At 40.0% G+C, this 57,671-nt stretch carries 53 protein-coding genes, 2 tRNA genes, 1 other RNA gene and 1 pseudogene (1 of these 57 running past the window's edge); 47 read left to right on the top strand and 10 right to left on the bottom strand.

Annotated elements, in window-relative coordinates; all coding sequences use genetic code 11:
• Nucleotides 1-169: 169 nt before the first annotated feature.
• The 4 genes from HT687_RS01270 to HT687_RS01285 form a co-directional block, all read right to left on the bottom strand.
• Nucleotides 170-469 (bottom strand): DUF1827 family protein, encoded by a 300-nt coding sequence (locus HT687_RS01270; RefSeq protein ID WP_000767185.1) that lies wholly within the window; start codon nt 467-469, stop codon nt 170-172.
• Nucleotides 470-619: 150 nt separating this feature from the next.
• Nucleotides 620-1,072: an NUDIX hydrolase gene (locus tag HT687_RS01275; protein ID WP_000013081.1), complete on the bottom strand. Its 453-nt coding sequence runs from the start codon at nt 1,070-1,072 to the stop codon at nt 620-622.
• A 128-nt stretch (nt 1,073-1,200) separates the two neighbouring features.
• Complete coding sequence (locus HT687_RS01280) at nt 1,201-3,459, bottom strand: ATP-dependent Clp protease ATP-binding subunit (RefSeq protein WP_054388249.1); 2,259 nt, start codon at nt 3,457-3,459, stop codon at nt 1,201-1,203.
• A 229-nt stretch (nt 3,460-3,688) separates the two neighbouring features.
• The gene (locus HT687_RS01285) at nt 3,689-3,919 is read right to left on the bottom strand and encodes a DUF1797 family protein (protein ID WP_000443574.1); all 231 of its coding nucleotides are present in this window, start codon (nt 3,917-3,919) and stop codon (nt 3,689-3,691) included.
• A 190-nt stretch (nt 3,920-4,109) separates the two neighbouring features.
• Between HT687_RS01285 and HT687_RS01290 the strand changes: the two genes are divergently transcribed.
• The 11 genes from HT687_RS01290 (at nt 4,110) to deoD (ending at nt 15,860) form a co-directional block, all read left to right on the top strand.
• Nucleotides 4,110-4,793, top strand: a complete 684-nt coding sequence (locus HT687_RS01290; protein WP_001011642.1) for an amino acid ABC transporter permease — start codon at nt 4,110-4,112, stop codon at nt 4,791-4,793.
• A complete protein-coding gene (locus HT687_RS01295) occupies nt 4,793-5,527 on the top strand; it encodes an amino acid ABC transporter ATP-binding protein (RefSeq protein WP_000140955.1) in 735 nt (244 codons plus the stop codon). Before HT687_RS01290 ends, HT687_RS01295 begins: the two co-directional genes overlap by 1 nt.
• Nucleotides 5,528-5,680: 153 nt before the next feature.
• Nucleotides 5,681-6,538 carry a bifunctional methylenetetrahydrofolate dehydrogenase/methenyltetrahydrofolate cyclohydrolase gene (locus HT687_RS01300; RefSeq protein ID WP_000192087.1) on the top strand — a complete coding sequence of 286 codons (858 nt, stop codon included), beginning with the start codon at nt 5,681-5,683 and terminating at the stop codon, nt 6,536-6,538.
• Nucleotides 6,539-6,678: 140 nt separating this feature from the next.
• Nucleotides 6,679-7,551, top strand: a complete 873-nt coding sequence (locus tag HT687_RS01305; protein WP_000863090.1) for an NAD(P)H-hydrate dehydratase — start codon at nt 6,679-6,681, stop codon at nt 7,549-7,551.
• Nucleotides 7,552-7,832: 281 nt separating this feature from the next.
• A complete protein-coding gene (gene rpiA, locus HT687_RS01310) occupies nt 7,833-8,516 on the top strand; it encodes a ribose-5-phosphate isomerase RpiA (RefSeq protein ID WP_000429302.1) in 684 nt (227 codons plus the stop codon).
• A gap of 13 nt (nt 8,517-8,529) precedes the next feature.
• Nucleotides 8,530-9,741: a phosphopentomutase gene (locus HT687_RS01315; RefSeq protein WP_000033123.1), complete on the top strand. Its 1,212-nt coding sequence runs from the start codon at nt 8,530-8,532 to the stop codon at nt 9,739-9,741.
• Nucleotide 9,742: 1 nt separating this feature from the next.
• Nucleotides 9,743-10,303, top strand: a complete 561-nt coding sequence (locus tag HT687_RS01320; protein ID WP_000199115.1) for a DUF1697 domain-containing protein — start codon at nt 9,743-9,745, stop codon at nt 10,301-10,303.
• Nucleotides 10,300-11,109, top strand: coding sequence for a purine-nucleoside phosphorylase (locus HT687_RS01325; RefSeq protein WP_000143382.1), 810 nt, complete (start codon nt 10,300-10,302; stop codon nt 11,107-11,109). Before HT687_RS01320 ends, HT687_RS01325 begins: the two co-directional genes overlap by 4 nt.
• A 303-nt stretch (nt 11,110-11,412) precedes the next feature.
• Nucleotides 11,413-14,160, top strand: a complete 2,748-nt coding sequence (locus HT687_RS12145; protein ID WP_000690151.1) for a thiol-activated cytolysin C-terminal domain-containing protein — start codon at nt 11,413-11,415, stop codon at nt 14,158-14,160.
• Between the two features lie 107 nt (nt 14,161-14,267).
• Entirely contained in the window at nt 14,268-14,477 is a 210-nt protein-coding gene (locus HT687_RS11705) for a hypothetical protein (RefSeq protein ID WP_031233770.1), read from the top strand.
• A gap of 672 nt (nt 14,478-15,149) precedes the next feature.
• The gene (gene deoD, locus HT687_RS01340) at nt 15,150-15,860 is read left to right on the top strand and encodes a purine-nucleoside phosphorylase (protein WP_000022091.1); all 711 of its coding nucleotides are present in this window, start codon (nt 15,150-15,152) and stop codon (nt 15,858-15,860) included.
• Between the two features lie 94 nt (nt 15,861-15,954).
• Here the strand turns inward: deoD and HT687_RS01345 are convergent, their stop codons facing one another.
• The 3 genes from HT687_RS01345 to coaA form a co-directional block, all read right to left on the bottom strand.
• Nucleotides 15,955-16,467: a DNA topology modulation protein gene (locus HT687_RS01345; RefSeq protein ID WP_000684198.1), complete on the bottom strand. Its 513-nt coding sequence runs from the start codon at nt 16,465-16,467 to the stop codon at nt 15,955-15,957.
• Nucleotides 16,468-16,519: 52 nt separating this feature from the next.
• Nucleotides 16,520-16,756 (bottom strand): 30S ribosomal protein S20, encoded by a 237-nt coding sequence (gene rpsT / locus HT687_RS01350; protein ID WP_001274000.1) that lies wholly within the window; start codon nt 16,754-16,756, stop codon nt 16,520-16,522.
• Between the two features lie 67 nt (nt 16,757-16,823).
• Nucleotides 16,824-17,744, bottom strand: a complete 921-nt coding sequence (coaA, locus tag HT687_RS01355) for a type I pantothenate kinase (protein WP_054388251.1) — start codon at nt 17,742-17,744, stop codon at nt 16,824-16,826.
• Between the two features lie 210 nt (nt 17,745-17,954).
• Here coaA and HT687_RS01360 point away from each other — a divergent pair, with 210 nt between their 5' ends.
• From HT687_RS01360 to HT687_RS01400, 9 genes are all read left to right on the top strand, one after another.
• Nucleotides 17,955-18,359: a hypothetical protein gene (locus HT687_RS01360; protein WP_023936653.1), complete on the top strand. Its 405-nt coding sequence runs from the start codon at nt 17,955-17,957 to the stop codon at nt 18,357-18,359.
• 191 nt (nt 18,360-18,550) lie between these two features.
• Nucleotides 18,551-19,141, top strand: coding sequence for a class I SAM-dependent methyltransferase (locus HT687_RS01365; protein ID WP_080674648.1), 591 nt, complete (start codon nt 18,551-18,553; stop codon nt 19,139-19,141).
• The gene (locus tag HT687_RS01370; protein WP_023936656.1) at nt 19,138-20,415 is read left to right on the top strand and encodes a pyrimidine-nucleoside phosphorylase; all 1,278 of its coding nucleotides are present in this window, start codon (nt 19,138-19,140) and stop codon (nt 20,413-20,415) included. The genes HT687_RS01365 and HT687_RS01370 overlap by 4 nt, the downstream gene beginning before the upstream one ends.
• Nucleotides 20,416-20,434: 19 nt before the next feature.
• Nucleotides 20,435-21,097, top strand: coding sequence for a deoxyribose-phosphate aldolase (gene deoC, locus HT687_RS01375; protein ID WP_023936658.1), 663 nt, complete (start codon nt 20,435-20,437; stop codon nt 21,095-21,097).
• Complete coding sequence (locus HT687_RS01380) at nt 21,084-21,473, top strand: cytidine deaminase (RefSeq protein ID WP_000246089.1); 390 nt, start codon at nt 21,084-21,086, stop codon at nt 21,471-21,473. Before deoC ends, HT687_RS01380 begins: the two co-directional genes overlap by 14 nt.
• A gap of 89 nt (nt 21,474-21,562) precedes the next feature.
• The gene (locus HT687_RS01385; protein ID WP_023936660.1) at nt 21,563-22,615 is read left to right on the top strand and encodes a BMP family protein; all 1,053 of its coding nucleotides are present in this window, start codon (nt 21,563-21,565) and stop codon (nt 22,613-22,615) included.
• Between the two features lie 142 nt (nt 22,616-22,757).
• Nucleotides 22,758-24,293 carry an ABC transporter ATP-binding protein gene (locus HT687_RS01390; RefSeq protein WP_023936662.1) on the top strand — a complete coding sequence of 512 codons (1,536 nt, stop codon included), beginning with the start codon at nt 22,758-22,760 and terminating at the stop codon, nt 24,291-24,293.
• Nucleotides 24,286-25,344: an ABC transporter permease gene (locus tag HT687_RS01395; protein ID WP_054388252.1), complete on the top strand. Its 1,059-nt coding sequence runs from the start codon at nt 24,286-24,288 to the stop codon at nt 25,342-25,344. Before HT687_RS01390 ends, HT687_RS01395 begins: the two co-directional genes overlap by 8 nt.
• A 2-nt stretch (nt 25,345-25,346) precedes the next feature.
• Nucleotides 25,347-26,303, top strand: coding sequence for an ABC transporter permease (locus HT687_RS01400; RefSeq protein ID WP_054388253.1), 957 nt, complete (start codon nt 25,347-25,349; stop codon nt 26,301-26,303).
• Nucleotides 26,304-26,341: 38 nt separating this feature from the next.
• On the opposite strand, the gene plsY is transcribed toward HT687_RS01400, so the two are convergent.
• Nucleotides 26,342-26,983, bottom strand: a complete 642-nt coding sequence (gene plsY, locus HT687_RS01405) for a glycerol-3-phosphate 1-O-acyltransferase PlsY (RefSeq protein ID WP_138699558.1) — start codon at nt 26,981-26,983, stop codon at nt 26,342-26,344.
• Nucleotides 26,984-27,119: 136 nt separating this feature from the next.
• Here plsY and parE point away from each other — a divergent pair, with 136 nt between their 5' ends.
• The 25 genes and pseudogenes from parE (at nt 27,120) to sufB (ending at nt 53,563) form a co-directional block, all read left to right on the top strand.
• A complete protein-coding gene (gene parE, locus HT687_RS01410) occupies nt 27,120-29,063 on the top strand; it encodes a DNA topoisomerase IV subunit B (RefSeq protein ID WP_054388254.1) in 1,944 nt (647 codons plus the stop codon).
• Between the two features lie 14 nt (nt 29,064-29,077).
• Complete coding sequence (locus HT687_RS01415) at nt 29,078-31,105, top strand: N-6 DNA methylase (protein ID WP_042758490.1); 2,028 nt, start codon at nt 29,078-29,080, stop codon at nt 31,103-31,105.
• Nucleotides 31,106-31,122: 17 nt separating this feature from the next.
• Nucleotides 31,123-32,244 carry a restriction endonuclease subunit S gene (locus HT687_RS01420; protein WP_023936672.1) on the top strand — a complete coding sequence of 374 codons (1,122 nt, stop codon included), beginning with the start codon at nt 31,123-31,125 and terminating at the stop codon, nt 32,242-32,244.
• Between the two features lie 149 nt (nt 32,245-32,393).
• Complete coding sequence (locus tag HT687_RS01425; RefSeq protein WP_000428283.1) at nt 32,394-32,735, top strand: hypothetical protein; 342 nt, start codon at nt 32,394-32,396, stop codon at nt 32,733-32,735.
• Nucleotides 32,736-32,747: 12 nt separating this feature from the next.
• On the top strand, nt 32,748-33,350 hold the full coding sequence (locus tag HT687_RS01430) for a Fic family protein (protein WP_023936674.1): 603 nt from the start codon (nt 32,748-32,750) through the stop codon (nt 33,348-33,350).
• Nucleotides 33,351-33,414: 64 nt separating this feature from the next.
• Nucleotides 33,415-34,242 carry an aminoglycoside 6-adenylyltransferase gene (locus HT687_RS01435; protein ID WP_023936676.1) on the top strand — a complete coding sequence of 276 codons (828 nt, stop codon included), beginning with the start codon at nt 33,415-33,417 and terminating at the stop codon, nt 34,240-34,242.
• 50 nt (nt 34,243-34,292) lie between these two features.
• Entirely contained in the window at nt 34,293-35,462 is a 1,170-nt protein-coding gene (locus HT687_RS01440) for a hypothetical protein (protein WP_023936678.1), read from the top strand.
• 257 nt (nt 35,463-35,719) lie between these two features.
• Nucleotides 35,720-38,191 (top strand): DNA topoisomerase IV subunit A, encoded by a 2,472-nt coding sequence (gene parC / locus HT687_RS01445; RefSeq protein WP_023936683.1) that lies wholly within the window; start codon nt 35,720-35,722, stop codon nt 38,189-38,191.
• Nucleotides 38,192-38,325: 134 nt separating this feature from the next.
• Complete coding sequence (locus HT687_RS01450; RefSeq protein ID WP_023936685.1) at nt 38,326-39,348, top strand: branched-chain amino acid aminotransferase; 1,023 nt, start codon at nt 38,326-38,328, stop codon at nt 39,346-39,348.
• 22 nt (nt 39,349-39,370) lie between these two features.
• Nucleotides 39,371-41,336, top strand: a pseudogene (locus HT687_RS01455) (peptide ABC transporter substrate-binding protein).
• A 64-nt stretch (nt 41,337-41,400) separates the two neighbouring features.
• Entirely contained in the window at nt 41,401-42,090 is a 690-nt protein-coding gene (locus tag HT687_RS01460; RefSeq protein WP_000454773.1) for a DUF969 domain-containing protein, read from the top strand.
• Nucleotides 42,087-43,010, top strand: a complete 924-nt coding sequence (locus HT687_RS01465) for a DUF979 domain-containing protein (protein ID WP_023936687.1) — start codon at nt 42,087-42,089, stop codon at nt 43,008-43,010. The genes HT687_RS01460 and HT687_RS01465 overlap by 4 nt, the downstream gene beginning before the upstream one ends.
• Nucleotides 43,011-43,024: 14 nt before the next feature.
• Complete coding sequence (pcp, locus tag HT687_RS01470; RefSeq protein WP_000699369.1) at nt 43,025-43,669, top strand: pyroglutamyl-peptidase I; 645 nt, start codon at nt 43,025-43,027, stop codon at nt 43,667-43,669.
• Nucleotides 43,670-43,836: 167 nt separating this feature from the next.
• A complete protein-coding gene (locus HT687_RS01475; RefSeq protein ID WP_000037111.1) occupies nt 43,837-44,067 on the top strand; it encodes a DUF2969 domain-containing protein in 231 nt (76 codons plus the stop codon).
• A 49-nt stretch (nt 44,068-44,116) separates the two neighbouring features.
• A tRNA-Tyr gene (locus tag HT687_RS01480) sits at nt 44,117-44,197 on the top strand.
• 9 nt (nt 44,198-44,206) lie between these two features.
• Nucleotides 44,207-44,278, top strand: a tRNA-Gln gene (locus HT687_RS01485).
• Nucleotides 44,279-44,440: 162 nt separating this feature from the next.
• A complete protein-coding gene (gene rpsA, locus HT687_RS01490; protein WP_001001629.1) occupies nt 44,441-45,643 on the top strand; it encodes a 30S ribosomal protein S1 in 1,203 nt (400 codons plus the stop codon).
• A gap of 86 nt (nt 45,644-45,729) precedes the next feature.
• Complete coding sequence (locus HT687_RS01495; protein ID WP_000920156.1) at nt 45,730-46,227, top strand: GAF domain-containing protein; 498 nt, start codon at nt 45,730-45,732, stop codon at nt 46,225-46,227.
• Nucleotides 46,227-47,882, top strand: a complete 1,656-nt coding sequence (dnaX, locus tag HT687_RS01500; protein WP_023936690.1) for a DNA polymerase III subunit gamma/tau — start codon at nt 46,227-46,229, stop codon at nt 47,880-47,882. The genes HT687_RS01495 and dnaX overlap by 1 nt, the downstream gene beginning before the upstream one ends.
• A gap of 27 nt (nt 47,883-47,909) precedes the next feature.
• Nucleotides 47,910-48,104, top strand: a complete 195-nt coding sequence (locus HT687_RS01505) for a DUF3272 domain-containing protein (protein WP_001041547.1) — start codon at nt 47,910-47,912, stop codon at nt 48,102-48,104.
• Nucleotides 48,105-48,368: 264 nt separating this feature from the next.
• Nucleotides 48,369-49,139: a Fe-S cluster assembly ATPase SufC gene (gene sufC / locus HT687_RS01510; RefSeq protein WP_000114489.1), complete on the top strand. Its 771-nt coding sequence runs from the start codon at nt 48,369-48,371 to the stop codon at nt 49,137-49,139.
• A gap of 27 nt (nt 49,140-49,166) precedes the next feature.
• Nucleotides 49,167-50,429 carry a Fe-S cluster assembly protein SufD gene (sufD, locus tag HT687_RS01515; protein WP_023936693.1) on the top strand — a complete coding sequence of 421 codons (1,263 nt, stop codon included), beginning with the start codon at nt 49,167-49,169 and terminating at the stop codon, nt 50,427-50,429.
• A gap of 10 nt (nt 50,430-50,439) precedes the next feature.
• Nucleotides 50,440-51,666 carry a cysteine desulfurase gene (locus HT687_RS01520; RefSeq protein WP_023936695.1) on the top strand — a complete coding sequence of 409 codons (1,227 nt, stop codon included), beginning with the start codon at nt 50,440-50,442 and terminating at the stop codon, nt 51,664-51,666.
• Entirely contained in the window at nt 51,653-52,093 is a 441-nt protein-coding gene (gene sufU, locus HT687_RS01525; RefSeq protein ID WP_023936697.1) for a Fe-S cluster assembly sulfur transfer protein SufU, read from the top strand. Before HT687_RS01520 ends, sufU begins: the two co-directional genes overlap by 14 nt.
• Before the next feature lie 57 nt (nt 52,094-52,150).
• Complete coding sequence (sufB, locus tag HT687_RS01530; RefSeq protein ID WP_000797052.1) at nt 52,151-53,563, top strand: Fe-S cluster assembly protein SufB; 1,413 nt, start codon at nt 52,151-52,153, stop codon at nt 53,561-53,563.
• A gap of 227 nt (nt 53,564-53,790) precedes the next feature.
• Here the strand turns inward: sufB and pbp3 are convergent, their stop codons facing one another.
• Complete coding sequence (pbp3, locus tag HT687_RS01535; protein WP_023936173.1) at nt 53,791-55,032, bottom strand: D-alanyl-D-alanine carboxypeptidase PBP3; 1,242 nt, start codon at nt 55,030-55,032, stop codon at nt 53,791-53,793.
• Between the two features lie 102 nt (nt 55,033-55,134).
• Between pbp3 and cozE the strand changes: the two genes are divergently transcribed.
• Both cozE and ssrA read left to right on the top strand, forming a co-directional pair.
• Complete coding sequence (cozE, locus tag HT687_RS01540; protein ID WP_023936171.1) at nt 55,135-56,244, top strand: cell elongation protein CozE; 1,110 nt, start codon at nt 55,135-55,137, stop codon at nt 56,242-56,244.
• Nucleotides 56,245-56,890: 646 nt separating this feature from the next.
• Nucleotides 56,891-57,238, top strand: a transfer-messenger RNA (tmRNA) gene (gene ssrA, locus HT687_RS01545).
• A 247-nt stretch (nt 57,239-57,485) separates the two neighbouring features.
• On the opposite strand, the gene HT687_RS01550 is transcribed toward ssrA, so the two are convergent.
• Nucleotides 57,486-57,671, bottom strand: partial view of a DUF1828 domain-containing protein gene (locus HT687_RS01550; RefSeq protein ID WP_050222948.1) — the 3' portion only. 591 nt of this gene lie beyond the right edge of the window; only the last 186 of its 777 coding nucleotides appear in the window; the start codon falls outside the window, past its right edge; it ends in the stop codon at nt 57,486-57,488.

Genomic DNA, 57,671 nt, shown 5'->3' on the forward strand with positions numbered 1-57,671 from the left:
TTCCGATTTCAAACCGATTTCTAACAATGTTTTAGAAGTAGAGGTGTACTATTATAGTTTCAATCTACTATATAAAAACGCATAATAGCGAGTGTACCTCAATACTATGCGTTTTATTGTGGGAAGACTTATTGGACTTTCGCTCAAGTAGAGTTTTTACTCAATTTCCTCACTGGATTGGGATTGAAATTCCAATTAATTTCTCTGAGTAGAGTGTCTTGATATTGGCTTCATCAATAGAGTCCTTATTAATTTTACGTTTCAAGAAAAATTCTTGAATGGTTTCGATTTCAGGCTCACGAATAGCACGGTGTTTGTTTGAGATGAGGATTTCATAGTGAAGCGGCGCTTGGGTAAAAATAACATCTGTATTCCCTGCAGAATAAACCTCAACAAGGGTTGCATCGGTACTTTCTAGCTGATTTTTTACAAGTTGCGAGTGTGAGTTTGTCGTATTGATAAGCTTCATAATATTTCCTCCGATTTTCTAATTCTATTATAGCACTTTTTGAATAAAGTCGCTTGATTTATACTCAATGAAANNTAAGACTGACGAAGTCAGTGACCATATCTACGGTCAGGCGACGCTGACGTGGTTTGAAGAGATTCTCGAAGAGTATTAGTCAATCTTATGCTGTTTTTTCCAAGATTGGATGGCCCATTTATGGCTACCACGTTTAAGATTTTGGATAGCCTCGTCAATAGGGAACCAGGCAATATGATTAAAATCTTCTAGTGGATTTTGCACTTCTTTGAAAGAAGTCGCTTCATAGAGGTGGGCAGGATTGTAGTAGTAGGTATCACGATGACGAGAGTAGAAGTATTCATCAGCCTGTCCATAATAGGTACCAATTTCAGCTGTGAAACCAAGCTCTTCAATCAATTCACGCTTTAGGGCTTCCTGATGATTTTCACCTACTTCAATTTCGCCACCTGGTAGGAACCAAGCGCCATTAGGTGCTTGAACAAGAACAATTTGTTTTTGTTTAGCGTCAGGGATAACTGCATACACTCCATAGCGTGCAACATAGTCTGTATTTGCTTTTTTTTCTCCGAAAGTTGGGTTTGCCATTGCATTTTCCTCATTATCTAGTATCTTTATTATTATCATAATGGACAAAGGCAGAGCTGTCAAGAACTTATAGTTATTTTAGTAAAAAGAGCAGAAAATTTTCATTTTCTACTCCTTTTCTATAGGATTTATACTTCTTTTTCATAAGTTTTTACTTCAACTTTTTTGGCAGACTTAATTTGAATGTTTCCCTTGCTAGTCAGAACTGCTTTGAGGTCTTTTTCGCTTGGATTTTCAAGGTAGTAGTCAGTGATTGCGTCCTCAATATAGTCTTGAATAGTCCGACGAAGTGGGCGTGCTCCCATTTTTGGATCATAACCTAGGTCAACCAGCTTTTCCTTGACCTTGTCAGTTACATCCAAATGAATGTTGTTGCTAGAGAGGCGCTTGTTAACATCTGCTAGCATGAGCTCGACAATCTGAAGGAGATTATCCTTGCTGAGAGCCTTAAATTCGATAATGCCATCAAAACGGTTCATAAACTCTGGGCTAAAGAAGTTGCCGAGTTCACCGAGAACAGAGTTGGTACGTCCTTCTCTAGTAGCCCCAAATCCAACGTTGGCTTCAGACTTACCTGTACCTGCATTTGAGGTCATGATAATGATGGCATCCTTGAAGCTAACGGTCCGTCCTTGCCCATCTGTCAAACGACCATCGTCCAAGACTTGTAGAAACATGTGCATAACATCTGGGTGAGCTTTTTCCACTTCATCGAGAAGGATGAGAGAATATGGATTGCGGCGAACTTTTTCAGTTAATTGACCAGCCTCATCATAGCCAACATAACCTGGAGGAGCGCCGACCAACTTAGCCACACTGTGTTTTTCCATGTATTCACTCATATCAAAGCGAATCATACTATCAGCAGAACCAAAGAGTTCGATAGCTAATTGTTTGGAAAGTTCTGTCTTACCGACCCCAGTTGGTCCGACAAAGAGGAAGCTTCCAATTGGACGGTTAGGCGTACCAAGACCGACACGATTACGGCGAATAGCCTTAGCAATCTTATCGACTGCATCATCTTGGCCAATAATATGAGACTTGAGATCTTCGGCTAGATGGATGAGTTGAGATTGTTCTTTCTCTTTTAAATCACCAACAGGGATGTTGGTTTTCTGCTCAATAATATGCTCAATGGTTTTTTCACTGATGATTGGAGTATCCTGGTCTGTGACCTTTTTCTTTTGCATTTCCTTATATTTGGCAATCTGGTCACGGAAGTAGGCGGCTTTTTCAAAATCTTCTTCTCGTGTAGCTTGAGACTTGAGATTTTCAGCCTCAATCAAGCGCTGATCAATGACTTTAGGGTCTACAAAATTCAAGGTCAAATTCATCTTAGAACCAGCTTCATCTAGGAGGTCAATGGCCTTGTCAGGTAAGAAGCGATCTTGGATGTAACGATTGGAAAGAGTTGCAGCTGCTTCAATCGAAGCATCGGTATATTGAACGTGGTGGTAGTCTTCGTATTTCTTTTGAATCCCTTTGAGGATAGTGATTGTTTCTTCCACGGTTGGTTCATCAACCTTGACAGGCTGCATACGACGCTCGAGGGCAGCATCCTTTTCAATGATACGGTATTCATTGAGGGTAGTAGCGCCGACCAGTTGCAGTTCTCCACGAGCAAGGGCTGGCTTGAGGATATTTCCTGCGTCCATATTACCATCACTCGCAGAACCAGCACCAACAATTTCATGGATTTCATCGATAAAGAGGATGATGTCTTCACGTTTGCGAATTTCTTCCATGAGTTTTTGCATGCGTTCTTCAAATTGTCCTCGAATCCCCGTTCCTTGAACTAAGCTAACCACATCCAGACGGATGACTTGTTTACCTTGGAGTTTATGTGGCACATCGCCATCGACAATTTTCTGAGCTAGACCTTCGACAACGGCCGTTTTTCCGACACCAGGTTCACCGATAAGGACAGGATTATTCTTGGTTCTACGATTGAGAATCTCGATGACACGGATAATCTCATCGTCGCGCCCAATAACGGGGTCAATGTCTCCACGACGGGCAATTTCAGTTACATTAATACCAAATTCTTCCAGCAGGCCTTTTTCTTGGCTAGGTGGCGGAGTTTGAGTAGATCCACGATTTTGGGAACCATAACCGCCGTTTCCACCGTAACCTCCACCTGATTGGGTTGGGGGAATAGGAGGAGTATTGCTAGAAGGTCTGAAATTGTTTAGATCATTGAAGAAATCACCAAAGGGATCGAAGTCACGATTGTTCAGATCCGTCATACCTTTGAAGAGGCTATTGTTAGGATCTGTTTTGATAATCTTGTAGCAGTTTTGACAGAGGTCAATTTGTTTTTGTTTTCCATTGAGATTGGTGTAAAGATGAATTGTTGAGTCGTTGATTTTACAGTTTTGACAAAGCATACATCTACCTCATTTCTTTCTTTATCCTGATCTGTTTAAAGGTCAAAAATAGTCAAATTCCTATACTCTCATTATAACAGGATTGGGGTGTAAAGCAAGTAAAAAGATTGCAGCTTTGAAAAGTTGTTACAATGAAAATTTTTGTGAATTTGGACTATAAAAAAATCCTATTTGTGAGACAAAAAGGATTTTGGTTAGACATGCAGGGACAATCCCAGCTTGTTTTAGATTAGTAGAGAAGTTCGTAAATCTCCATTGCAATTAAGTCAATGCTATCAAACGTATACGTTTCGCGAGCTTCTACGTCACGAAGGGTAAAGATTGAGCCGTTTTCTTCGTCGTGGCTGTACGCAACTTCTGCAACAACAACTCCTTCACGTTCAAAATTACGTTTTAAATTTCCGCCATCGTTTGCCATTGCTTCAAGGCGGTTGATGATTCTAACCAAATGTGATTCCATTTTGATTCTCCTTCATTTCTTATCGTTACTATTTTACCATAAAGGAGGCCAACTTGACTAGAAAAAAACTAAAATTTCTCGCTAATTCTGCTAGTTTAAAGATTTTTAAATAAATTGGATAAAAGATTTGAATTTTAATTCAATATACGTTATAATCATACAGTATTCTATTTTAGAAAGCAGTGTGACTATGAATTTTTCTTTTTTACCTAAGTATTTACCTTATTTTAACTATGGGGCTGTTGTGACGGTTCTCATTTCTATCTGTGTTGTCTTTTTGGGAACCATTTTGGGGGTTGTCTTGGCTTTTGGGCAACGTTCAAAGTTTAAACCGCTTGTTTGGCTCGCCAACTTGTACGTTTGGATTTTCCGTGGGACACCGATGATGGTTCAGATTATGATTGCCTTTGCTCTTATGCATATCAATGCTCCGACTATTCAGGTTGGAATTTTAGGTGTTGATCTTTCTCGTCTGATTCCAGGGATTTTGATTATCTCTATGAACAGTGGTGCTTATGTTTCTGAGACTGTTCGTGCTGGAATCAATGCAGTTCCAAAAGGTCAGCTAGAGGCGGCTTATTCGCTAGGGATTCGTCCTAAAAATGCGATGCGCTATGTGATTTTGCCACAAGCAATCAAAAATATTTTGCCAGCATTGGGGAACGAATTTATTACCATTATCAAGGATAGCTCCCTCTTATCAGCTATCGGTGTCATGGAGTTGTGGAACGGAGCTACAACAGTTTCTACAACAACCTATCTACCTTTAACACCACTTTTATTTGCAGCCTTTTATTACTTGATTATGACTTCTATTTTGACCGTAGCCTTGAAAGCTTTTGAAAAACGTATGGGACAAGGAGATAAGAAATAATGACAGAAACCTTGATAAAAATTGAAAATTTACATAAATCATTTGGAAAGAATGAAGTATTGAAGGGCATCAACCTCGAGATTAAAAGAGGAGAAGTTGTCGTTATCATCGGTCCTTCAGGGAGCGGGAAATCTACCTTGCTTCGCTCTATGAATTTGTTGGAAGAAGCAACTAAAGGAAAGGTTATCTTTGAGGGAGTCGATATTACGGACAAGAAGAATGACCTGTTTGCCATGCGTGAGAAGATGGGGATGGTTTTCCAACAATTCAATCTCTTTCCTAATATGACTGTGATGGAAAATATCACCTTGTCACCTATCAAGACCAAAGGTGAAAGCAAGGCAGTTGCTGAGAAGAGAGCTCAGGAACTTTTGGAAAAAGTTGGTTTACCAGATAAGGCAACTGCTTATCCACAGAGTTTGTCAGGTGGACAGCAACAACGGATTGCCATAGCACGTGGTTTGGCCATGGAACCAGATGTTTTGCTCTTTGACGAGCCAACTTCAGCCTTGGATCCTGAAATGGTAGGTGAGGTATTGGCTGTTATGCAAGATCTAGCCAAATCAGGAATGACCATGGTTATCGTAACACATGAAATGGGATTTGCCCGTGAGGTGGCAGACCGTGTCATCTTTATGGCAGACGGTGTGGTTGTTGAGGATGGAACACCAGAACAGATTTTTGAACAAACCCAAGAACAACGGACTAAAGATTTCTTGAGTAAGGTTTTATAATCTATTTTAAAATTTCAAGACAAGATTAGTGAAAAGCTCAACCAGAGCTTTTTCTTATAGTTTGAAACTATAGGATAGCCTAGGAAAGAAGTGTTAGAGGGTGCTGGCAGTTTTTGGTATAATGGAAGATATTTGAAAGAAAAGAGAAGTGATATGACACAGATTATTGATGGGAAGGCTTTAGCAGCTAAATTACAAGGACAGTTGGCTGAAAAGACTGCAAAACTAAAAGAAGAAACAGGTCTAGTGCCTGGTTTGGTAGTGATTTTGGTGGGAGATAATCCTGCCAGCCAAGTCTACGTTCGCAACAAGGAGAGGTCAGCTCTTGCGGCTGGTTTCCGTAGCGAAGTAGTGCGAGTTCCAGATACCATTACTCAAGAGGAATTGTTAGACTTGATTGCCAAATACAATCAAGATCCAGCTTGGCATGGGATTTTGGTCCAGTTGCCATTACCAAAACACATTGATGAAGAGGCGGTTTTGTTGGCCATTGACCCAGAAAAGGATGTGGATGGTTTCCATCCCCTAAACATGGGACGTCTTTGGTCTGGACATCCAGTTATGATTCCTTCGACACCTGCAGGAATTATGGAAATGTTTCATGAATATGGGATTGAATTGGAAGGTAAAAATGCGGTCGTCATCGGTCGTTCTAATATCGTTGGAAAACCCATGGCCCAGCTTCTTTTGGCCAAAAATGCAACAGTGACCTTGACCCACTCACGCACCCATAATCTTGCCAAGGTGGCTGCAAAAGCAGATATTCTTGTGGTCGCAATTGGTCGTGCCAAGTTTGTGACTGCTGACTTTGTCAAACCAGGTGCGGTTGTCATTGATGTCGGTATGAACCGCGATGAAAATGGGAAGCTCTGTGGAGATGTTGACTATGAGGCAGTTGCCCCACTTGCTAGCCACATCACACCAGTTCCTGGAGGTGTAGGCCCTATGACCATTACCATGCTAATGGAGCAAACTTATCAGGCAGCACTTCGGACATTGGATAGAAAATAAGAGAAAAATCGCTGAAGAGAGTGTATTTTCTATAGCTATATCTGAAATGGCAGAAATGAGTATTAAATTTTAGATATAAGATTACAAAAGGAGGTCTGCGCCTCCTTTTTGTTGTATAATAAAAGCGAGAGGAAAAAACGATGAAAGTGATTGATCAAACTTTACTAGAAAAAGTTATTATTGAACGTTCTCGTACAAGTCATAAAGGAGACCATGGTCGTCTGCTGCTGCTTGGTGGCACTTATCCTTATGGAGGTGCTATCATTATGGCTGCACTAGCTGCTGTTAAGAGTGGTGCAGGATTGGTGACCGTTGGAACGGACAGGGAAAATATTCCAGCTCTGCACAGCCATTTACCTGAGGCTATGGCATTTTCTCTTCAAGACAAGCAATTGTTAAAAGAGCAGTTGGAGAAGGCAGAAGTTGTCTTGCTGGGACCTGGTTTAGGAGACGATGCTTTTGGAGAAGATCTAGTCAAACAGGTCTTTGCTAGCTTAAAACAGAATCAGATTTTGATTGTAGATGGTGGTGCCCTGACCATTCTTGCTAGGACAAGTTTGTCGTTTCCGTCTAACCAGCTTATCCTAACTCCCCACCAAAAAGAATGGGAAAAGCTGTCTGGTATTGCTATTGAAAAGCAAAAGGAAGATGCAACAGCTAGTGCCCTGACTTCATTTCCTCAAGGAACAATTTTGGTGGAGAAAGGTCCGGCTACTCGTATTTGGCAAGCTAGCCAATCTGATTATTACCAGTTACAGGTTGGTGGTCCCTATCAGGCGACTGGGGGAATGGGAGATACTATCGCTGGAATGATTGCAGGATTTGCAGGCCAATTCCGACAGGCCAGTCTCTACGAATGTGTGACGGTAGCGACCCATCTTCATTCAGCTATTGCCCAAGAACTAGCTCAAGAACAGTATGTGGTTTTGCCAACGGAGATTAGTAATTGTATTCCTAAAGTAATGAAAATTATTTGTCAACAAGAGAGGGTAAGCAAAGATAAACTTGTTTAAAATAGATAGATAAACCCACTTCCTTCTCTTAATTTATGATTCTTGAAATGCGCCTGCTTTAATGCTAAACTAGACGTATCAAAGTTAAGGTCTTGTTTTTGGAACTGGAAAGAGATGAACAAAGCAAATACATAAAAGATAAATTCATTTTTATTCGTTTTATAAAAATAAAATGCATGTTTTCAAAGAAAGATTGATAAAAAATGTAAATTTGATCTTTTTACTTGAATAAAAAGCGATTTCATAGTAGAATAAGAACTGAGAATGATGGAGGTAAATCGGTGGAAAATCTGAAGAAAATGGCAGGTATCAAGGCTGCTGAGTTCGTGAGCGATGGAATGGTCGTTGGACTTGGAACAGGCTCGACTGCCTATTATTTTGTAGAAGAAATCGGTCGTCGTATCAAGGAAGAAGGATTGCAGATTACAGCTGTAACAACTTCTAGTGTGACCACTAAACAGGCAGAAGGCCTTAATATCCCGCTCAAGTCTATTGACCAAGTAGACTTTGTCGATGTGACGGTTGATGGCGCGGATGAAGTGGATAGTCAGTTTAATGGAATTAAAGGCGGTGGTGGTGCCCTTCTCATGGAAAAGGTGGTCGCAACACCATCAAAAGAATACATTTGGGTGGTGGATGAAAGCAAGCTGGTCGAAAAACTAGGTGCTTTTAAATTGCCAGTAGAAGTGGTTCAGTATGGTGCAGAGCAGGTCTTTCGTCATTTTGAACGAGCTGGCTACAAACCAAGCTTCCGTGAAAAAGATGGCCAACGTTTTGTGACCGATATGCAGAACTTTATCATTGACCTTGACTTGGATGTCATCGAAGATCCAATTGCTCTCGGACAAGAATTGGACCATGTCGTTGGTGTCGTAGAACACGGTTTATTCAACCAAATGGTGGATAAAGTAATCGTTGCTGGACGAGATGGGGTTCAGATTTTAACCTCAAGAAAAGAAAAATAGAAGGGGGCATAAGATGTCTAAATTTAATCGTATTCATTTGGTGGTACTGGATTCTGTAGGAATCGGTGCAGCACCAGATGCTAATAACTTTGTCAATGCAGGGGTTCCAGATGGAGCTTCTGACACACTGGGACACATTTCCAAAACAGTTGGTTTGAATGTGCCAAATATGGCTAAAATCGGTCTTGGAAATATTCCTCGTGAAACTCCTCTTAAGACAGTACCGGCAGAAAGCAATCCAACTGGATATGCAACAAAATTGGAAGAAGTATCCCTTGGTAAGGACACCATGACTGGGCACTGGGAAATCATGGGACTCAACATTACGGAGCCTTTCGATACTTTCTGGAACGGATTCCCAGAAGAAATCTTGACAAAAATCGAAGAATTCTCAGGACGTAAGGTCATTCGTGAAGCCAACAAACCTTACTCAGGAACAGCCGTTATCGATGATTTTGGACCACGTCAGATGGAAACTGGAGAGTTGATTATCTATACTTCAGCTGACCCTGTTTTGCAGATTGCTGCCCACGAAGACATTATTCCTTTGGATGAATTGTACCGTATCTGTGAATACGCTCGTTCGATTACCCTTGAGCGTCCTGCCCTTCTTGGTCGCATCATTGCTCGCCCTTATGTAGGTGAACCAGGTAACTTCACTCGTACGGCAAACCGTCGTGACTTGGCTGTATCTCCATTTTCCCCAACTGTTTTGGATAAATTGAATGAGGCTGGTATCGATACTTATGCTGTGGGTAAAATCAACGATATCTTTAACGGTGCTGGTATCAACCATGACATGGGTCACAACAAGTCAAATAGTCATGGAATTGATACACTATTGAAGACTATGGGACTTGCTGAGTTTGAAAAAGGATTCTCATTCACAAACCTAGTTGACTTTGATGCCCTTTACGGCCATCGTCGTAATGCTCACGGTTACCGTGATTGTTTGCATGAGTTTGATGAACGCTTACCTGAAATTATCGCAGCTATGAGAGAGAATGACCTTCTCTTGATTACTGCGGACCATGGAAATGACCCAACGTATGCAGGAACGGATCACACTCGGGAATATATTCCATTGTTGGCCTATAGCCCTGCCTTTAAAGGAAATGGTCTCATTCCAGTAGGACATTTTGCAGATATTTCAGCGACTGTTGCCGATAACTTTGGTGTGGAAACTGCTATGATTGGGGAAAGTTTCTTAGATAAATTGGTATAAGATGACGCGCTATGCTTTGCTGGTGAGAGGTATCAATGTTGGTGGTAAGAATAAGGTCGTCATGGCGGAGCTTCGTCAAGAATTGACAAACTTGGGACTGGAAAAGGTTGAGAGCTACATCAATAGTGGCAATATTTTCTTTACTTCGATAGATTCCAAAGCCCAATTGGTTGAAAAGCTAGAGACTTTCTTTGCAGTCCATTATCCATTTATTCAGAGCTTTTCTTTACTGAGTCTAGAGGACTTTGAGGCGGAACTTGAAAATCTACCAGCTTGGTGGAACAGAGACTTGGCACGAAAAGATTTTCTCTTCTACACGGAGAGTTTGGATGTGGATCAAGTCATTGAGAAAGTAGATAGTTTGAAACTGGAAGATGAAGTTCTTCATTTTGGAAGACTTGGGATTTTCTGGGGGAAATTCTCTGAAGAATCCTACTCTAAGACTGCCTATCACAAGTACTTGCTCAAGATGCCTTTCTATCGCCATATTACCATTCGCAATGCAAAAACCTTTGACAAAACCGGTCAAATGCTAAAAACTAATAAAGGAGACACACAATGACATTTTTAGATAGAATAAATGAAACAGCTGCTTTCCTGAAAGAAAAGGGAATCCAAACGCCTGAGTTCGGTCTAATCCTTGGATCAGGACTTGGAGAATTGGCAGAAGAAATCGAAAATCCAGTTGTAGTAGACTATGCTCAGATTCCAAACTGGGGCCGTTCGACAGTAGTTGGTCACGCTGGGAAATTGGTATATGGTGAACTGGCAGGTCGCAAGGTCTTGGCTCTTCAAGGACGTTTCCATTTCTACGAAGGAAATCCTCTGGAAGTTGTGACCTTCCCAGTACGTGTCATGAAAGTTCTTGGATGTGAAGGTGTTATTGTAACCAATGCAGCTGGTGGTATTGGTTATGGCCCTGGTACTTTGATGGCTATCTCAGATCATATCAATATGACGGGGCAAAATCCATTGATGGGTGAAAACTTGGATGACTTTGGTCCACGTTTCCCAGATATGTCTAAGGCCTACACTCCAGAATACCGTGCTACTGCCCATGAAGTGGCTAAAAAACAGGGTATCAAGCTTGATGAAGGTGTCTATATCGGTGTAACTGGTCCAACTTATGAAACACCAGCAGAAATTCGTGCTTATAAGACACTGGGAGCAGATGTAGTTGGTATGTCTACGGTTCCTGAAGTGATCGTGGCAGCCCATTCAGGTTTGAAAGTTCTAGGAATTTCATGTATTACTAACTTTGCGGCTGGTTTCCAAGAAGAACTCAATCACGAAGAAGTTGTAGAAGTAACCGAACGTGTCAAAGGTGACTTTAAAGGCTTGCTTAAAGCGATTCTTGCAGAATTGTAAGAAAAAAGATTTAAAAGGGGGAATGCCTCTTTCCTTTCATGGTTGACTATTCGGAACAAAGAAGAAACATAGGTAGACTATGGGTTTCTTCCTACTCTTGTAACTGAAAGAGTCTGATAGTTAGCATTGTGAAAGATAAGATTCTAGGATGCTAGCATTAGTTTCCTAGCCAAGCAGACTAGGATGATAAGGAAAGATAAGAATGAATTTACTTTCTGAATTTCTTAGCCTTGTCCTATATATAGCACAAGGAGATTTAGTTTGAGTCTGCTTATAAATAAACGAAAAGAAAGATAAAGAATAATGAAAATTGGTCAACGAATGATGCGCTTTGGCATAAAAAAATTAAGTATCGGAGTTGTATCTGTTGCAGTCGGCTTTGCATTTCTAGCTCCAGCTGGAATTTCAGCCAATGAACTACAGCAAGATGTAACATCTGAAGTGGCAACAAGAGTGCTAGATTCTAAGGAGGAATTGAGAGAGCCGGAAAATGCTACTCCAAAACTAGAAACTCCTCTTAGAGAGGAGTCAAGACTAGCTCCTCAAACGCTTCCGGAAGCAAGTGAAGTTCTTGAAAACAAAAGGGAAGAGTCAAAAGTAGAGATAACCGAGCCAGCTCAATACTTACCTATTCTTGCTCCTGTAGAAGAAACTAAAGAAGAAGCTGTGACAGAAAAACCAACAAATACTCGTTCTCTAACAGCAGAAGATTTGGTGAAGATTTCCAAAGGGGAATTGCATTTAGAAAATGATTTGATTGATGAATCTCTCTACGGTGAAAAAGTTCTTGATTTGGAAGGGGATGATGACCAAGATGGCATCAAAAACAAAGATGAACTTTATGTTTACAACAAAGATGGTAAGGATTATCTAGGATATAACAGTCATCCCTTGCTAGCAGACAGTGATGGGGATGGTTTGGCAGATGGAGAAGATGACAATAAGAAAGAATGGTATGTCACAGACCGTGATTCTCTTCTCTTTATGGAGTTAGCCTATCGAGACGATGATTATATTGAGAAAATTTTAGATCATAAGAATCCTTTCCCTAGTCTCTATCTTGACCGTCAAGAATACAAACTCATGCACAATGAATTGGCTTCTTTCTGGAAGATGAAAAAAGCCTACCATACAGATAGTGGCTTGGATGCTTTCTTATTTGAGACCAAGAGCGACCTTCCTTATCTCAAAGATGGAACGGTGCACATGTTGGCTATACGTGGAACAAGACGGAATGATGCGAAAGATTTAAGTGCAGATTTTGTTTTGTTAGGAGGAAATAAACCAGCGCAAGCGGATGATATCCGCAAGGTTGTTGGGGAATTAGCCAAGGATACAAGTATTACCAAGTTGTATATGACAGGCCATTCTCTTGGAGGCTACCTAGCTCAGATTGCAGCGGTTGAAGCTTACCAAAAATATCCTGATTTTTATAACCATGTATTGCGAAAAGTGACGACTTTCAGTGCGCCTAAAGTGATTACTTCCAGAGCGGTTTGGAATGCTGAGAATGATTTCTGGGATGTTGGTTTGGAAAGCCGTAAATTAGCTGTTAGTGGAAAAATTAAGCATTATGTGGTTGATAATGATAATGTTGTGACTCCCTTGATTCATAATGATCGTGATATTGTTACATTTACAGGTAATTCACGCTTTAAACACCGTTCTCGTGGCTATTTTGAAAGTCGAATGAATGATATTCTTAACTTTAATATTGGTAAACGAGCTACCTTAGACAAACATGGTTATCGTGATCCGAAATTGGATAAAGTGCGATTCTTTAAGAAACAGGCTCTGCCTCAATCTTCTAGTCAACCAAGCGCTGAACCAATGGAAAATATTGCCTTAGGAAAACAGGTTACTCAAAGTTCGACAGCTTTCGGAGGAGATGCTAGAAGAGCTGTGGATGGCAAAGTTGATGGTAACTATGGTCACAATTCTGTCACTCATACCAACTTCCAATCTAAGCCTTGGTGGCAAGTAGATTTGGCTAAAGAAGAAACCATTCGCCAAATCAATATTTACAACCGAACAGACACTGCTCAGGATAGATTGGCAAACTTTGATGTCATTCTTTTAGACAGTTCTGGTAAAGAAATTGAGAGAAAACGCATAACATCTCTTAAAGATGTGTCAGCACAAATTGCGATTAACCATAAAAAAGCGCGCTATGTTCGAATTGAGCTAGAAGGCTATAATGCCCTCAGTCTTGCAGAAGTCCAAGTATATCGTGCTGAGAATATCGCTTGGAAAAAACAAGCTAAGCAAAGTTCTACTGATTTTGGAGGAGATGCTAGTCGTGCCTTGGATGGCAATGCCAATAGTAGTTATAGCCAGCAATCAATTACCCATACAAAATTTGAAAACCAGCCTTGGTGGGAAGTTGATTTAGGTCGTACAGAACAGGTAGGACTTGTTCGCCTTCATAACCGTGGGGATGGAGAACTTTCTAAACGTCTGTCAGACTTTGATGTGATTTTATATGATGAAAAAGGGAAAGAAGTTGCTAGACAGTATGTTTCTAAACTTGACGGAGCGAGCTTGGATGTTCAATTAAATGGGAAATTGGGACGCCGTGTTCGTGTGCAACTACGTAAGAACAATCAAGCCCTCAGTCTTGCAGAAGTAGAAGTTTTCCGCTTTATAGCTACGAATGGTGAGACGGCGACACAAGTTTCTAAGCCAGTTCAACCAATCAGTCAGACTCCTGCCAAAGATAAAACATTGACAATTCAACATAGTGGAGCTTACATTGCCCGCTACTCTATCACTTGGGAAGAAGTTACAGTAGACAAAGATGGAAACCAAGTTGTTCGTAGTCGTTCTTGGGAAGGAAACGGTCGCAACCAGACTGCAGGTTTTGTCCTCAACCTCCCAATCAAAGAAAATATGAGAAATCTGCGAATTAAGATTGAGAAAAAGACAGGTCTACTATGGAATAGGTGGCAAACAATCTATGAAAACAGACCAATTTTAACTCAACCCCACCGTAAAATTACCCATTGGGGAACAACATTAAATTCTAAGATTTCTGATGACGATGTCTTGTAAAAAATCCTACTATTCAAGAATGAGATGATTTAGTTTATAAGAGAAGTACTACCTGAGCTCGAATAGGACTCAGGTAGCTATCTGTGAGAGAACAAAATTAATACTCAATGAAAATCAAAGAGCAAACTAGGAAACTAGCCACAGGCTGCTCAAAGCACTGCTTTGAGGTTGTAAATAGAACTGACGAAGTCAGCTCAAAACACTGTTTTGAGGTTGTGGATAGAACTGACGAAGTCAGCTCAAAACACTGTTTTGAGGTTGTGGATAGAACTGACGAAGTCAGTAACCATACCTACGGCAAGGCGACGTTGACGTGATTTGAAGAGATTTTCAAAGAGTATAAACAGAAAGGTAGAGCGCGTGTTCTAATTTGAACATGAGCGGAAAAACTTAGAAAGGAAGGGGAGTTCGGGTTTGAATTGAATCCGATCTACTCTTCTCAATATTATCAAAATTAAGAAAGGAATTGAACCCATCATAAAAGCAGTGGGAAAAGATAGTTGGTCTAGCGAGCATCGCTCACTGCGCCCCACTCCTATTTTCCCTTTGGCTTTTTAACGAGTTTGGTATCTTTCTCAATATAAAATATAAAAAAGAAAGGTAGAGCATGTGTTTTGATTTGAACACGAGCGGAAAACTTTTCTAAAAACTCAGAAGAGAAGGGGAGTTCGGGTTTGAATTGAATCCGGTCTAATCTTCTCAATATCATCAAAGTTAAGAAAGAAAGGAATTGACCCCACCCTAAAAGCAGTGGGAAAAAGATAGTTGGTCTAGCGAGCATCGCTCACTGCACTCAACTCCTATTTTCCCTTTGCTTTTTGACGGGTTTGGTATCTTTCTCAATATAAAATAAAGAAAGGTAGAGCGTGTGTTCTGATTTGAACACGAGCGGAAAACTTGGAAAATAGATAATCTGACTGAAAAATCAGGATTTCTCGTCAGATTCCTAATTTTCAGTCGTTTTCTTGTCGCTCTTTGTATCATAAATTATGTCTATCCATATTGCTGCTCAGCAGGGTGAAATTGCTGATAAAATTCTTCTTCCTGGGGATCCTCTTCGTGCTAAGTTTATTGCGGAGAATTTCCTTGAAGATGCTGTTTGTTTTAACGAAGTGCGTAACATGTTTGGTTACACTGGTACTTACAAGGGCCACCGTGTATCTGTTATGGGAACTGGGATGGGAATGCCATCTATTTCGATTTATGCGCGTGAGTTGATTGTTGACTACGGTGTGAAGAAATTGATTCGTGTGGGAACTGCGGGTTCTTTGAATGAAGATGTTCACGTCCGTGAATTGGTTTTGGCTCAGGCAGCTGCAACCAACTCTAACATCATCCGCAATGACTGGCCACAGTACGATTTCCCACAAATCGCTAGCTTTGATTTGCTAGATAAGGCTTACCATATCGCCAAAGAACTCGGTATGACCACCCACGTTGGGAACGTTTTGTCTTCTGATGTCTTTTATTCAAACTACTTTGAAAAGAACATCGAGCTTGGTAAATGGGGAGTCAAGGCTGTGGAAATGGAAGCAGCAGCTCTTTACTATCTGGCTGCTCAGCACCATGTTGATGCGCTTGCTATCATGACCATATCTGATAGTTTGGTCAATCCAGACGAAGACACAACTGCAGAAGAACGCCAAAATACCTTCACAGATATGATGAAGGTTGGTCTAGAAACCTTGATTGCTGAATAAAAGAGAACACAAAAGGAAGACTTTCTGGATGAAAATCTTCCTTTTTTAGTCATTCAGTTCATACTGTGACCTTAATGAAATGTTGCTCTATCGTCTATTTTTTAAGAGATTGCAAGAAATAATCAATCTCTGCTTGAGAATGGAGAATACGCATCTTTTCTGGGTAAGTATTGTTTAAATATTGGTATCTATCCTTAGCATTTTTTGTTCGACCATCCCAGAGAATCCAACGAATAAATTCCCAGTTGAATTGCTCGGGGCATCCCTTAGCCATACTTTCTCTGACTTTTCCCCGGTATTTAAGATAACGCTTAAAAGCTCGAAAGAGACAGGTAAATGGTGAAAAATTGAGAAAGATGATTTGGTCAGCTTCCTGCATTCTTTCCTCATAAAAACACCAAGAATAATTACCATCGATGACCCAAGCTTCATGCTTGGTGAGAAAATTTTTCATCTCGGTTAACATCCAATCACGGTCACTGTCTTGCCAACCAGGTTGAAATTGGAGTGTGTCCATATGAAGTTTTGGGATGGAGTAGTAGAGAGATAACTTTTCAGCTAGCGTTGACTTACCAGCACCAGAATATCCGATAATTGCAATTTTCATTTTCTACCTTTTCCTATTTGGAGACAAAAAAACAGCCTCTATGGACTGTTTCTTATTTAGCAAGTTTAGCTGAAAGACGAGCTTTATCGCGGCTTGCTTTGTTTTTGTGAATCAAACCTTTAGTTTCTGCTTTATCGATAGCTGAGCTAGCAGCACGGAAAAGTTCTTCAGATGGGTTTGCTTCGAAAGCTTTGATAGCAGTACGCATAGCTGATTTTTGAGCTGAGTTCTTTTCGTTTTGTTTAACGTTCAATTCAGCGCGTTTGATAGCTGATTTAATGTTTGCCAATGTTCTTACCTCCATATTTACTAACTATACCATTATATCTGAAAACTTACGTTTTGACAAGGGAAAATTACTTTTTTAAGTAAATTTCATCGATTTCATGGTTCTTGCTTTTATGAAGAATCACTTCCGCACGATTTCTGGTTGGTTCAATATAATTTTGTAGATTTGTGAGATTGATACTGGTCCAGACCTGATGGGCAAAGGACTCCACTTCCCCAATCGGCATCTGAGTAAAACGATAATAGTAGCTATCAGGGTCGTTTTGGGCTAGGCTCAGCATTTTCAAGAAACGGTCCAGATACCAACTCTCAATATCATCCACTCCAGCATCAACATAGATGGAAAAGTCGAAGAAGTCAGTGATATAGAGACGTTCGTTTTGTGGATTTTGAAAGACATTGATTCCTTCAACAATCACAAAATCAGCAGCTTTGACACTTTGCTTTTCCTCAGGTACGATGTCGTAGACTTCATGAGAATAGACAGGAATATCCACATCTTGTCCATTTTTGATGCAGTCCAAGAAGTTGAGAAGAGCTTCCATATCATAGCTTTCAGGAAATCCCTTACGATTTAAAATCCCTTGTTCAATCAAGGTCTGGTTGGGATAGAGAAAGCCGTCAGTTGTTACCAACTCAACCGTAGCATCTGTAAGTGTACGGGACAGTAGGATTTGAAGTAGGCGACTGGTTGTTGATTTTCCAACAGCAACACTCCCAGAAATCCCAATAATAAAAGGCTGAGATTTGCTTTCACGTTGGAGGAAAATTCCTTTTGAAAAGGCTAAATCTTCCTTAGTTCGCTTGTAAATCTGAATTAGATGAGCCAAAGGGAGATAGATATCTGTAACGTCTTGAAGACTGATTTGGTCATTAAAACTCTTGATAGATTCCAATTCTTCTTCTGTCAAAGGAGGTGTTGTCTTTCGATGTAAGGATTGCCAAGTCTGGCGGCTGATTTTTTCAAAATGTAAAAATTCGTTGGTCATTTGTTTTCCCCTAGATATTTTGTCTATCATACCATAAAAAGCTAAAAAAATAAAGCGGTTTCTTGAATGTGGTAAGAATGTGGTAAGTCAATAGTATATAATATAAGTAGATAGAGGATGAACAATTTATTGATGAAGTAGGAGCTGCTTTCTACTGACTTATCAGCTATAAAGGGGGCTTTGGGGTTTATAACTTATAGGAGGTGTACTATGAAAATCTTGAAACCTTACCTATTGGAACTCTGTTTTATTTTAAGTTTTGCCTTACCTTTTATAAAAGGAGTCAATGCGGATAATGGTAGACGCTTTGTGGAAATCTATTACGGTTTTACTTTTTTGATGGAACATGCCATTGTAACAGCTGTCTTTATCTGTTCGCTTTTGATTGCTTTCTTCCTAAAAAAACGGTGGACGAAATGGCTTGCTGCTGGTAGTTATTTCTTTTTAGTTCTATGGATTGCGACAGAGGGTTATTTCGCTAGAAGATCGCTAGAAGATTTGATACGACTTTGGACAAGTTTGGAAATCCTGACACAAACTTATCAGTTGGGCTTTTATCTAAACATCCTGTTGGGAATTTTGTTGATAATAAAGTATTTGAAGGTTAAGCAATAGTCATAAAAATGAGCCTAATTACAGACAATAGACTATGAGATATCTGCTCCTACATGATTTGTCATTCGTTTCCAATAATTGAAAGAGATTGAAGAAAAGGTCTTCTTGGCTAGCTTTCTTCAGTCTTTTTCGTTTTATTATCAGTTTGTAAACGATTTACAATTTAAGTCAAATTATGGTAAAATAGTTTCATGAGTAAAATGTATTATGCAGAAAATCCTGACGCTACTCACGACATTCATGAGTTAAGAGTGGACTTATTGGGAGAAAAAATGACCTTTTTGACAGATGCGGGTGTTTTTAGCAAGAAAATGATTGACTTTGGAAGTCAACTCTTGCTCAAGTGTCTTGAGGTCAACCAAGGAGAAACTGTCCTTGATGTAGGCTGTGGTTACGGACCTTTGGGCTTGTCTTTAGCTAAGGCTTATGGCGTTCAGGCGACCATGGTCGATATCAATAATCGTGCCTTGGATTTGGCGCGACAAAATGCTGAACGAAATAAAGTAGAAGCGACGATTTTCCAGTCCAACATCTATGAACAAGTTGAAGGCACATTTGACCATGTCATTTCCAATCCTCCTATCCGTGCGGGCAAGCAAGTAGTTCATGAAATCATTGAGAAAAGTAAAGATTTCTTGGAAACTGGTGGGGATTTAACAATTGTTATCCAGAAAAAACAAGGGGCTCCAAGCGCCAAGTCAAAGATGGAGGAAGTGTTTGGCAATTGTGAAATCGTCAAAAAAGATAAGGGATACTATATCCTTAGAAGTGTGAAAGAATGAGAGCAGTTGATTTAATCCAAAAGAAACGAGACGGTCAAGAACTGACTTCGAGTGAAATCGAATGGCTAGTTGAAAGCTATGTGTTAGGAACTGTTCCTGACTATCAGATGTCTGCTTTTGCTATGGCTGTTTATTTTAAAGGAATGACGACTCGTGAAATTTCTGATTTGACTATGAAGATGGTCAAGACTGGGCAAGAGTTTGACCTATCTGCCATTGATGGTGTGAAAGTTGACAAGCATTCTACTGGTGGTGTCGGCGATAAGGTAACCTTGATTTTAGCTCCTCTTGTTGCTAGCTTCGGTGTGCCTGTAGCAAAAATGAGTGGTCGTGGTCTCGGCCATACTGGTGGAACAATTGATAAATTGGAGTCTATCAAGGGCTATCAAGTGGAACGTAGTCAAGAGGATTTCATTCGTCAGGTACAGGACATTGGTGTATCTGTCATTGGGCAATCAGACCAGCTTGTTAAAGCAGATAAGCTTCTCTATGCCCTTCGTGATGTGACCGCAACTGTCGACACGATTCCTTTGATTGCGAGTTCGGTGATGAGCAAGAAAATTGCGGCAGGGGCGGATGCTATTTTGCTAGATGTGACTGTCGGTGAGGGTGCCTTCATGAAGACGGTTGATGAGGCGCGTGAACTGGCTCAAACCATGGTGGATTTAGGGAAAGCAGTAGGCCGTAAAACAGTTGCAGTCATTACGGATATGAGTCAGCCCTTGGGACGAGCGATTGGAAATCGCCTGGAAATCCTTGAAGCATTGGAGATTTTACAAGGTCAAGGCCGTCAGGATATTACCCACTTCATATGTGAGTTGGCTCAAATTATGCTTGGTTTGGCAAATGTTAACAAGACAGTTGAAGAAGTTCGCCAACATCTTGAGAATGGTCAAGCACTGACTAAGTTTGAGGAGATGGTCCAAGCCCAAGGTGGAGACTTGGAAGACCTCTATCGTCCTGTAAATGTAGCCCATGTGGTGGAAATCCCTGCTCAGGAAACGGGTGTCATTTCAGCTCTTCCAGCAATGGAATTTGGACTTTATGCTATGAGACTGGGTGCTGGTCGTGCAGTTAAGTCTGATGCCTTGGACTATGAAACAGGAATTGTTTTTGAAAAGAAAGTTGGAGATTCCGTTCAAAAGGGAGAAATTGTTGCCAAAGTATACACAAATGGAAAAATTTCTCCTCAGCTAGTTACAGATTTTCAAAAATATGTTAAAATAAATGATAGGGTGCAAAGTTTACGAGAAATTATAGAAATCATCTCATAAACCGCAGGAGAATCCGAATATGAAATTAAATAAATATATCGATCATACGCTTTTAAAACAAGATGCAACAGAAAATCAAATTGATTGTTTGTTGTCTGAGGCTAGGGAGTATGATTTTGCCAGTGTTTGCGTCAATCCGACCTGGGTTGAACATGCTAAAAAAGGGCTTGAAGACTCAAATGTCAAGGTCTGTACAGTAGTAGGTTTCCCTTTGGGAGCAACAACTTCAGCTGTGAAAGCTTTTGAAACCAAAGAAGCTATTCAAAATGGTGCAGACGAGATTGATATGGTGATCAATGTTGGGGCTCTCAAAACAGGTAATCTTGATTTGGTTGAGTCAGATATTCGCGCAGTCGTGGAAGCAAGTGGTGACAAGTTAGTGAAAGTCATTATTGAAGCTTGCCTGCTGACCGACCAAGAAAAAGTTGTGGCTTGCCAATTAGCTCAAAAAGCTGGAGCTGATTTTGTTAAAACATCTACTGGCTTTTCAACTGGTGGTGCGACGGTGGCAGATGTTCAATTAATGCGTGAAACAGTTGGTCCTGAAATGGGGGTCAAGGCCGCTGGTGGAGCTCGTTCTTATGCAGATGCTCTTGCCTTTGTGGAAGCAGGGGCGACCCGTATCGGAACGTCAGCTGGGGTAGCCATTTTAAAAGGAGAATTGGCAGATGGCGACTACTGAGTTGATTGAACTGGCAATTGAAACCAGCAAACATGCCTATGTCCCCTATTCTCACTTTCCTATCGGAGCAGTTTTAGTAGCCAAAGACGGAAGTGTTTACACGGGAGTGAATATCGAAAATGCTAGCTATCCTTTGACCAATTGCGGTGAGAGAACAGCCATTTTTAAGGCTGTATCTGAAGGGCAAAGAGAATTTTCAGAATTGATTGTCTATGGTCAAACTGAAAAACCGATTTCACCATGTGGTGCTTGTCGCCAAGTAATGGTCGAATTTTTTGAACAAGATCTAAAAGTGACCTTAGTCGCAAAAGATAAATCGACGGTCGAGATGACGGTCGGGGAGTTACTTCCATATTCTTTTACAGACTTAAACTAGTCTGAGTCGCTCTCTGAGTGGCACGGTCCTTGTGGCCAACCAATCCATACTTGCAACATCGTTGCACATCTTATTTAGGAGGTTCAGTAATGAACAAGAAACAATGGCTAGGCCTTGGTCTAGTTGCAGTGGCAGCAGTTGGACTTGCTGCATGTGGTAACCGCTCTTCTCGTAAGGCAGCTTCATCTTCTGATGTGAAGACAAAAGCAGCAATCGTCACTGATACTGGTGGTGTTGATGATAAATCATTCAACCAATCAGCTTGGGAAGGTTTGCAGGCTTGGGGTAAAGAACACAATCTTGCAAAAGATAAAGGTTTCACTTACTTCCAATCAACAAGTGAAGCTGACTATGCTAACAACTTGCAACAAGCTGCTGGAAGCTACAACCTAATCTTCGGTGTTGGTTTTGCCCTTCACAATGCAGTTAAAGATGCAGCAGAAGAGCACACTGATTTGAACTATGTTTTGATTGATGATGTGATTAAAGATAAAAAGAATGTTGCTAGTGTAACATTTGCTGATAATGAGTCAGGTTACCTCGCTGGTGTGGCCGCAGCCAAAACAACTAAAACAAAACAAGTTGGTTTTGTAGGTGGTATGGAATCAGAAGTTATCTCTCGTTTTGAAGCAGGATTCAAGGCTGGTGTTGCGTCAGTAGACCCATCTATCAAAGTACAAGTTGACTATGCTGGTTCATTTGGTGATGCCGCTAAAGGTAAAACAATTGCAGCGGCACAATACGCAGCTGGTGCAGATATTGTTTACCAAGTAGCTGGTGGTACAGGTGCAGGTGTCTTTGCAGAAGCAAAATCACTCAACGAAAGCCGTCCTGAAAATGAAAAAGTTTGGGTTATCGGTGTTGACCGTGACCAAGAAGCAGAAGGTAAATACACTTCTAAAGATGGCAAAGAATCAAACTTTGTTCTTGTATCTACTTTGAAACAAGTTGGTACAACTGTAAAAGATATTGCTAACAAGGCAGAAAAAGGTGAATTCCCTGGCGGTCAAGTGATCGTTTACTCATTGAAAGATAAAGGGGTTGACTTGGCAGTAACAAACCTTTCAGAAGAAGGTAAAAAAGCTGTCGAAGATGCTAAAGCTAAAATCCTTGATGGAAGCGTAAAAGTTCCTGAAAAATAATGGATGGAAGTTATTTCTTAGGAAGCGGCCATCGGCCGCTTTTTAAGAGTTGAGACAAAGTCATTTTGTCTCAGTAAAGCTTGCTACTATACAAACTAGCAAGTTTTATTGAAATAAAATAAGACTCTGAAAGGAAGAGCACATGGCACACGAAAATGTCATTGAGATGCGTGATATTACCAAGGTGTTTGGTGAATTTGTTGCCAACGACAAAATCAACCTGAACCTACGAAAAGGTGAAATTCATGCACTTTTAGGAGAAAATGGGGCTGGTAAGTCCACGCTCATGAACATGTTAGCAGGGCTTCTTGAACCAACTAGTGGTGAAATCGCGGTCAACGGTCAAGTTGTCAACCTCGACTCCCCATCTAAAGCAGCTGGCTTGGGAATCGGAATGGTTCACCAGCACTTTATGTTGGTAGAGGCTTTCACGGTGGCTGAAAACATCATTTTAGGTAGTGAATTGACTAAAAATGGTGTGCTAGATATCGCTGGAGCTAGCAAAGAAATCAAGGCTCTTTCTGAACGTTATGGCTTAGCTGTGGACCCTTCTGCCAAGGTGGCGGACATCTCGGTTGGAGCCCAACAACGTGTAGAAATTTTAAAAACCCTTTATCGGGGAGCTGATATTCTTATTTTTGACGAACCAACGGCTGTTTTGACTCCATCAGAAATTGAGGAGTTGATGGCTATTATGAAAAATCTTGTCAAAGAAGGAAAATCAATTATCTTGATCACCCACAAGTTGGACGAGATTCGCGCAGTTTCTGACCGCGTTACAGTTATCCGTCGTGGGAAATCAATTGAAACCGTCGAAATTGCAGGGGCTACCAATGCTGATTTGGCAGAAATGATGGTGGGACGTTCTGTTTCCTTTAAAACGGAGAAACAAGCCTCTCAACCAAAAGAAGTGGTCTTGTCTATTACAGACTTGGTGGTCAATGAAAACCGCGGTGTCCCAGCTGTGAAAAATCTGTCCTTGGATGTTCGTGCTGGAGAGATTGTTGGAATTGCGGGGATTGATGGAAATGGTCAGTCTGAACTGATTCAAGCCATCACAGGTCTTCGCAAGGTTGAATCTGGTAGCATTGAGCTAAAAGGAGATTCAATTGTAGGCTTGCATCCACGACAAATTACAGAGCTAAGTGTTGGGCACGTTCCAGAAGACCGTCACCGTGATGGTTTGATTTTAGAGATGATGATTTCTGAAAATATTGCCCTTCAAACCTACTACAAAGAACCACATAGTAAAAATGGAATTTTGAACTATTCAAATATTACTTCTTATGCTAAAAAGCTAATGGAAGAATTTGATGTTCGTGCTGCCAGTGAATTTGTTCCTGCAGCTGCACTTTCAGGAGGAAATCAACAAAAAGCAATTATTGCTCGTGAAATTGATCGTGATCCTGATCTCCTTATCGTCAGCCAGCCAACTCGTGGGTTGGATGTCGGTGCCATTGAATATATCCACAAGCGCTTGATTGAAGAGCGTGATAATGGTAAGGCTGTTCTAGTTGTCAGCTTTGAATTGGATGAGATTTTAAACGTCTCAGACCGTATTGCCGTTATTCATGATGGTAAGATTCAAGGTATTGTGTCACCAGAAACAACCAATAAACAAGAACTTGGTGTCTTGATGGCTGGTGGAAACTTGGGAAAGGAGAAGAGTGATGTCTAAAAAATTACAACAAATTTCGGTTCCCTTGATCTCTGTCTTCCTTGGAATTTTACTTGGAGCCATTGTCATGTGGATCTTCGGCTATGATGCTATTTGGGGCTACGAAGAATTGTTCTATACAGCCTTTGGTAGCCTGCGTGGGATTGGAGAAATCTTCCGTGCAATGGGGCCTTTGGTCTTGATTGGTCTTGGATTTGCTGTTGCCAGTCGTGCAGGTTTCTTTAACGTTGGGCTTCCTGGTCAGGCTTTGGCAGGTTGGATTTTAAGTGGTTGGTTTGCCCTGTCGCATCCAGATATGCCCCGTCCCTTGATGATTCTAGCAACCATCGTGATTGCCTTGATTGCTGGTGGGATTGTCGGAGCGATTCCGGGTATTCTGAGAGCTTATCTAGGGACGTCAGAGGTTATCGTCACCATCATGATGAACTACATTGTCTTGTATGTAGGGAATGCCTTTATCCATGCCTTTCCTAAAGAATTCATGCAAAGTACAGATTCGACCATTCGTGTCGGGGCTAATGCAACCTATCAGACACCTTGGTTATCTGAATTGACTGGTAACTCACGGATGAATATTGGTATTTTCTTTGCTCTCATTGCCGTTGCAGTCATTTGGTTTATGCTCAAGAAAACAACCCTTGGTTTTGAAATTCGTGCGGTTGGTCTTAATCCACATGCTTCAGAATATGCTGGTATTTCTGCAAAAAGAACGATTATCCTCTCAATGATTATTTCAGGTGCCTTGGCTGGTCTTGGTGGAGCTGTTGAAGGACTTGGAACCTTCCAGAATGTCTATGTTCAGGGGGCGTCATTGGCTGTTGGATTTAACGGGATGGCGGTTAGTCTGCTTGCGGCCAACTCACCAATTGGTATTCTCTTTGCAGCCTTTTTATTTGGTGTTCTCCAAGTTGGAGCTCCTGGTATGAATGCGGCACAGGTACCATCTGAGCTTGTCAGCATTGTAACAGCGTCTATTATCTTCTTTGTCAGTGTTCATTACCTTATCGAACGCTTTGTCAAACCAAAAAAACAAGTTAAAGGAGGTAAGTAAAGATGTCTATTACAACCTTGCTCACCCTCTTGGTGTCTTCTATGCTGATTTACTCAGCACCCCTCATCTTTACAAGTATTGGCGGTGTTTTCTCTGAACGTGGTGGTGTGGTAAACGTCGGCCTTGAAGGAATTATGGTTATGGGTGCCTTTTCTGGAGTTGTCTTTAACCTTGAATTTGCAGAACAATTTGGAGCAGCAACTCCATGGCTATCTTTGCTAGTTGCAGGATTGGTTGGAGGCCTTTTCTCTATCATCCACGCAGCAGCGACGGTTCATTTCCGTGCAGACCATGTTGTCAGCGGTACGGTATTGAACTTGATGGCGCCTGCCTTGGCTGTTTTCTTGGTGAAAGTTCTTTATAACAAAGGACAAACCGACAACCTAAGTCAGACTTTTGGACGCTTTGATTTCCCAGTCTTGGCAAATATCCCAGTGATTGGTGATATCTTCTTCAAGTCAACTAGTCTTCTTGGTTATCTGGCCATTGCCTTCTCATTCCTTGCTTGGTTTATCCTCTTCAAGACTCGATTTGGTCTTCGTCTCCGCTCTGTCGGTGAACATCCTCAAGCATCGGATACCTTGGGAATCAATGTCTACAAGATGAGATATTTAGGGGTTATTATTTCAGGTTTCCTAGGTGGAATTGGCGGAGCGATTTATGCTCAATCAATCTCAGTTAACTTCTCAGTGACAACTATTGTTGGACCTGGATTTATCGCCCTTGCTGCGATGATTTTCGGAAAATGGAATCCAATCGGAGCCATGCTTTCTAGTCTTTTCTTTGGACTTTCACAAAGTTTGGCTGTTATCGGTTCTCAATTGCCATTCCTACAAGGAGTGCCTGCGGTTTACCTTCAAATCGCACCTTATGTTTTGACCATTCTTGTCTTGGCAGCCTTCTTTGGAAAAGCAGTTGCACCAAAAGCAGATGGTATCAACTATATCAAATCAAAGTAAGCATACAAAAAAACGTCAGTTCTGTTTAAACTGGCGTTTTATTTTTTAGGATGTTGATGGGTTAAGTTTAATCCCCAAGGAACAAGATTTTCAGTCTTATTCTGGATACGTGTGATATTATCCTTATGCCGAATGATAATCAAACTAGCCAGTGCTAGGATAATAGTGATGAATAGAGGATCATAATTGCTCAGGATAAAACCAAAAAGTGGAAAGAGTAGAACTCCGATGACAGCCGCGATAGATGCTGTGACACTAGATAGCGAAATCATACTACCAAGATAGAGGGTTCCAAAGAAAACAACTGCAAGGTAGAGACAGAAGACAGGTGCAAATCCGAAAATCACACCAGCACTGGTTGCAACAGCCTTGCCACCCTTAAATCCTGCAAAGATAGGGAAGGTATGTCCAATGACAGCCAAAAGTCCAAAGATAAGAGGCGAAACACCTTGCAGATGAAACATAATCGGAAGCAGTGTTGCTAGGGTTCCTTTGAAAAAGTCAATCACAAAGGTTGCCATTCCCGCTTTCTTTCCTAAAATGCGGAAAGTATTGGTCGTTCCTGTGTTACCAGAACCATGTTCACGCAGATTGATTTGAAAGAATACTTGTCCAATCCAGAGACCAGACGGAATCGAACCCAGCAGATAGGCTAGGATTAATAAAACTATTGTAATCATACTCCTATTATATCATGAAATGGAAAAAGAAAGGCAGAGAATCTCTTCTGAAATTGTCACAGCGGAGAAAGAAAAGTTTTGCAAAATCCTTGGAAAACCTGTAGAATAGTAAAGATGAACGAATAGGAGGTTCCTTGTGTCAAAAAAGGAAATCAATATTAACAATTATAATGATGATGCCATTCAGGTGCTAGAAGGGTTGGATGCGGTCCGAAAACGTCCAGGGATGTATATCGGATCGACCGATGGTGCTGGTCTCCACCACCTCGTCTGGGAAATCGTCGACAATGCTGTCGATGAGGCCTTGTCTGGATTTGGTGACCGTATTGATGTCACCATCAATAAAGATGGCAGTTTAACGGTTCAAGACCACGGACGTGGGATGCCGACAGGTATGCATGCTATGGGAATTCCAACTGTTGAGGTTATCTTTACCATCCTTCATGCCGGAGGAAAATTCGGTCAAGGTGGTTATAAGACATCAGGTGGACTTCACGGGGTGGGTTCTTCCGTTGTTAATGCCCTATCTAGTTGGCTGGAGGTTGAAATCACCCGTGATGGTGCAATCTACAAGCAACGTTTTGAAAATGGTGGCAAACCTGTCACGACCTTGAAGAAAATTGGTACAGCACCAAAGTCTAAGACAGGTACCAAGGTTACCTTCATGCCAGATGCCGGTATCTTTTCTACGACAGATTTCAAGTACAATACCATTTCAGAACGTCTCAATGAGTCAGCCTTTCTCTTGAAAAATGTGACCTTGTCCTTGACGGACAAGCGAACAGATGAAGCGATTGAGTTCCACTATGAGAACGGGGTACAGGACTTTGTTTCTTATCTAAACGAAGACAAGGAAACCTTGACACCGGTTCTGTACTTTGAGGGGGAAGATAATGGTTTCCAAGTGGAAGTAGCTCTTCAGTACAATGATGGATTTTCAGATAACATCTTGTCCTTTGTCAATAACGTTCGTACCAAGGACGGCGGAACGCATGAGACAGGACTCAAATCTGCTATCACTAAGGTTATGAATGACTATGCGCGTAAGACGGGGCTTCTCAAGGAAAAAGATAAAAACCTTGAAGGGTCAGATTACCGTGAAGGGTTAGCAGCTGTTCTTTCTATCTTGGTTCCTGAAGAACACCTCCAGTTTGAAGGTCAGACCAAGGACAAGCTAGGAAGCCCTCTTGCCCGTCCGGTTGTGGATGGCATTGTGGCGGATAAGTTGACCTTCTTCCTCATGGAAAATGGAGAATTGGCTTCTAACCTCATTCGCAAGGCTATTAAGGCCCGTGATGCTCGTGAAGCGGCTCGTAAGGCGCGTGATGAGAGCCGAAATGGCAAGAAAAATAAAAAAGACAAGGGCTTATTATCTGGGAAATTGACCCCAGCTCAGTCCAAGAATCCTGCAAAAAATGAACTCTATCTAGTCGAGGGTGACTCTGCCGGTGGTTCTGCCAAACAAGGCCGTGACCGCAAGTTTCAGGCAATCTTGCCCCTTCGTGGTAAGGTTATCAATACAGCTAAAGCCAAGATGGCGGATATTCTCAAAAATGAGGAAATCAACACTATGATTTATACCATCGGTGCTGGTGTGGGGGCTGACTTCTCCCTTGAAGATGCCAACTATGACAAGATCATTATCATGACCGATGCGGATACAGACGGTGCCCATATCCAGACCTTGCTCTTGACATTTTTCTACCGTTACATGCGTCCGTTAGTTGAGGCAGGCCATGTCTATATTGCCCTCCCACCTCTTTACAAGATGTCCAAAGGCAAAGGCAAGAAAGAAGAAGTAGCCTACGTATGGACAGACGGAGAACTAGAAGAACTCCGCAAACAGTTCGGTAAAGGTGCTACCCTCCAACGCTACAAAGGTCTTGGTGAGATGAATGCAGACCAACTCTGGGAAACAACCATGAACCCAGAAACTCGTACCCTCATCCGTGTCACCATCGAAGACCTAGCCCGCGCCGAACGTCGCGTCAATGTTCTCATGGGAGACAAGGTCGAACCACGCCGTAAATGGATTGAGGATAATGTCAAGTTTACGCTGGAAGAAGCGACAGTGTTTTAATGAAAGAAAATAATATGTTAGTAAACTGGAAATTAGAGTCGGATGTGAATGACTATGTGAAAAAGCAGTTTGAAAATCTTGGTTTGAAAAAATTGCAGGATTATAATGAAGAATCTGCTATGAGTGCTTATCTCAAAGAGGCGCTTAAGGGAGCGGCTAAGACGCAAACTAAGACTAATTTTGGAAAACCAGATTTTCATATTGAAAAATACAAACAAGTTCCTATCTTGATTGAAAACAAACTCAAATTATCTAAGCTAGTTGCTCAAACAAAGGACGGTATTAAGTTTGATGATAAATCAATTAGTGATTTTGCGGTGAATGGGGTTTTGCATTATGCGAGGGCAGTTATTGATAGTGGTAAATATCATGAAGCCGTCGCAGTTGGTGTTGCAGGTGATAACGAAGAAAATGTGACTATCAAAGTTTATTATGTCTTTGGTTCTGCTCCTAATGCCTATAAAGAGCTATCAAAGGTAACGACTTTTGATTTTTTGGAAAATGAGTCCACCTTTGAGATATTCTACAAAGATGCTGTTTTGAGCGAAGAAGAAAAACACCAAATTCTGATTGATAGTCAAGCGACCTTGCAAGGCTATGCTAAAAAGCTCAATAAATTGATGCACAACCATAATATCACAGCTCCTCAACGGGTGCTTTATGTGTCTGGTATGCTATTATCTATGCAGGATATCGTAGATTGTAAGGGCAAAAAGGTTGATGAGGGCTTAATACCTGACGATTTAAAAGGTGTGCAGTCTGAAACCAAGCGTGATGGTAAGAAAGTTGTTGATCAAATCAAGGCTTTCCTAGATGAACGTGAAATCAATGAAGATAAGAAAACTCTCATGTTGGCTTCTTTTGGAGAAATTTCCAAAGATAGCCAGCGTGACGAGTTGATTACCAATGACAAAGAAGTAGCACAACTTCTCCCTCAAAAGGAAAATTCTGTTACCAAGCAAATCTTCACTTTTATCTATGAGAATATTTTCAAGTCCATTGATGGTTTGGGTGGACATATCGATATTATGGGGGAGATGTACTCCGAATTTCTAAAGTATGCTTTGGGAGATGGAAAAGAAATTGGTATTGTTCTGACCCCTCCTTATGTTACCAAAATGATGGCGCAAATTCTGGGGATAACAAGTGAGAGCAAGGTTATGGATTTGGCGACTGGTTCAGCTGGTTTCCTCATTTCAGCGATGGAGTTGATGATAGATCATGCAAATATCAGTTTTGGGAAGGGGACTTCTCGAGCCAACGAGGAGATTGCGAAGCTCAAGAAAGATAACCTGCTAGGAATAGAACTTAATGCAGAGATGTATACCTTAGCGACAACCAATATGATTCTTCGTGGAGATGGATCTAGTCGAATTGAAAAAGGTTCTGCATTCAATCGTCCTGAGAGTCTGTTTACGGATTTTAAAGCTAATCGTGTCTTGCTGAATCCCCCTTTCTCTTATGAAGAAAATGGTCTTCCTTTTATAGCCTATGGTTTGGATAAGATGGAGCGTGGTGGCCTAGGTGCCATTATCATTCAAGATAGTGCTGGTTCTGGTAAGGCAACAAAGACAGCTAAAGCTATTTTGAAAAAGCATACCCTACTTGCTTCTATCAAAATGCCTGTTGACCTTTTTGTTCCCATGGCAGGAGTCCAGACTTCTATCTACATTTTTAAGGCTCATGAGGCACACGATTACGACCAGACGGTTAAATTTATTGACTTTAGAAATGACGGTTTTAAACGTGCTAAGCGAGGTATTTCAGAGGTTGATAATCCTATCCAGCGTTACCAAGATGTGATTAAAATTTATAAGGCTGGAAAGAGAGCGGAAGTGAGTAAAGAACTTTGGGATTTAGATGCTATCTTTATTGAGGACTTTATCACTGACAAGGGTAATGATTGGAATTTCGAACAGCACCAGATCATTGATACAAAACCAACCTTGGATGATTTTAAAAAGACTGTTACTGACTACTTAGCTTGGGAAGTGGAACAACTCCTGAAAAACAAGGGGGAAGATAGCTCAAAAAAAGCCTAAGCCCTCGCCTTCAAAAATTGGAAGAGGAATTTGAAGCAAGTGGGGGCGAGTGGAGAGAGTATCGGATAGGAGATTTATTTGGTAATATTGTTCAGGGTTCCCGTCTAACGAAAGCAGATCAGATAGATGGCCTTTTACCATTTGTGATGGCAGGAGTGACTAATACGGGTGTCGTTAGACATATTGGGAATAAGATGACTATTTTTCCAAAAAATTCTCTGACTATTGATATTTTTGGAAATGTTTTTTATCGAAATTATGAATTTAGCGCATCAGATGATGTGGGTGTCTACTGGAATGACGAAGAGTATAGTGAACACTCCATGTTATTTTTATCATCTTCAATTCAAAAATCTTTAGTTGGTAAATTTGATTTTGGAAATAAGCTACGCTCTTCTAAATCTCATGACCTCCTAGTTAAACTTCCAACTCTCAATAACAAATTAGCATTTTCATACATGGAAAGCTACATCAAAGCGCTCGAGTCTGAACGCATCGAGACGCTCGAGTCTTATCTAACTGTAACAAATCTTAGGGATTATCATCTTACAAAAAATGATGAAAAAGTACTTGACAAGTTTGCAAAACTTTCCGATACTAAGAGTAGAGTAGAGGAGTCGGAGGTATTCCAACTTTCTCAGGTCTTTAACTTATCCAGTAGTAAAAAGAAATTCAATGCAAATATGATTGAGTTTGGAGGAAAGTTTCCTTATGTAGCTCGTGGAGATAGTAACAATGGGATTCGAGGTTATATTACAGAGAGTGAAGAATTTCTCAATCCTGCCAACACAATTAGTTTTGGTCAAGATACGGCAACGATGTTTTATCAAAAAGAACCCTATTTCACAGGAGATAAAATTAAGGTATTGCGCACTAAAGAAGTAGAATTGGATAGGTATAAAGCTCTTTATTTAATTACTTCATTAAGAAAGAGTTTCTCTACATTTAGTTGGGGAAGTAGCTCTTTTAATGAAAGAGTATTAAAAGAGACAGATGTTAAGCTTCCTATCAAAAATAATCAAATCGACTATACATTTATGTCTGACTTTGTTCGAGCAGTGGAGAAATTAGTTATCAAGGATTTAGTCATCTGGGCTGACAAAAAAATTGCTGCGACTAAGGAAGTAGTAGCAAGATAGTTCAGTATATCTGTCCTTTTTAGGGAGTAGCTGTCCTAATTTTTAGGCAGTTTTTCCCTAAAAAGGACAAGTTGAGTTTTGATAATAGCTATTTATTTACACCTTACAAAAAGTTTACATTGAAAAAAGTAAGAAGGAGGATCCAGTAAATGGAGAATAAGAAACCTAAAGGAGCTGCAAAGATTAGATTGTTCAAAATAAGTCATGCAGAGTATGGGAAAGTACTTGATGTGTTGGATGCGAAAACATCTATTTTGGATGTAAGAAATATGATTTGTAATAGAGAGCCTGATTATGAGTATTTTATTCCAAAAGTGATATTTTCATTGGACAAAGAGGCTAAGGAAAATGGTTTCTATTTTAGCGGACTCAACGGAGATTTTGCTTACTTACCAAGGGTTACTACAGACATTGTAGAGTTTAAGTTGCCAGATGAACTGAAAGAACATATTGCTAAAGGGCACCCTGTTTTCTATACAAAATGGCGTTAATAAGGGGAAGATATGGCATTGGAAAATAAACTAGGCATTACAAACTCAGCCCAGCTGGCAGATGCAGAAGAAAAACTGACAAAAAAACAAGCCGCCCTGCTTTTTCAGACAGGAGACTTGTTCAAGATGGAAGTTGGGACATTTGCAGGGCTGTCAGCTATTCACCACTATCTTTTTTCAGGTATCTATGATTTCGCTGGAAAAATCCGTGATGTCAATATTGCAAAGGATAACTTTCAATTTGCCCCCCGTATTTTTTTAGAGCAATCCTTGCAGTATATTGACAAACTTCCTCATGATAATTTTGATCAAGTAGTTGATAAGTATGCGGATATGAATATTGCCCATCCTTTCCGTGAGGGGAATGGACGCGCAATGCGGATTTGGCTAGATTGTATGCTTCGTCAGAAACTGGGCAAAGTGGTAGACTGGAATGCTATAGATAAGGATGAATACCTGAATGCCATGAAGCGTAGTGCAGTATCGACTGGAGAACTCAAGTATTTGCTCCTCAATAACTTGACGGATGACCTTACTCAGACCAGTTTCTTTAAGAGAGTAGATGCTTCATACTACTACGAAGGATACAGTCTTTACAAGACAGGGGAATTATAGTATAAAAACTATCCAGTAAGAAGAATCAGACGCTTGGTAACCTATAAAATGAGAAGGTGCTGACATGAGAATTGAAACAGAAATGCTAGATCTGATTTTACAAACTGCCAAAACTTTACAAGTTAAAGCTATCGCCATGTCTGGTTCACGGACTGATACAAAAGCCTCAAAAGATGAATTGCAAGACTATGACGTGGTCTATATTGTGGATGATTTGGATAATCTGACGAGTGACCTTTCTTGGTTGGCCTATTTCGGAGAACGAATTATAGAGCAAGAGGTTGTTCTTGACCATCGTCGTCTTTATCTCATGCTCTTTGAAGATGGTAATCGTATTGATTTGACTCTCTGCCCCAAAAACCACATCCAAGAGTGGGTGGATAGTGAGGCAGGATTCACTGTTTTAGAAGATCCAGAACATTTATTTGAACCCTATTCTCAAAATCTAGAGCGTTACTGGACAAGCCCAGCTACTGAAACGAATTTTGTAAAATCCTGCAATGAATTTTGGTGGGTATCGGCCTACGTGGTTAAAGGAATCTGTCGTAAGCAAGTCATCTACGCGACTTACCATCTCTACGGTATTTGCCAACAAGCACTCTTGAAGGTAATGGCTTGGCAAGTGGTAAGTGATAGGGGAAAAGTTGACATCGGTAAGAACTACAAGTATCTCTTTAACTATTTACCTGCTGAGAAAGAAAAGAAGTTCTTAAATTTACTTGATTTCTCCAGTTTAGACAAAATCACTCATTCTTTGTTTGCCACGATGCAACTTTTCCACAAAGAAGCTCAATCTCTTGCTCAAAAGCTGGGCTTTTACTACGATAAGGAAGTGGCGGAGAAGATGATTGAGTATGCTGAGGAAAGAAGATGCTTAAATGTAGTAGATTAGAATTCCATTGATAAGGATAAAGCCATTTAGTAACATTTCGGAGGATTATAATGTTTTTAGATTTAGGAATTACTTCATATTTGTTTGGTAAAATAGCGGATTTTTCTTGGGATCAATTTTATGATTCATTAGGTTTGCAAGAGAAGGCTGATAAAAAGAGTTTAAAAAAACTTATCGAAGATTATCGAGATTATATGATAGACCGTCATAAAGATAATCCGTATTTTGAAGAGGTTTTAAGATTTTGGGAGACAAATCATATTGTTGAAGAAATTTTGATGATTGAATATCACTTGAAAAGCACGTTTGCTACTTATGATGATTTTAAAAACGCTTTGGAGGATCAGTATCCTCAGGCTTTCAATAAAAGTTTTTCAATTAGTTTGATGGATGAGCTAGATAAAAAATTTATTGACTTAGTTAGAAAAATGTCTCAGTTTTCTCAGTCAGATATTGCTGTTATAGCAAATGTTATTAAAGAATCGAATTCTGAAATAGTATCCTCAATAGAGGAACTCTTAAAACAATTGCAAGAATTTGGTTTTAAAAATAATATTAAACATGATACTCAACTAGCATATATTCAAAAATCGAAAATAGACAATTTGGTAATTACTCCCCCTGTGATTTCTAAAATGACCATTACTTCAAGAAATGACTATAAATATAATTATTATTTGTTTCAGTCTTTTGAATTTGAAGGTGATTTTGGAGATAATCCAACAGTCTATTTGATTTATTCAGAGGATGATAATAAGATTGAGTTAAATACTTTTAGTCATGGTTTGCAACCTGATAATTTACGAGTTCTAAAATTTAAATCGACAGAAATTGAAGGTAAGAAATATAAATATAATATTTCTAAAGAGTATTGTTATTATTCCAATCAAGGAAATGAATATGATATTAGACCATTCATTGTTGTTGTGCTCGGTGAAGAGGTTATGGGCTTTGCTACCTTAACAATAATTAATAAGTCATTTAAAAAAGGTCAAAGTTTCACTTTACCGTTCACTGGGCATAAAGCATTCATTCCAGCAGCAAGAAAACTTATTTGGCCAAATAAAAAGGATTTATTAAAAAAACTTCATGAACAACAGACTGGTAGAGTTTTCTATTTAGACAATTCTGTTGTAGATGAAGTAATTAAAATTAAAAAGTATTTTTTGGATTCGTTAAAAGAAGAAGTTAAGGATGCATTAAAACAAGAATATGAATAATCTATTTTTTATTATCCAAACACGTCTATTTCTGTGAGATCATTCTTTTCAACTTGCATGTAAAAACTGAACACGGACTAAACGGTGTGTAAAAAAGATAAATCGTTTTTTAGTTATAACCTAGTCCACTTATATAAAATTTGAAAGGAGTTGAACACGCCCTAAATGATGCGTGAAAAAGATAAATTCTCTGGTGAGCTTGCTTACTTCAAGAATCTTCTATTTTCACTTGATATTTTACGGGCTCTGTATCCTATATGAGTAACATTCAAAATATGTCCCTGGAGGACATCATGGGAGAGCGCTTTGGTCGCTACTCCAAGTACATTATTCAAGACCGGGCTTTGCCAGATATTCGTGATGGGTTGAAGCCGGTTCAGCGCCGTATTCTTTATTCTATGAATAAGGATAGCAATACTTTTGACAAGAGCTACCGTAAGTCGGCCAAGTCAGTCGGGAACATCATGGGGAATTTCCACCCACACGGGGATTCTTCTATCTATGATGCCATGGTTCGTATGTCACAGAACTGGAAAAATCGTGAGATTCTAGTTGAAATGCACGGTAATAACGGTTCTATGGACGGAGATCCTCCTGCGGCTATGCGTTATACTGAGGCACGTTTGTCTGAAATTGCAGGCTATCTTCTTCAGGATATCGATAAAAAGACAGTTCCTTTTGCATGGAACTTTGACGATACGGAGAAAGAACCAACGGTCTTGCCAGCAGCCTTTCCAAACCTCTTGGTCAATGGTTCGACTGGGATTTCGGCTGGTTATGCCACAGACATTCCTCCCCATAATTTAGCTGAGGTCATAGATGCTGCAGTTTACATGATTGACCACCCAACTGCAAAGATTGATAAACTCATGGAATTCTTGCCTGGACCAGACTTCCCTACAGGGGCTATTATTCAGGGTCGTGATGAAATCAAGAAAGCTTATGAGACTGGGAAAGGGCGCGTGGTTGTTCGTTCCAAGACTGAAATTGAAAAGCTAAAAGGTGGTAAGGAACAAATCGTTATTACTGAGATTCCTTATGAAATCAATAAGGCCAATCTAGTCAAGAAAATCGATGATGTTCGTGTCAATAACAAGGTGGCAGGCATTGCTGAGGTTCGTGATGAGTCTGACCGTAATGGTCTTCGTATTGCGATTGAGCTCAAAAAAGACGCTAATACGGAGCTCGTTCTCAACTATCTCTTCAAATACACAGACCTGCAAATCAACTACAACTTTAATATGGTGGCGATTGACAATTTCACGCCTCGTCAGGTTGGGATAGTTCCAATCTTGTCTAGCTACATCGCCCACCGTCGTGAAGTGATTTTGGCTCGTTCCCGCTTTGACAAGGAGAAGGCTGAGAAGCGTCTCCATATTGTCGAAGGTTTGATTCGTGTGATTTCGATTTTGGACGAAGTCATTGCTCTTATCCGCGCTTCTGAGAATAAGGCTGACTCCAAGGAAAACCTCAAAGTTAGCTATGATTTTACGGAAGAACAGGCTGAGGCTATCGTAACCTTGCAACTGTACCGTTTGACCAATACAGACGTAGTTGTCTTGCAGGAAGAAGAAGCAGAACTTCGTGAAAAGATTGCTATGCTTGCGGCGATTATCGGTGATGAACGGACCATGTACAATCTCATGAAGAAAGAACTTCGTGAGGTCAAGAAGAAATTTGCGACTCCACGTTTGAGTACTTTAGAAGACACTGCGAAAGCAATCGAGATTGATACAGCTAGTCTGATCGCCGAGGAAGATACCTACGTCAGCGTAACCAAGGCAGGTTACATCAAGCGTACCAGCCCGCGTTCCTTTGCGGCTTCAACGCTAGAGGAAATTGGCAAACGTGATGATGACCGTTTGATTTTTATTCAATCTGCCAAGACCACCCAGCATCTTTTGATGTTCACGACCTTTGGAAATGTCATTTATCGACCAATCCATGAATTAGCAGATATTCGTTGGAAGGACATCGGAGAGCATCTGAGCCAGACCATTACAAACTTTGAAACGAATGAAGAAATCCTTTATGTGGAAGTCGTGGATCAGTTTGATGATGCGACAACTTATTTTGCAGCGACTCGTCTCGGTCAAATCAAGCGTGTAGAACGAAAAGAATTCACTCCGTGGCGGACCTACAAGTCTAAGTCAGTTAAGTATGCTAAGCTCAAAGACGAGACAGACCAGATTGTAGCAGTGGCTCCGATTAAACTGGATGATGTTGTCTTGATTAGTCAAAACGGTTATGCCCTGCGTTTCAATATCGAAGAGGTTCCGGTTGTCGGTGCCAAGGCTGCAGGTGTCAAAGCTATAAACCTGAAAGCAGATGATGCGCTTCAAGCTGCCTTTATCTGCAATATGTCTTCTTTCTACCTTTTGACCCAGCGTGGAAGTTTAAAACGTGTTTCTATTGACGAAATTCCAGCAACTAGCCGTGCCAAACGAGGTTTACAAGTCTTGCGTGAGTTGAAAAACAAACCGCACCGTGTCTTCTTGGCTGGTGCAGTTGCAGAACAAGGTTTCGTTGGTGACCTCTTCAGTATAGAAGTGGACGGGAACGATCAAATTCTGCTTGTCCAATCCAATAAAGGAACAATCTATCAAAGTCGATTACAAGACTTGAACTTGTCAGAACGAACAAGTAACGGTAGCTTCATCTCTGACACGATTTCAGATGAAGAAGTTTTTGATGCTTATCTTCAGGAAGTATTTACTGAAGATAAATAAGTGAAATGAAGAATCAGTTCTAAGAGCTGTTTCTTTTTATTGAAGAAATTTTCTGAAAATTACAAAATATACTTGCTATTTTAGAAAAATAGTGTAGAATATAAGAAATAGGTTTTTAGAATAAGGAGTGGAATATGACAGTAACGATTGATTGGGAAAACCTTGGTTTCTCCTATATGAAATTACCTTATCGCTATATTGCTCATTTTAAAAATGGACAATGGAATCAAGGAGAACTTACAGAAGATGCAACCTTGCATATTTCAGAGTCTTCTCCAAGTCTCCACTATGGTCAACAAGCCTTTGAAGGTTTGAAAGCTTATCGTACTAAGGATGGCAGTGTTCAACTGTTCCGTCCTGATGAAAATGCCAAACGCCTGCAACGGACATGTGACCGTCTCTTGATGCCACAAGTTCCGACAGAAATGTTTGTAGAAGCTTGTAAAGCAGTTGTCCGTGCCAATGAAGAATACGTACCACCATACGGAACAGGTGGAACCCTCTATCTTCGCCCTCTTTTGATTGGTGTCGGAGATATTATCGGGGTAAAACCAGCAGAGGAGTATATTTTTACTATCTTTGCTATGCCAGTTGGAAATTACTTTAAGGGTGGTTTGGTCCCAACCAACTTCTTGATTCAGGATGAATATGACCGTGCTGCTCCAAATGGTACAGGTGCGGCTAAGGTTGGTGGAAACTATGCTGCCAGTCTCTTGCCAGGGAAATTGGCCAAGTCACGTCATTTCTCAGATGTTATCTACCTAGATCCATCAACACATACAAAGATTGAAGAAGTCGGATCAGCTAACTTCTTTGGAATTACAGCTGATAATGAATTTGTAACACCATTGAGTCCATCTATCTTGCCATCTATTACCAAGTATTCTTTGCTTTATTTGGCAGAACACCGCTTGGGTTTAACTCCTATTGAGGGTGATGTTCCAATTGATAACCTTGACCGTTTTGTAGAGGCAGGTGCCTGTGGTACAGCAGCGGTTATTTCTCCAATTGGAGGCATTCAACACGGTAATGATTTCCATGTATTCTATAGCGAAACAGAAGTAGGTCCTGTGACTCGTAAACTCTATGATGAATTGACAGGTATTCAGTTTGGTGATATTCCAGCGCCAGAAGGTTGGATTGTAAAAGTAGATTAAAAATATATTAAAGGAGATTTTTATGAAATCGAAAAAGTGGATTTTAACAACAGGACTTATCCTAAGCACAACATCTTTTAGCAGCCTGTGGAAAAGCTGATAAAGAAGCAGATGCTCCGACAACATTTTCTTATGTCTATGCAGTGGATCCAGCATCCTTGGACTACAGCATAGCAACGCGTACATCCACAACAGATATTATCGGAAATGTCGTTGATGGTTTGATGGAAAATGATAAATATGGTAATGTTATTCCTTCTTTGGCTGAGGATTGGTCTGTCTCAAAAGATGGATTGACTTATACCTATAAACTTCGTAAAGGAGTGAAATGGTACACATCAGAAGGCGAAGAATACGCAGAAGTAACAGCCCATGACTTTGTGACAGGACTAAAACACGTTGCTGATGGTAAGTCAGACGGTGTCTCTCTCATCCAAAATTCAATCAAAGGCTTGGACGCCTATATGACTGGTGAAACCAATGATTTCTCTGCAGTTGGTGTTAAAGCTTTGGATGACTACACAGTTGAGTATACATTGAATGCGCCAGAAAGTTTCTGGAATTCAAAAGTTACAACAGCGACGATGTTGCCAGTAAATGAAGAGTTTTTAAAGGCATCAGGAAAGAATTACGGAGAGGTTAGCCCAGCAGGCATTCTCTACAATGGTCCTTATTTCTTAAAAACATTGACTTCTAAATCGTTGATTGAATATGAAAAAAATCCAAATTACTGGGATAAAGAAAATGTTAAAATTGAGAAGATTAAATTGACCTACTACGATGGTTCAGATCAGGAATCGTTGATTCGTAGCTTCTCTTCAGGTGCCTATACGACAGCCCGTCTCTTCCCAAGTAGCTCAAACTTTGCTTCAACTTTGGAACAATACGGAGATAAAATTACTTATAGCCCACAGGACTCAAGTAGTTATTACTTCACCTTTAACGTAAATCGTCAATCATACAATAAAACTGCGAAAACAAGTGAAGAACAAAAGACTTCTACAAAAGAAGCTATGCTTAATAAGGACTTCCGTCAGGCTATCAACTTTGCCTTCAACCGCCATTCTTATGCTGCCCAGCTAAATGGTGAAGACGGTGCGGACAAGATTATTCGTAACAGTCTTGTTCCAGATAACTTCGTACAAGCAGGTGGTAAGAACTTTGGTCAAATCGCTCAAGCAGAGTTGGTGAACTATGGTGACCAATGGAAAGGTGTTGAGCTAGTTGACGGTAAGGATTCTATCTACAACCCTGACAAGGCTAAAGTTGCTTTCGAAAAAGCTAAGAAAGACCTGGAATCTAAAGGGGTAACTTTCCCAATTCACTTGGATGTCCCGGTTGAACAAACAGATACTATCGCCGTTCAACAAAGCAACTCTTTCAAACAGTCTATTGAATCAACTCTTGGTGCTGAAAATGTTGTCATCGATGTACTTCAAATGACAGATAATGAAAAAGAAACGATTACATCACAAGCGCGTGTTCCTTCTCAAAAAGACTATGATTTGAACAGTACAGGATGGGCTCCAAGCTATCAAGATCCAGCGTCTTACTTGAATATTATGGATCCAAAATCTGGTTCTGCCATGAAACACCTTGGTATTACGAAAGGAAAAGATAAGGATGTTGTAGCTAAACTTGGTTTGGATCAATATAAGAAATTGTTAGAAGATGCTGCTTCTGAGACCACTGACCTAGAGAAGAGATATGAAAAATATGCCAAAGCTCAAGCTTGGTTGACAGATAGTTCATTATTGATGCCAACAGCTTCATCTGGCGGTTCTCCAGTTGTAAGTAACGTAGTACCATTCTCAAAACCATACTCACAAGTTGGTATTAAGGGGGATCCATATATCTTTAAAGGAATGAGATTGCAAAAAGATATTGTTACAACAAAAGAATATGACGAAGCTCTTAAAAAATGGCAAAAAGAAAAATTGGAATCCAATAGCAAATACCAAAAAGAACTAGAAAAACACATTAAATAAGGAATGGTATTGCTCTTGATAAAATTTTAAAAATACTGTCATTTTGGATATAAAGGAGTTTGATATGGAGTGGATTAAGCTAATAGGAATAGCAATCATTGTTGTGGGTTTTATTTTAAAGTTTGATACAATTGCAACAGTAGTCTTAGCTGGTTTGGTTACAGCTTTAGTTTCAGGTGTTTCTCTTGTTGAATTTTTGGAGATTTTGGGAAAAGAATTTAGCAATCAGCGAGTGCTCACGATTTTTATGGTTACCTTGCCTCTTGTGGGGCTGTCAGAAACCTTTGGACTCAAGCAACGATCAATTGATTTGATTCGAAAGATTAAAGGTCTGACAGTTGGAAACTTCTATACAGTTTATTTCTTTATTCGAGAGTTAGCTGGTTTCTTTTCAATTCGTCTAGGAGGACACCCTCAGTTTGTCAGACCTTTGGTTCAACCTATGGGAGAAGCAGCAGCAGAGTCTCAATTAGGTAGAAAGTTAACAGAGGTTGAAGATGAGACAATAAAAGCGCGTGCAGCTGCGAATGAAAATTTTGGAAATTTCTTTGCTCAAAATACGTTTGTAGGTGCTGGGGGAGTCCTCTTGATAGGGGGAACATTAGATCAGTTAGGCTATGAAAGCAATTATGCAGGGATTGCTTCTGCATCTATTATTGTTGCTGTTATAACACTTATTGTAGTGGGGATTTATAATTATTTATTTGATAAAAAATTGACATCAGAAAAGACTAGGGGAGGAGAACAAAAATGACAGAGTTGGCAAAGCAACTATTAGAGTTGACCTATATTGTGATTGGTTGTCAATTTCTCCATACAGCCTATTGTAGTTATAAAGATAAAACAAACCCAGTCCGATTTGGAACATCTGCATTTTGGATTTTATTGTCTATTACGTTTATAGGTGGTTCCTATATGCCAAATATGAGTATTGGTATTATTGTAATCCTATTATCGCTGTTAACATTGTTTAAGCAAGTCCGTATCGGAACCTTGCCATCCTTAGATGAAATGAAAGCCAATATTGAATCTAACAGATTGAAAAATAAAATTTTTATTCCAGTTATGCTGATGGCAATACTTGCGTTGGTCTTAGCGCAAATGATTCCAGAATTTAGCAAGATTTCGATTAGCCTTGCCGCCTTGTTTGCTACAATTTCTGTTCTTGTGATTACCAATAGTCACCCTAAGAGTTTGTTATCAGAAAATAATCGAATGACTCAGCAAGTTTCAACAAGTGGGATTGTTCCCCAATTATTAGGGGCTTTGGGGGCTATTTTTACTGTAGCAGGTGTTGGTGATGTTATCTCTCATCTGATTAGCGGTATTGTTCCTTCAGATAGTCGCTTTATAGGAGTTTTGGCCTATGTTCTTGGAATGGTTCTATTCACAATGATTATGGGAAATGCTTTTGCAGCATTCACCGTTATTACAGCAGGTGTTGGAGTTCCCTTTGTATTTGCTCTGGGAGCTAATCCAATTGTGGCTGGTGCTCTTGCCATGACAGCAGGTTATTGTGGGACCTTATTGACCCCAATGGCTGCTAATTTTAACGCTCTACCAGCAGCACTGATGGATATGAAAGATCAGAATGGTGTTATAAAGGCTCAAGCAGGTGTTGCTCTAGTAATGATTGTTATTCACATATTCTTAATGTATTTTCTCGCATTTTAGTAAAGGAAAATAAAATGAAAATATTGGTTACAGGTTTTAATCCTTTTGGAGGTGAAAAGATTAATCCAGCTTTGGAGGCTGTAAAATTATTACCATCTGAGATTAATGGGGCCGAAGTTCGCTGGGTAGAAATTCCAACGGTTTTTTATAAGTCGTCAGAAGTTTTAGAGGCAGAAATATTACGATATCAACCAGATGCTGTACTTTGTATTGGACAAGCAGGCGGCAGGACCGGCTTAACACCTGAACGAGTGGCTATTAATCAAGATGATGCTCGCATACCTGATAACGAAGGCAATCAACCAATTGATACACCGATTCGTATTGATGGAGCATCGGCCTATTTTAGTAGTTTACCTATCAAAGCGATGGTACAAGCTATTAAAAAACAGGGACTTCCAGCAGTTGTGTCCAATAGTGCAGGAACCTTTGTTTGCAATCATTTGATGTACCAAGCTCTTTATTTAGTGGATAAAAAATTCCCTAATATGAGAGCAGGTTTCATGCATATTCCATATATGATGGAACAAGTAGTAAATAAGCCGAATACTGCAGGAATGAGTCTATGCGATATTGTAAGAGGCATAGAGGTAGCTATTGAAGCTATTGTAGACTACAAAGATAAGGATTTGCAGTTAGTAGGTGGTGAGACTCACTGATAACCTAAAAAGGATAGTCAATTATGCTTGTTTACTAACTATTAGCTATGCTAAATCGATTGAGGTTGTTTACATAAAACTCTATATCAGACAAGCCTGATATAGAGTTTTTTCTTGCTAGTTTTAGGATTTTCTTGTACAATAGAAAAAGTGAAGAGAGGTATGAAATGAGTAAGAAAGATAAAAAAATCGAAATTCAAGTAGCAGATGCCAAAGTTAATGTAGGAAAAGACAGTTTTGAAGGCTATACCTTGATCATTGGTAAAAAAGTTATCGGAGAAATTGCCGAATTAGAGGGACAATTTGCCATCATAAAGAATGGGAATGTCGATAGTTTTTATAAAAAATTGGAAAAAGCTGTGGAAATTTTGATTGAAAATTATAATTTAGCAAAATAAGTCTTGTTTTTTTGAAATTTTCATGATATAATAGTCCATGTTGATTGTAGGAGAGATAGCGAAGAGGCTAAACGCGGCGGACTGTAAATCCGCTCCTTCGGGTTCGGGGGTTCGAATCCCTCTCTCTCCATTTCATCAATGGGGTATAGCCAAGCGGTAAGGCAAGGGACTTTGACTCCCTCATGCGTTGGTTCGAATCCAGCTACCCCAGTTCTTAGGTAATAATCAAGATAAAAAGCAAAATATCTTAGGGTATTTTATTTTTATAATTGAAAGACGTGAACGATATGAACATGTCCTTGCGAGTGCTTAGGAAAAAAATTATAAGTATGTCAAGTTTAAGAAAAAACTTGATTGTTGGAGGATTTTTTAGATGAACGAATTTGAAGATTTGCTAAATAGCGTTAGCCAAGTTGAGACTGGTGATGTTGTTAGTGCTGAAGTATTGACAGTTGATGCGACTCAAGCTAACGTTGCAATCTCTGGAACTGGTGTTGAAGGTGTCTTGACTCTTCGCGAATTGACAAACGATCGCGATGCAGATATCAATGACTTTGTTAAAGTAGGAGAAGTATTGGATGTTCTTGTACTTCGTCAAGTAGTTGGTAAAGATACTGATACAGTTACATACCTTGTATCTAAAAAACGCCTTGAAGCTCGCAAAGCATGGGACAAACTTGTTGGTCGCGAAGAAGAAGTTGTTACTGTTAAAGGAACTCGTGCCGTTAAAGGTGGACTTTCAGTAGAATTTGAAGGTGTTCGTGGATTTATCCCAGCTTCAATGTTGGATACTCGTTTCGTACGTAACACTGAGCGTTTTGTAGGTCAAGAATTTGACGCTAAAATCAAAGAAGTTGATGCTAAAGAAAACCGCTTCATCCTTTCACGTCGTGAAGTTGTTGAAGCAGCTACAGCAGCAGCTCGCGCTGAAGTATTTGGTAAATTTGCTGTTGGTGATGTTGTAACTGGTAAAGTTGCTCGTATCACAAGTTTCGGTGCTTTCATCGACCTTGGTGGTGTTGACGGATTGGTTCACTTGACTGAATTGTCACATGAACGTAACGTTTCACCAAAATCAGTTGTAACTGTTGGTGAAGAAATTGAAGTGAAAATCCTTGATCTTAACGAAGAAGAAGGACGTGTATCACTTTCACTTAAAGCAACAGTACCAGGACCATGGGATGGTGTTGAGCAAAAATTGGCTAAAGGTGATGTAGTAGAAGGAACAGTTAAACGTTTGACTGACTTCGGTGCATTTGTTGAAGTATTGCCAGGTATCGATGGACTTGTTCACGTATCACAAATTTCACACAAACGTATTGAAAATCCAAAAGAAGCTCTTAAAGTTGGTCAAGAAGTTCAAGTTAAAGTTCTTGAAGTTAACGCAGATGCAGAGCGTGTATCACTTTCTATTAAAGCTCTTGAAGAACGTCCAGCTCAAGAAGAAGGACAAAAAGAAGAAAAACGTGCTGCTCGTCCACGTCGTCCAAGACGTCAAGAGAAGCGTGATTTCGAACTTCCAGAAACACAAACAGGATTTTCAATGGCTGATTTGTTTGGTGATATCGAACTTTAATCAAATTGAAAATTCACAAAATCCTTTGTTTACTAAACAAGGGATTTTTTCTTTTGTCTCTGCTCCTTTTTTGATATAATAGTTCTATGTTAAAATCAGAAAAACAATCACGTTATCAAATGTTAAATGAAGAATTGTCCTTCCTATTGGAAGGCGAAACCAATGTTTTGGCTAATCTTTCCAACGCCAGTGCTCTCATAAAATCACGTTTTCCTAATACCGTATTTGCAGGTTTTTATTTGTTCGATGGAAAGGAATTGGTTTTAGGTCCCTTCCAAGGAGGTGTTTCCTGTATCCGTATTGCACTAGGCAAGGGCGTATGTGGTGAAGCTGCTGAGTTGCAGGAAACAGTCCTGGTTGGTGATGTAAGGACCTATCCCAACTATATTTCTTGTGATAGTCTAGCTAAAAGTGAAATTGTGGTGCCGATGATAAAGAATGGCCAACTACTTGGAGTTCTGGATCTGGATTCTTCAGAGATTGAGGATTACGATGCAATGGATCGAGATTATTTGGAACAATTTGTCGCTATTTTGCTTGAAAAGACAGCATGGGACTTTACAATGTTTGGGGAAAAATCTTAATGTATCAAGCACTTTATCGAAAATATAGAAGTCAAAACTTCTCCCAGTTGGTTGGTCAAGAAGTTGTGGCTAAGACTCTTAAACAAGCAGTAGAACAAGAGAAAATAAGTCATGCCTATCTTTTTTCTGGTCCACGTGGAACGGGAAAAACCAGTGTAGCTAAGATTTTTGCCAAAGCTATGAACTGTCCCAATCAAGTGGGTGGTGAACCTTGTAATAACTGCTATATTTGTCAGGCAGTGACGGACGGTAGTTTAGAAGATGTCATTGAAATGGATGCAGCCTCTAATAATGGGGTGGATGAAATTCGCGAAATTCGTGATAAATCTACCTATGCGCCTAGCCTTGCTCGTTATAAGGTTTACATCATAGATGAGGTTCACATGCTGTCTACAGGGGCTTTTAATGCCCTTCTAAAGACGTTGGAAGAGCCAACACAGAATGTGGTCTTTATTTTGGCTACTACTGAATTGCACAAGATTCCTGCGACTATTCTATCCCGTGTCCAACGTTTTGAATTTAAATCGATTAAAACACAGGATATTAAGGAACATATCCGCTATATCTTAGAAAAAGAAAATATCAGTTCTGAGCCAGAGGCTGTGGAAATCATTGCCAGACGGGCTGAAGGTGGAATGCGAGACGCCTTGTCTATTTTGGATCAAGCCCTGAGTTTGACACAGGGAAATGAGCTGACGACTGCCATCTCTGAAGAAATTACTGGCACTATTAGCCTATCAGCCTTAGATGATTATGTGGCTGCCTTGTCCCAGCAGGATGTTCCCAAAGCATTAGCTTGCTTAAATCTTCTCTTTGACAATGGTAAGAGCATGACTCGTTTTGTGACCGACCTTTTGCACTATTTAAGAGACTTGTTAATTGTTCAAACAGGGGGAGAAAATACTCATCATAGTCCAGTCTTTGTAGAAAATTTGGCACTTCCTCAAGAAAATCTGTTTGAAATGATTCGCTTAGCGACAGTGAGTTTAGCAGATATTAAGTCTAGTTTGCAGCCCAAGATTTATGCTGAAATGATGACCATCCGTTTGGCGGAAATCAAGCCCGAACCAGCTCTTTCTGGTGCAGTTGAAAGTAAAATTTCTGCACTGAGACAGGAAATTGCACGTCTCAAACAAGAGCTTTCTAATGTAGGTGCGGTTCCTAAACAAGTTGCACCGGCTCCTAGTCGACCAGCTACGGGCAAAACAGTCTATCGTGTTGATCGCAATAAAGTGCAATCTATCTTACAAGAGGCCGTCGAAAATCCTGATTTAGCACGTCAAAATCTGATTCGTTTGCAGAATGCCTGGGGAGAGGTAATTGAAAGTCTAGGAGGCCCTGATAAGGCTCTGCTAGTTGGTTCTCAACCGGTTGCGGCCAATGAACACCATGCTATTCTTGCTTTTGAGTCTAACTTCAATGCTGGTCAAACCATGAAACGGGACAATCTCAATACCATGTTTGGTAACATCCTCAGTCAGGCGGCAGGTTTTTCACCTGAGATTTTAGCTATTTCCATGGAGGAATGGAAAGAAGTTCGCGCAGCCTTTTCAGCCAAAGCCAAATCTTCTCAAACTGAAAAAGAAGCAGAAGAAAGTCTGATTCCAGAAGGATTTGAATTTTTGGCTGATAAAGTGAAGGTAGAGGAAGACTAAAGAAAGATTTCATGATACAATAAATTTATGAATAAACAACAATTTATTATTATGGCGCTGTTTACAGCTGCTGAGACCTATTTTTTCAATGAAGCCTGGATGACTGGCCGCTATATTATGGCAGCCTTTTGGGCAATTTTACTCTTCAGAAATTTTCGTGTCAGTTATGTGATGGGCAAAATCGTTGATGTCATCGATCAGCATTTTAATAGGAAAGACTAGCCTTCAGCTTCCAGACAAAATCAAAGCCTTTTAGGCTTTTTTTTGTTATACTATAAAAGTATATTTATTGACCTTTTATACTCTTCGAAAATCTCTTCAAACCACGTCAGCTTTATCTGCAACCTCAAAGCGGTACTTTGAGCAACCTGCGGCTAGCTTCCTAGTTTGCTCTTTGATTTTCATTGAGTATTACCGTATTTTCTAGAGACAACTAGTATGTTTCTAGTAAGCACTGTAAAGGTCTTGAAAAAGAAAGGAACTATCATGTCAGTATTAGAGATCAAAGATCTTCACGTTGAGATTGAAGGAAAAGAAATTTTAAAAGGGGTTAACCTGACCCTGAAAACAGGAGAAATCGCCGCTATCATGGGACCAAATGGTACTGGTAAATCGACTCTTTCTGCTGCTATCATGGGAAATCCAAACTATGAAGTTACCAAAGGTGAAGTCTTGTTTGATGGCGTAAACATTCTTGAGTTGGAAGTGGACGAGCGTGCGCGTATGGGACTTTTCCTTGCTATGCAATACCCATCAGAAATTCCTGGAATTACCAATGCTGAGTTTCTTCGTGCAGCTATGAATGCTGGTAAAGAAGATGATGAAAAAATTTCAGTTCGCGAGTTCATCACTAAGCTAGATGAAAAAATGGAATTGCTCAACATGAAAGAAGAAATGGCTGAGCGTTACCTCAACGAAGGTTTCTCTGGTGGTGAGAAAAAACGTAATGAGATTCTTCAACTTTTGATGTTGGAACCAACTTTTGCCCTTTTGGATGAGATTGACTCTGGTCTTGATATTGATGCCCTTAAAGTTGTTTCTAAAGGTGTCAATGCTATGCGTGGTGAAGGCTTTGGTGCTATGATTATCACTCACTACCAACGTCTTTTGAACTACATCACACCTGATGTGGTACACGTCATGATGGAAGGTCGTGTTGTCCTTTCTGGTGGTCCAGAATTGGCTGCGCGTTTGGAACGTGAAGGATACGCAAAACTAGCTGAAGAACTTGGCTACGACTACAAGGAAGAATTGTAATTTCCTCGTGTCTTTTAGGAGAAGTAAATGACTAAAGAAAATATTAAACTTTTTTCAGAAATGCACGCTGAACCAAGCTGGTTGGCTGATCTCCGTCAAAAAGCTTTTGACAAGATTGAGACTTTGGAATTACCAGTTATTGAGCGTGTCAAATTCCACCGTTGGAATCTGGGGGATGGAACGATTACAGAAAGTGAGCCATCAGCAAATGTTCCAGATTTCACTGCACTAGATAACCACTTAAAGTTGGTGCAAGTAGGAACTCAAACTGTTTTTGAGCAAATTCCAGTTGAGTTGGCTGAACAGGGTGTTGTCTTTACAGACTTCCATTCAGCTTTAGAAGAAATTCCAGAGCTGATCGAAGAATTCTTCATGTCATCTGTTAAGTATGACGATGATAAGTTGGCGGCCTACCACACAGCTTACTTTAACAGTGGAGCTGTTCTCTACATTCCTGATAATGTTGAGATTGCTGAACCAATCGAAGGGATTTTCTACCAAGACAGCGATAGCGATGTGCCATTTAACAAGCATATCCTTATTATCGCTGGTAAAAATTCTAGGATTAGTTATCTGGAGCGTTTAGAGTCACGCGGTGAAGGAAGTGCCAAAGCAACTGCTAATATCACAGTAGAAGTAATTGCACGTTCTGGTGCTCAAGTGAAGTTTGCCGCCATTGACCGTCTAGGTGAAAACGTCACTGCTTACATTAGCCGTCGTGGTAAACTAGGCAACGATGCAAGCATTGATTGGGCAATCGGTGTCATGAACGAAGGAAACGTCGTTGCTGACTTTGATAGTGACTTGATTGGTAACGGTAGCCATGCTGACCTGAAAGTTGTAGCTCTTTCAAGTGGCCGTCAGGTGCAAGGGATTGATACTCGTGTAACAAACTATGGTTGCAACTCAATCGGAAATATCCTGCAACATGGGGTTATTCTTGAAAAAGCAACTTTAACTTTCAATGGTATTGGCCACATTATCAAGGGTGCCAAGGGAGCAGATGCGCAACAAGAGAGCCGTGTTCTCATGCTTTCAGACCAAGCGCGTTCAGATGCCAATCCAATTCTTTTGATTGATGAAAATGACGTCACTGCTGGTCACGCGGCTTCTATCGGGCAAGTAGATCCAGAAGACATGTACTATCTCATGAGCCGTGGCTTGGATAAGGCAACTGCAGAACGCTTGGTTGTTCGTGGTTTCCTTGGATCCGTTATCGTTGAGATTCCAGTCAAGGAAGTTCGTGATGAAATGATTGCGACTATCGAAGAAAAATTGTCAAAACGCTAAGGGGAAGCCTATGTTAGATGTAGAAGCGATTCGCAAGGATTTTCCAATTTTAGACCAGATTGTCAACGATGAACCGTTGGTCTATCTGGACAATGCTGCGACGACACAAAAACCACTAGCAGTTCTGGAAACAATTAACCGCTATTATGAGAACGACAATGCCAATGTTCACCGTGGTGTTCATACCTTGGCAGAAAGGGCGACAGCTTCTTATGAGGCGGCTCGTGAAACCATTCGTAAGTTTATCAATGCAGACTCTACAAAGGAAGTTCTCTTTACCAGAGGAACGACAACCAGTCTGAACTGGGTAGCGCGTTATGCTGAGGAAGTCTTGACTGAGGGAGACCAGGTCTTGATTTCAGTAATGGAACACCATTCTAATATCATTCCATGGCAGGAAGCTTGTCGAAAGACTGGAGCAGAGCTTGTCTATGTCTGTCTTAAAGATGGTGCCTTGGATATGGAGGATTTGCGAGCTAAATTGACTGATAAGGTTAAATTTGTTTCCCTAGCTCATGCCTCCAATGTTCTTGGTGTGGTCAATCCGATCAAGGAAATCACTCAATTAGCCCACCAAGTTGGGGCAATCATGGTAGTGGATGGTGCTCAATCTACACCTCATATGAAGATTGATGTCCAGGACTTGGATGTGGACTTCTTTGCCTTTTCAGGTCACAAGATGGCTGGTCCGACTGGTATCGGTGTTCTTTATGGCAAAGAAAAGTATCTGGAGCAAATGTCACCAGTAGAATTTGGTGGTGAGATGATTGATTTCGTCTATGAGCAATCTGCTAGTTGGAAGGAATTACCTTGGAAATTTGAGGCTGGAACTCCTAACATGGCTGGTGCAATCGGACTTGCTGCTGCAGTGGATTATCTGGAAACGATTGGTATGGATGCCATTGAAGCCCATGAACAGGAATTGATCGCATACGTCTATCCAAAACTGCAGGCGATTGAAGGACTGACCATTTATGGTTCACAGGACTTGGCTCAACGTTCAGGTGTCATTGCTTTTAACCTAGGCGACCTTCATCCTCACGACCTTGCGACTGCTTTGGATTATGAAGGAGTAGCAGTTCGTGCGGGTCACCACTGTGCGCAACCCTTGCTCCAGTATTTGGATGTCCCAGCAACAGCTCGCGCTAGCTTTTATATCTACAATACCAAGGCAGATTGCGACAAGCTAGTCGATGCCTTACAAAAGACAAAGGAGTTTTTCAATGGCACTTTCTAAACTAGATAGCCTTTATATGGCAGTGGTAGCGGACCATTCGAAAAATCCACATCACCAAGGGAAGCTGGAAGATGCTGAACAAATCAGTCTCAACAATCCAACCTGTGGCGATGTCATCAACCTCTCTGTCAAGTTTGATGCAGATGATCGTTTGGAGGATATCGCTTTTCTAAATTCAGGTTGTACCATCTCAACTGCATCTGCTAGCATGATGACAGATGCAGTTTTAGGAAAAACCAAGCAAGAAATCTTAGAACTTGCGACCATTTTTTCTGAAATGGTTCAAGGGCAAAAAGATGACAGACAAGATAGTCTTGGAGATGCAGCCTTCTTGTCAGGTGTTGCCAAATTTCCTCAACGAATCAAGTGTGCAACCCTAGCTTGGAACGCCCTGAAGAAAACAATTGAAAATCAAGAAAATCAGTAAGGCAAGCTTCTTTTGTCTTATGAATCAGTAGAAATGAAGAATGAAAGAAAGGATATTATGGCTGAAGAAAGAGTAGAACCAAAACCAATTGACCTTGGTGAATATAAATTTGGTTTCCATGATGATGTAGAGCCTGTCCTATCGACAGGAAAAGGATTGAATGAAGATGTCATTCGTGAACTATCAGCTGCTAAGGGAGAACCTGAGTGGATGTTAGAATTTCGTTTGAAGTCTTATGAAACCTTCAAAAAAATGCCCATGCAAACTTGGGGAGCAGACTTGTCAGAGATTGACTTTGATGACTTGATTTATTATCAAAAACCATCTGATAAGCCAGCTCGTTCATGGGATGAGGTTCCTGAAAAAATTAAAGAAACCTTTGAACGTATCGGAATTCCGGAAGCTGAGCGTGCTTATTTAGCTGGTGCCTCTGCCCAGTACGAGTCAGAAGTAGTTTACCACAACATGAAGGAAGAGTTTGAGAAGTTAGGTATCATCTTTACAGATACGGATTCTGCTCTCAAAGAATACCCAGACTTGTTTAAACAATACTTCGCTAAGTTGGTACCGCCGACAGATAACAAGTTGGCTGCCCTTAACTCAGCAGTATGGTCAGGTGGAACCTTTATCTACGTACCAAAAGGGGTCAAGGTAGATATTCCACTTCAAACCTACTTCCGTATCAATAACGAAAATACTGGTCAGTTTGAACGTACTTTGATTATCGTTGATGAAGGAGCAAGTGTCCACTACGTAGAGGGCTGTACAGCACCAACTTATTCAAGTAACAGCTTGCATGCGGCCATCGTAGAAATCTTTTCCTTAAAAGGAGCTTATATGCGTTATACAACCATTCAAAACTGGTCTGACAACGTCTATAACTTGGTAACGAAACGTGCCAAAGCCTTGAAAGATGCGACTGTTGAGTGGATTGATGGAAACTTGGGTGCCAAAACAACCATGAAATACCCATCTGTTTGCCTAGATGGAGAAGGGGCGCGTGGTACTATGCTTTCTATTGCCTTTGCTAATGCAGGGCAACACCAGGACACTGGTGCCAAGATGATTCACAATGCTCCACATACCAGTTCGTCTATCGTGTCTAAATCCATCGCTAAAGGCGGAGGAAAGGTTGACTACCGTGGTCAAGTAACCTTTAACAAGAACTCTAAGAAATCTGTTTCTCACATTGAATGTGATACCATTATCATGGATGACTTGTCGGCATCAGATACTATTCCATTTAATGAAATCCACAACTCGCAAGTTGCTTTGGAACACGAAGCTAAGGTTTCTAAGATTTCAGAAGAACAATTGTATTACCTCATGAGTCGTGGATTGTCAGAATCAGAAGCGACAGAAATGATTGTTATGGGATTTGTGGAGCCCTTCACAAAAGAGCTTCCAATGGAGTATGCTGTTGAGCTGAACCGTTTGATTAGCTATGAGATGGAAGGGTCAGTTGGGTAAAATTTGATTTTAGATATACTCAAAATCAAGGACTTTGATACTATTCGAAAATCAAAGTGTAAACCACGTCAGCTTTATCTACAACCTCAAAGCGGTGCTTTGAGCAACCTACGGCTAGCTTCCTAGTTTACTCTTTGATTTTCATTGAGCATTAGATCTACTCAAAATCAAGAACTTTGAAGATGAATTTGTAATAAAAAAAAATCGCGGTTTAAATCGCGATTTTTTTATAATTTCTCGTTAACAAAGCGGACAAACTGATTCCACCAAACTTTTAAGAAGAAGGCTTTTTCCATTTTCTTGTCTGCAACCATTTCGAAACTAGGGCGCTCTGTGGTGATGTAACCTTGACCAATCAAGTCCTTGTCTTCGTAAGTCAAATGGCCAACCACTGTTCCAGCTTCAAGTGGTGCTGGGATTGCTTTGGAATCAGGTGTGAATTGAATAGATTGAGAAGATTGATTCCCGATACGTTCAATTAGATAGATATCCTCTGGAGCCACTGCAGTGACCGTATCTTCTTTTCCATCTTGTACAGGGGCTTTGCTATCTTGATAGGCATCGCCTTGCTGAACGATTTTGCGAAGTGTAAATGTAGAAGAAATATAATCCATTAGGGAAGATGTAGCTGTAAAACGAGAGTAAGGATTATTGTCTTGATGATCTGCATTCAAAATAACAGTGATAACCCTCATGCCTTTTTCGACAGTAGTACCAACAAAAGACTCTCCAGCCTTATCTGTTGTTCCTGTTTTCAGTCCATCAAAACCACCACGGTAAGCAGGCATACCTTCTAACATGTAGTTGGTCGAAGTGATTGTCATTCCAGCAAAAGTAGAAGAAGGTTTTTTGGTGATTTCCAAGACTTGTGGGTATTTTTTGATGAGGTTACGAGCAACAATAGCAACATCATAAGCACTGAGCTTGTTTTCATCATCTTTTTTTGAGCCCGGGTAAATATTATCTCCTAGAGTCTCGTTGTTCAGACCAGTTGTATTGACAACAGTAGCATCTTTGATTCCCCATTCCAAGAGTTTTGCTCGCATCATATCAACGAAGTTTTTTTCTGAGCCAGCAATTTTCTCAGCTAGGGCAATAGCGGCGCTGTTGGCACTAGATACCAGAGTTGCTTCAAGCAACTCTTCGACAGTATAATTACGGGCCTCCATAGGAACATTACTGGCTTCAGAATTTGTCGTCAATTGATAAGGATAATCAGAAATATCTACAGGAGTGGAGAGGGTAATACTTCCCTTTTCCAAAGCTTCATAGACCAGATAAACAGTAATCAATTTTGTTATGGAAGCAATTTCGACAGGTTGCGTTGCATCCTTCTCATAGAGAATTTTACCAGTATTTGCCTCAACAGCAATGGCATGTTTTGCAGCAATGGTAAAATCTTGAGCAGCAACAGTAGAAGCACCTCCTAAAAGGGAGACAGTTAATAAAGTTAACAATATTTTTTTCATAGTAGTCTTATTCTATCATAAAGAAAAAAAATATTCTTGCTTTAATAATTCATCCGTTAAGCTTTTTGAAAATATGGTAAAATAGAGTGAGGGAGGTAACTCATGTTTCGTAGAAATAAATTATTTTTTTGGACCACAGAAATTTTACTCTTAACCATCATCTTTTACCTATGGAGACAGATGGGGTCTTTGATTAACCCTTTTGTTAGCGTGCTTAATACAATTATGATTCCATTTTTATTAGGGGGCTTTCTTTATTATTTGACAAACCCTATTGTTACTTTCTTAAATAAAGTCTGTAAACTCAATCGTTTACTTGGTATTTTAATTACCTTGTGTGCTTTGGTCTGGGGAATGGTCATAGGTGTTGTCTATCTCTTACCTATTTTGATTAATCAGTTATCTAGCTTGATTATATCTAGTCAAACTATTTATAGTCGAGTACAAGACTTAATCATAGACTTATCTAATTATCCTGCGCTCCAGAATTTGGATGTAGAAGCTACAATTCAGCAGTTAAACTTATCCTATGTTGATATTCTTCAAAAGATCCTAAATAGCGTATCAAATAGTGTGGGGAGCGTCTTGTCAGCTCTTATCAGTACTGTTTTGATTTTGATTATGACTCCAGTTTTTTTGGTTTATTTCTTATTAGATGGACATAAATTCTTGCCCATGCTTGAAAGAACGGTTCTAAAGAGGGATCGCTTGCATATTGCAGGCTTATTAAAGAATTTAAATGCGACGATTGCTCGCTATATTAGTGGAGTTTCGATTGACGCAATCATTATAGGTTGTTTAGCTTATATTGGCTATAGTATTATTGGTTTAAAATATGCTTTAGTTTTTGCTATTTTTTCTGGTGTAGCCAATTTAATTCCTTATGTGGGGCCAAGTATTGGTTTGATTCCTATGATTATTGCAAATATATTCACTGATCCCCATAGAATGCTGATTGCAGTGATTTATATGCTTGTTGTTCAGCAGGTAGATGGCAATATCTTATATCCTCGAATCGTAGGAAGTGTTATGAAGGTTCATCCAATCACGATTTTAGTTTTACTTTTGTTGTCAAGCAATATCTATGGTGTAGTTGGAATGATTGTCGCAGTGCCAACCTATTCTATCTTAAAAGAAATTTCTAAGTTCTTATCCCGTTTGTATGAAAATCATAAAATAATGAAAGAACGAGAAAGAGAATTAGCTAAGTAAAAGTCAGGAGACCCCTGATTTTTCTTTACTGGAAGTGGCCTTTAGATTAGAAGATTGAAAATAAGTTAAAGTCCTAAACTAATTTTCACAGCTAAGAATAGTAGAAGTTAATCTGGTAAAAATCGAAAAAACCAGTGGAATTCCGTGTCAGGATAAGTTCCACTGGTTTTCATAGTCTATTAAAGTTCGAATGAAACCTATTTATAGTAGATTGAAACTAGAATAGTACACCTCTAATTCTAAAACATTGTTAGAAATCGGTTTGACTGTCCTGATCTATTCGTCCTATTCTTATTTCATTTTACTATATTTTGGTGCAATAAGTGAAAAGTAGTCCGAATAATATAAGGATTGATTTTATTGTTTTTAAACTCAAATGAATTGAAACAAAGAGAGTAGGAAAATTCTCATCTGAAAGTATTTTAGAATAATTCTCTTCGTGAATTTCTTCAAAACAGATAGCTTTATCTTAGGTAGGTGTTAATTGGATTTCGTAAGCTCTATTCACAATCGTAAAGTTATGCACTGAGAAAGTTGTAGTTAGTCTCCCAGTTTGCTAAATTTCTCGAATAGTATCTTTTTTAGGTATGTGATTTCTTTTTTGCATTTTCGTGTTAGATAAGGTATAATGGTTTTATTGTCTTTTGGGGTCGTTACGGATTCGACAGGCATTATGAGGCATATTTTGCGACTCGTGTGGCGACGTAAACGCTCAGTTAAATATAACTGCAAAAAATAACACTTCTTACGCTCTAGCTGCCTAAAAACCAGCAGGCGTGACCCGATTTGGATTGCTCGTGTTCAATGACAGGTCTTATTATTAGCGAGATACGATTGAGTCTTGTCTAGCGGCTTGATAAGAGATTGATAGACTCGCAGTTTCTAGGCTTGAGTTATGTGTCGAGGGGCTGTTAAACTAATACATAACCTATGGTTGTAGACAAATATGTTGGCAGGTGTTTGGACGTGGGTTCGACTCCCACCGGCTCCATTATTCCTTTGCATTCCTTGGTAAAACGTTGTTAAATCAACGTTTTTTGTTTTTGTCTTTGGTATTCCTTTGCATTCTTTTGCTAAAAAAGGAGTCACAAACAGAGCCTAAAACAGACCCTATTTTTAAAAAAGGGATACAAAAAAAGGATACAACATTTGTTGCATCCTAGAAATCTATGTACTTCGTAAAGCGTTCTCCGATTCGAGTATTCCTCTGCATGCTTTAGTAAATATAGGATTTTTTGTAGTTACTTCCCTAATTGGACCTCTAATTGTTCTTTATCTGAGAAGTTCAAAATGTTAATACCATACTCTTGTAGAGCGATTTGATGGTCATCTTTGATATTATTATACCCTTCATCGCTTACAATGATATACAACTGTTCTGTATCTCCATATTCTTTTCTACGGTATTCAGATGTATCTAACCAACT

Source organism: Streptococcus sp. 1449, from assembly GCF_013276805.1.
GTDB lineage: Bacteria > Bacillota > Bacilli > Lactobacillales > Streptococcaceae > Streptococcus > Streptococcus pseudopneumoniae.

What these genes read in the sequence shown, in the direction of transcription:
- HT687_RS01270 (WP_000767185.1), bottom strand. Translation starts at nt 469, where the DNA reads ATGAAGCTTATCAATACGACAAACTCACACTCGCAACTTGTAAAAAAT.
- HT687_RS01275 (WP_000013081.1), bottom strand. Translation starts at nt 1,072, where the DNA reads ATGGCAAACCCAACTTTCGGAGAAAAAAAAGCAAATACAGACTATGTT.
- HT687_RS01280 (WP_054388249.1), bottom strand. Translation starts at nt 3,459, where the DNA reads ATGCTTTGTCAAAACTGTAAAATCAACGACTCAACAATTCATCTTTAC.
- HT687_RS01285 (WP_000443574.1), bottom strand. Translation starts at nt 3,919, where the DNA reads ATGGAATCACATTTGGTTAGAATCATCAACCGCCTTGAAGCAATGGCA.
- HT687_RS01290 (WP_001011642.1), top strand. Translation starts at nt 4,110, where the DNA reads ATGAATTTTTCTTTTTTACCTAAGTATTTACCTTATTTTAACTATGGG.
- HT687_RS01295 (WP_000140955.1), top strand. Translation starts at nt 4,793, where the DNA reads ATGACAGAAACCTTGATAAAAATTGAAAATTTACATAAATCATTTGGA.
- HT687_RS01300 (WP_000192087.1), top strand. Translation starts at nt 5,681, where the DNA reads ATGACACAGATTATTGATGGGAAGGCTTTAGCAGCTAAATTACAAGGA.
- HT687_RS01305 (WP_000863090.1), top strand. Translation starts at nt 6,679, where the DNA reads ATGAAAGTGATTGATCAAACTTTACTAGAAAAAGTTATTATTGAACGT.
- HT687_RS01315 (WP_000033123.1), top strand. Translation starts at nt 8,530, where the DNA reads ATGTCTAAATTTAATCGTATTCATTTGGTGGTACTGGATTCTGTAGGA.
- HT687_RS01320 (WP_000199115.1), top strand. Translation starts at nt 9,743, where the DNA reads ATGACGCGCTATGCTTTGCTGGTGAGAGGTATCAATGTTGGTGGTAAG.
- HT687_RS01325 (WP_000143382.1), top strand. Translation starts at nt 10,300, where the DNA reads ATGACATTTTTAGATAGAATAAATGAAACAGCTGCTTTCCTGAAAGAA.
- HT687_RS12145 (WP_000690151.1), top strand. Translation starts at nt 11,413, where the DNA reads ATGAAAATTGGTCAACGAATGATGCGCTTTGGCATAAAAAAATTAAGT.
- HT687_RS11705 (WP_031233770.1), top strand. Translation starts at nt 14,268, where the DNA reads ATGAAAATCAAAGAGCAAACTAGGAAACTAGCCACAGGCTGCTCAAAG.
- deoD (WP_000022091.1), top strand. Translation starts at nt 15,150, where the DNA reads ATGTCTATCCATATTGCTGCTCAGCAGGGTGAAATTGCTGATAAAATT.
- HT687_RS01345 (WP_000684198.1), bottom strand. Translation starts at nt 16,467, where the DNA reads ATGAAAATTGCAATTATCGGATATTCTGGTGCTGGTAAGTCAACGCTA.
- coaA (WP_054388251.1), bottom strand. Translation starts at nt 17,744, where the DNA reads ATGACCAACGAATTTTTACATTTTGAAAAAATCAGCCGCCAGACTTGG.
- HT687_RS01360 (WP_023936653.1), top strand. Translation starts at nt 17,955, where the DNA reads ATGAAAATCTTGAAACCTTACCTATTGGAACTCTGTTTTATTTTAAGT.
- HT687_RS01365 (WP_080674648.1), top strand. Translation starts at nt 18,551, where the DNA reads ATGAGTAAAATGTATTATGCAGAAAATCCTGACGCTACTCACGACATT.
- HT687_RS01370 (WP_023936656.1), top strand. Translation starts at nt 19,138, where the DNA reads ATGAGAGCAGTTGATTTAATCCAAAAGAAACGAGACGGTCAAGAACTG.
- deoC (WP_023936658.1), top strand. Translation starts at nt 20,435, where the DNA reads ATGAAATTAAATAAATATATCGATCATACGCTTTTAAAACAAGATGCA.
- HT687_RS01380 (WP_000246089.1), top strand. Translation starts at nt 21,084, where the DNA reads ATGGCGACTACTGAGTTGATTGAACTGGCAATTGAAACCAGCAAACAT.
- HT687_RS01385 (WP_023936660.1), top strand. Translation starts at nt 21,563, where the DNA reads ATGAACAAGAAACAATGGCTAGGCCTTGGTCTAGTTGCAGTGGCAGCA.
- HT687_RS01390 (WP_023936662.1), top strand. Translation starts at nt 22,758, where the DNA reads ATGGCACACGAAAATGTCATTGAGATGCGTGATATTACCAAGGTGTTT.
- HT687_RS01395 (WP_054388252.1), top strand. Translation starts at nt 24,286, where the DNA reads ATGTCTAAAAAATTACAACAAATTTCGGTTCCCTTGATCTCTGTCTTC.
- HT687_RS01400 (WP_054388253.1), top strand. Translation starts at nt 25,347, where the DNA reads ATGTCTATTACAACCTTGCTCACCCTCTTGGTGTCTTCTATGCTGATT.
- plsY (WP_138699558.1), bottom strand. Translation starts at nt 26,983, where the DNA reads ATGATTACAATAGTTTTATTAATCCTAGCCTATCTGCTGGGTTCGATT.
- HT687_RS01415 (WP_042758490.1), top strand. Translation starts at nt 29,078, where the DNA reads ATGTTAGTAAACTGGAAATTAGAGTCGGATGTGAATGACTATGTGAAA.
- HT687_RS01425 (WP_000428283.1), top strand. Translation starts at nt 32,394, where the DNA reads ATGGAGAATAAGAAACCTAAAGGAGCTGCAAAGATTAGATTGTTCAAA.
- HT687_RS01430 (WP_023936674.1), top strand. Translation starts at nt 32,748, where the DNA reads ATGGCATTGGAAAATAAACTAGGCATTACAAACTCAGCCCAGCTGGCA.
- HT687_RS01435 (WP_023936676.1), top strand. Translation starts at nt 33,415, where the DNA reads ATGAGAATTGAAACAGAAATGCTAGATCTGATTTTACAAACTGCCAAA.
- HT687_RS01440 (WP_023936678.1), top strand. Translation starts at nt 34,293, where the DNA reads ATGTTTTTAGATTTAGGAATTACTTCATATTTGTTTGGTAAAATAGCG.
- parC (WP_023936683.1), top strand. Translation starts at nt 35,720, where the DNA reads ATGAGTAACATTCAAAATATGTCCCTGGAGGACATCATGGGAGAGCGC.
- HT687_RS01450 (WP_023936685.1), top strand. Translation starts at nt 38,326, where the DNA reads ATGACAGTAACGATTGATTGGGAAAACCTTGGTTTCTCCTATATGAAA.
- HT687_RS01460 (WP_000454773.1), top strand. Translation starts at nt 41,401, where the DNA reads ATGGAGTGGATTAAGCTAATAGGAATAGCAATCATTGTTGTGGGTTTT.
- HT687_RS01465 (WP_023936687.1), top strand. Translation starts at nt 42,087, where the DNA reads ATGACAGAGTTGGCAAAGCAACTATTAGAGTTGACCTATATTGTGATT.
- pcp (WP_000699369.1), top strand. Translation starts at nt 43,025, where the DNA reads ATGAAAATATTGGTTACAGGTTTTAATCCTTTTGGAGGTGAAAAGATT.
- HT687_RS01475 (WP_000037111.1), top strand. Translation starts at nt 43,837, where the DNA reads ATGAGTAAGAAAGATAAAAAAATCGAAATTCAAGTAGCAGATGCCAAA.
- rpsA (WP_001001629.1), top strand. Translation starts at nt 44,441, where the DNA reads ATGAACGAATTTGAAGATTTGCTAAATAGCGTTAGCCAAGTTGAGACT.
- HT687_RS01495 (WP_000920156.1), top strand. Translation starts at nt 45,730, where the DNA reads ATGTTAAAATCAGAAAAACAATCACGTTATCAAATGTTAAATGAAGAA.
- dnaX (WP_023936690.1), top strand. Translation starts at nt 46,227, where the DNA reads ATGTATCAAGCACTTTATCGAAAATATAGAAGTCAAAACTTCTCCCAG.
- HT687_RS01505 (WP_001041547.1), top strand. Translation starts at nt 47,910, where the DNA reads ATGAATAAACAACAATTTATTATTATGGCGCTGTTTACAGCTGCTGAG.
- sufC (WP_000114489.1), top strand. Translation starts at nt 48,369, where the DNA reads ATGTCAGTATTAGAGATCAAAGATCTTCACGTTGAGATTGAAGGAAAA.
- sufD (WP_023936693.1), top strand. Translation starts at nt 49,167, where the DNA reads ATGACTAAAGAAAATATTAAACTTTTTTCAGAAATGCACGCTGAACCA.
- HT687_RS01520 (WP_023936695.1), top strand. Translation starts at nt 50,440, where the DNA reads ATGTTAGATGTAGAAGCGATTCGCAAGGATTTTCCAATTTTAGACCAG.
- sufU (WP_023936697.1), top strand. Translation starts at nt 51,653, where the DNA reads ATGGCACTTTCTAAACTAGATAGCCTTTATATGGCAGTGGTAGCGGAC.
- sufB (WP_000797052.1), top strand. Translation starts at nt 52,151, where the DNA reads ATGGCTGAAGAAAGAGTAGAACCAAAACCAATTGACCTTGGTGAATAT.
- pbp3 (WP_023936173.1), bottom strand. Translation starts at nt 55,032, where the DNA reads ATGAAAAAAATATTGTTAACTTTATTAACTGTCTCCCTTTTAGGAGGT.
- cozE (WP_023936171.1), top strand. Translation starts at nt 55,135, where the DNA reads ATGTTTCGTAGAAATAAATTATTTTTTTGGACCACAGAAATTTTACTC.